The sequence below is a fragment of the Streptomyces sp. NPDC057616 genome (genome assembly GCF_042800575.1).
Classification (GTDB): domain Bacteria; phylum Actinomycetota; class Actinomycetes; order Streptomycetales; family Streptomycetaceae; genus Streptomyces.
Genome location: NZ_JBHVGU010000024.1, coordinates 1 through 56291, shown reverse-complemented (window position 1 = coordinate 56291; position 56291 = coordinate 1). Strand labels below are relative to the sequence as shown.

The 56291-nt window shown below is 68.7% G+C and carries 52 protein-coding genes and 5 pseudogenes (1 of these 57 running past the window's edge); 28 read left to right on the top strand and 29 right to left on the bottom strand.

The window, feature by feature from the left end; translation table 11 throughout:
- Positions 1-1713: the 5' portion of an FxSxx-COOH system tetratricopeptide repeat protein gene (gene fxsT, locus ACFU97_RS28100; protein WP_384261816.1), read on the bottom strand. Its footprint begins 561 nt before the window's first position; 1713 of the gene's 2274 nt are visible here — the first part of the coding sequence; the start codon lies at positions 1711-1713; its stop codon lies off the left edge, out of view.
- A gap of 636 nt (positions 1714-2349) precedes the next feature.
- Between fxsT and ACFU97_RS28095 the strand changes: the two genes are divergently transcribed.
- The 3 genes from ACFU97_RS28095 (at position 2350) to ACFU97_RS28085 (ending at position 5478) form a co-directional block, all read left to right on the top strand.
- On the top strand, positions 2350-2799 hold the full coding sequence (locus ACFU97_RS28095; protein ID WP_384261814.1) for a hypothetical protein: 450 nt from the start codon (positions 2350-2352) through the stop codon (positions 2797-2799).
- Between the two features lie 363 nt (positions 2800-3162).
- On the top strand, positions 3163-3897 hold the full coding sequence (locus tag ACFU97_RS28090) for a hypothetical protein (protein ID WP_384261811.1): 735 nt from the start codon (positions 3163-3165) through the stop codon (positions 3895-3897).
- Positions 3898-4635: 738 nt separating this feature from the next.
- Positions 4636-5478 (top strand): DUF6192 family protein, encoded by an 843-nt coding sequence (locus tag ACFU97_RS28085; protein ID WP_384261808.1) that lies wholly within the window; start codon positions 4636-4638, stop codon positions 5476-5478.
- A 2-nt stretch (positions 5479-5480) separates the two neighbouring features.
- Here ACFU97_RS28085 and ACFU97_RS28080 read toward each other — a convergent pair whose 3' ends face one another.
- Positions 5481-6020, bottom strand: coding sequence for a YrhB domain-containing protein (locus tag ACFU97_RS28080; protein ID WP_384261805.1), 540 nt, complete (start codon positions 6018-6020; stop codon positions 5481-5483).
- A gap of 42 nt (positions 6021-6062) precedes the next feature.
- Complete coding sequence (locus ACFU97_RS28075; protein ID WP_384261803.1) at positions 6063-6926, bottom strand: tyrosine-type recombinase/integrase; 864 nt, start codon at positions 6924-6926, stop codon at positions 6063-6065.
- A 203-nt stretch (positions 6927-7129) separates the two neighbouring features.
- On the opposite strand from ACFU97_RS28075, the pseudogene ACFU97_RS28070 reads away from it, so the two are divergent.
- The 3 genes and pseudogenes from ACFU97_RS28070 to ACFU97_RS28060 form a co-directional block, all read left to right on the top strand.
- Positions 7130-7465: pseudogene (locus ACFU97_RS28070) on the top strand (DUF6192 family protein); the annotation flags it as partial.
- A gap of 4 nt (positions 7466-7469) precedes the next feature.
- Positions 7470-7898, top strand: coding sequence for a RacP protein (locus ACFU97_RS28065; RefSeq protein WP_384262027.1), 429 nt, complete (start codon positions 7470-7472; stop codon positions 7896-7898).
- A 61-nt stretch (positions 7899-7959) separates the two neighbouring features.
- A pseudogene (locus tag ACFU97_RS28060) lies at positions 7960-8373 on the top strand (transposase); the annotation flags it as partial.
- A gap of 6 nt (positions 8374-8379) precedes the next feature.
- On the opposite strand, the pseudogene ACFU97_RS28055 reads toward ACFU97_RS28060, so the two are convergent.
- Positions 8380-9620, bottom strand: a pseudogene (locus tag ACFU97_RS28055) (IS110 family transposase).
- 366 nt (positions 9621-9986) lie between these two features.
- On the opposite strand from ACFU97_RS28055, the pseudogene ACFU97_RS28050 reads away from it, so the two are divergent.
- A pseudogene (locus ACFU97_RS28050) lies at positions 9987-10394 on the top strand (transposase); the annotation flags it as partial.
- Positions 10395-10690: 296 nt separating this feature from the next.
- On the opposite strand, the gene ACFU97_RS28045 reads toward ACFU97_RS28050, so the two are convergent.
- Positions 10691-11149, bottom strand: a complete 459-nt coding sequence (locus tag ACFU97_RS28045; protein ID WP_097227248.1) for a nuclear transport factor 2 family protein — start codon at positions 11147-11149, stop codon at positions 10691-10693.
- Positions 11150-11207: 58 nt separating this feature from the next.
- Positions 11208-11546, bottom strand: a complete 339-nt coding sequence (locus ACFU97_RS28040; RefSeq protein ID WP_384262023.1) for an SDR family NAD(P)-dependent oxidoreductase — start codon at positions 11544-11546, stop codon at positions 11208-11210.
- 339 nt (positions 11547-11885) lie between these two features.
- Here ACFU97_RS28040 and ACFU97_RS28035 point away from each other — a divergent pair, with 339 nt between their 5' ends.
- Both ACFU97_RS28035 and ACFU97_RS28030 read left to right on the top strand, forming a co-directional pair.
- On the top strand, positions 11886-12713 hold the full coding sequence (locus ACFU97_RS28035; RefSeq protein ID WP_384261800.1) for an alpha/beta fold hydrolase: 828 nt from the start codon (positions 11886-11888) through the stop codon (positions 12711-12713).
- A gap of 584 nt (positions 12714-13297) precedes the next feature.
- Positions 13298-14086, top strand: coding sequence for a ZIP family metal transporter (locus ACFU97_RS28030; RefSeq protein ID WP_384261797.1), 789 nt, complete (start codon positions 13298-13300; stop codon positions 14084-14086).
- A 547-nt stretch (positions 14087-14633) separates the two neighbouring features.
- On the opposite strand, the pseudogene ACFU97_RS28025 reads toward ACFU97_RS28030, so the two are convergent.
- Positions 14634-15146 (bottom strand): annotated as a pseudogene (locus ACFU97_RS28025) (short chain dehydrogenase); the annotation flags it as partial.
- Between the two features lie 189 nt (positions 15147-15335).
- Here ACFU97_RS28025 and ACFU97_RS28020 point away from each other — a divergent pair.
- The 3 genes from ACFU97_RS28020 to ACFU97_RS28010 all read left to right on the top strand — a co-directional run bounded on the left by ACFU97_RS28020 (position 15336) and on the right by ACFU97_RS28010 (position 17437).
- Positions 15336-15713 carry a hypothetical protein gene (locus ACFU97_RS28020; protein ID WP_384261794.1) on the top strand — a complete coding sequence of 126 codons (378 nt, stop codon included), beginning with the start codon at positions 15336-15338 and terminating at the stop codon, positions 15711-15713.
- A gap of 156 nt (positions 15714-15869) precedes the next feature.
- The gene (locus ACFU97_RS28015) at positions 15870-16661 is read left to right on the top strand and encodes an STAS domain-containing protein (RefSeq protein ID WP_384261792.1); all 792 of its coding nucleotides are present in this window, start codon (positions 15870-15872) and stop codon (positions 16659-16661) included.
- Positions 16662-16924: 263 nt separating this feature from the next.
- A complete protein-coding gene (locus ACFU97_RS28010; RefSeq protein ID WP_384262020.1) occupies positions 16925-17437 on the top strand; it encodes a universal stress protein in 513 nt (170 codons plus the stop codon).
- 145 nt (positions 17438-17582) lie between these two features.
- Here ACFU97_RS28010 and ACFU97_RS28005 read toward each other — a convergent pair whose 3' ends face one another.
- Positions 17583-19115, bottom strand: coding sequence for an MFS transporter (locus tag ACFU97_RS28005; protein WP_384262017.1), 1533 nt, complete (start codon positions 19113-19115; stop codon positions 17583-17585).
- Between the two features lie 441 nt (positions 19116-19556).
- Here ACFU97_RS28005 and ACFU97_RS28000 point away from each other — a divergent pair, with 441 nt between their 5' ends.
- Positions 19557-20213 (top strand): DUF1326 domain-containing protein, encoded by a 657-nt coding sequence (locus ACFU97_RS28000; protein ID WP_384261790.1) that lies wholly within the window; start codon positions 19557-19559, stop codon positions 20211-20213.
- Between the two features lie 163 nt (positions 20214-20376).
- Here the strand turns inward: ACFU97_RS28000 and ACFU97_RS27995 are convergent, their stop codons facing one another.
- From ACFU97_RS27995 to ACFU97_RS27985, 3 genes are all read right to left on the bottom strand, one after another.
- The gene (locus ACFU97_RS27995; RefSeq protein WP_384262014.1) at positions 20377-21246 is read right to left on the bottom strand and encodes a DUF2182 domain-containing protein; all 870 of its coding nucleotides are present in this window, start codon (positions 21244-21246) and stop codon (positions 20377-20379) included.
- 266 nt (positions 21247-21512) lie between these two features.
- Entirely contained in the window at positions 21513-22430 is a 918-nt protein-coding gene (locus ACFU97_RS27990) for an endo-beta-N-acetylglucosaminidase H (protein ID WP_384261788.1), read from the bottom strand.
- 206 nt (positions 22431-22636) lie between these two features.
- A complete protein-coding gene (locus tag ACFU97_RS27985; protein WP_384261785.1) occupies positions 22637-25042 on the bottom strand; it encodes a beta-L-arabinofuranosidase domain-containing protein in 2406 nt (801 codons plus the stop codon).
- A gap of 1017 nt (positions 25043-26059) precedes the next feature.
- On the opposite strand from ACFU97_RS27985, the gene ACFU97_RS27980 reads away from it, so the two are divergent.
- Genes ACFU97_RS27980 through ACFU97_RS27970 form a run of 3 tightly spaced genes read left to right on the top strand, consistent with a single transcriptional unit; the run spans position 26060 to position 27592 of the window.
- On the top strand, positions 26060-26422 hold the full coding sequence (locus ACFU97_RS27980) for an ArsR/SmtB family transcription factor (protein WP_384261783.1): 363 nt from the start codon (positions 26060-26062) through the stop codon (positions 26420-26422).
- The gene (locus ACFU97_RS27975) at positions 26406-26927 is read left to right on the top strand and encodes an SRPBCC family protein (RefSeq protein ID WP_384261780.1); all 522 of its coding nucleotides are present in this window, start codon (positions 26406-26408) and stop codon (positions 26925-26927) included. Before ACFU97_RS27980 ends, ACFU97_RS27975 begins: the two co-directional genes overlap by 17 nt.
- Entirely contained in the window at positions 26927-27592 is a 666-nt protein-coding gene (locus tag ACFU97_RS27970) for a dihydrofolate reductase family protein (protein ID WP_384261777.1), read from the top strand. Before ACFU97_RS27975 ends, ACFU97_RS27970 begins: the two co-directional genes overlap by 1 nt.
- Before the next feature lie 168 nt (positions 27593-27760).
- Here the strand turns inward: ACFU97_RS27970 and ACFU97_RS27965 are convergent, their stop codons facing one another.
- The 3 genes from ACFU97_RS27965 to ACFU97_RS27955 form a co-directional block, all read right to left on the bottom strand.
- The gene (locus ACFU97_RS27965; RefSeq protein ID WP_384261775.1) at positions 27761-28237 is read right to left on the bottom strand and encodes a hypothetical protein; all 477 of its coding nucleotides are present in this window, start codon (positions 28235-28237) and stop codon (positions 27761-27763) included.
- 733 nt (positions 28238-28970) lie between these two features.
- The gene (locus ACFU97_RS27960) at positions 28971-29264 is read right to left on the bottom strand and encodes a hypothetical protein (protein ID WP_384261773.1); all 294 of its coding nucleotides are present in this window, start codon (positions 29262-29264) and stop codon (positions 28971-28973) included.
- Between the two features lie 462 nt (positions 29265-29726).
- Complete coding sequence (locus ACFU97_RS27955; RefSeq protein ID WP_384261770.1) at positions 29727-30170, bottom strand: MarR family winged helix-turn-helix transcriptional regulator; 444 nt, start codon at positions 30168-30170, stop codon at positions 29727-29729.
- Between the two features lie 70 nt (positions 30171-30240).
- Here ACFU97_RS27955 and ACFU97_RS27950 point away from each other — a divergent pair, with 70 nt between their 5' ends.
- Positions 30241-30882, top strand: coding sequence for a maleylpyruvate isomerase family mycothiol-dependent enzyme (locus tag ACFU97_RS27950; RefSeq protein WP_384261766.1), 642 nt, complete (start codon positions 30241-30243; stop codon positions 30880-30882).
- Between the two features lie 72 nt (positions 30883-30954).
- On the opposite strand, the gene ACFU97_RS27945 is transcribed toward ACFU97_RS27950, so the two are convergent.
- Positions 30955-31515 carry an alpha/beta fold hydrolase gene (locus ACFU97_RS27945; RefSeq protein WP_384261764.1) on the bottom strand — a complete coding sequence of 187 codons (561 nt, stop codon included), beginning with the start codon at positions 31513-31515 and terminating at the stop codon, positions 30955-30957.
- A 497-nt stretch (positions 31516-32012) separates the two neighbouring features.
- Between ACFU97_RS27945 and ACFU97_RS27940 the strand changes: the two genes are divergently transcribed.
- A complete protein-coding gene (locus tag ACFU97_RS27940) occupies positions 32013-32915 on the top strand; it encodes an alpha/beta fold hydrolase (protein ID WP_384261762.1) in 903 nt (300 codons plus the stop codon).
- Positions 32916-32975: 60 nt separating this feature from the next.
- On the opposite strand, the gene ACFU97_RS27935 is transcribed toward ACFU97_RS27940, so the two are convergent.
- On the bottom strand, positions 32976-34004 hold the full coding sequence (locus tag ACFU97_RS27935) for an SDR family oxidoreductase (RefSeq protein ID WP_384261760.1): 1029 nt from the start codon (positions 34002-34004) through the stop codon (positions 32976-32978).
- A 44-nt stretch (positions 34005-34048) separates the two neighbouring features.
- Positions 34049-35098, bottom strand: coding sequence for an aldo/keto reductase (locus tag ACFU97_RS27930; RefSeq protein WP_384261757.1), 1050 nt, complete (start codon positions 35096-35098; stop codon positions 34049-34051).
- A 120-nt stretch (positions 35099-35218) separates the two neighbouring features.
- Here ACFU97_RS27930 and ACFU97_RS27925 point away from each other — a divergent pair, with 120 nt between their 5' ends.
- A complete protein-coding gene (locus tag ACFU97_RS27925; RefSeq protein WP_384261754.1) occupies positions 35219-35773 on the top strand; it encodes a TetR/AcrR family transcriptional regulator in 555 nt (184 codons plus the stop codon).
- Positions 35774-36339: 566 nt separating this feature from the next.
- Here the strand turns inward: ACFU97_RS27925 and ACFU97_RS27920 are convergent.
- The 6 genes from ACFU97_RS27920 to ACFU97_RS27895 all read right to left on the bottom strand — a co-directional run bounded on the left by ACFU97_RS27920 (position 36340) and on the right by ACFU97_RS27895 (position 40724).
- The gene (locus tag ACFU97_RS27920; RefSeq protein WP_384262011.1) at positions 36340-36756 is read right to left on the bottom strand and encodes an ASCH domain-containing protein; all 417 of its coding nucleotides are present in this window, start codon (positions 36754-36756) and stop codon (positions 36340-36342) included.
- On the bottom strand, positions 36638-37060 hold the full coding sequence (locus ACFU97_RS27915) for an NUDIX domain-containing protein (protein ID WP_384262008.1): 423 nt from the start codon (positions 37058-37060) through the stop codon (positions 36638-36640). The genes ACFU97_RS27920 and ACFU97_RS27915 overlap by 119 nt, the downstream gene beginning before the upstream one ends.
- Positions 37061-37092: 32 nt before the next feature.
- Positions 37093-37941 (bottom strand): MOSC domain-containing protein, encoded by an 849-nt coding sequence (locus tag ACFU97_RS27910; protein ID WP_384261751.1) that lies wholly within the window; start codon positions 37939-37941, stop codon positions 37093-37095.
- 122 nt (positions 37942-38063) lie between these two features.
- Complete coding sequence (locus tag ACFU97_RS27905) at positions 38064-38774, bottom strand: AAA family ATPase (RefSeq protein WP_384261749.1); 711 nt, start codon at positions 38772-38774, stop codon at positions 38064-38066.
- Positions 38775-38895: 121 nt separating this feature from the next.
- Positions 38896-39576 carry a response regulator gene (locus ACFU97_RS27900; protein ID WP_384261746.1) on the bottom strand — a complete coding sequence of 227 codons (681 nt, stop codon included), beginning with the start codon at positions 39574-39576 and terminating at the stop codon, positions 38896-38898.
- A complete protein-coding gene (locus tag ACFU97_RS27895; protein ID WP_384261744.1) occupies positions 39573-40724 on the bottom strand; it encodes a sensor histidine kinase in 1152 nt (383 codons plus the stop codon). The genes ACFU97_RS27900 and ACFU97_RS27895 overlap by 4 nt, the downstream gene beginning before the upstream one ends.
- A 276-nt stretch (positions 40725-41000) precedes the next feature.
- Here ACFU97_RS27895 and ACFU97_RS27890 point away from each other — a divergent pair, with 276 nt between their 5' ends.
- Together ACFU97_RS27890 and ACFU97_RS27885 are read left to right on the top strand one after the other, a co-directional pair.
- A complete protein-coding gene (locus tag ACFU97_RS27890) occupies positions 41001-41525 on the top strand; it encodes a peptidoglycan-binding protein (protein ID WP_384261741.1) in 525 nt (174 codons plus the stop codon).
- A 113-nt stretch (positions 41526-41638) separates the two neighbouring features.
- Positions 41639-42007, top strand: coding sequence for a GNAT family N-acetyltransferase (locus tag ACFU97_RS27885; RefSeq protein ID WP_384261738.1), 369 nt, complete (start codon positions 41639-41641; stop codon positions 42005-42007).
- Positions 42008-42068: 61 nt separating this feature from the next.
- On the opposite strand, the gene ACFU97_RS27880 is transcribed toward ACFU97_RS27885, so the two are convergent.
- From ACFU97_RS27880 to ACFU97_RS27865, 4 genes are all read right to left on the bottom strand, one after another.
- Positions 42069-42734 carry a response regulator gene (locus tag ACFU97_RS27880; RefSeq protein ID WP_384261735.1) on the bottom strand — a complete coding sequence of 222 codons (666 nt, stop codon included), beginning with the start codon at positions 42732-42734 and terminating at the stop codon, positions 42069-42071.
- Positions 42731-43942, bottom strand: coding sequence for a sensor histidine kinase (locus ACFU97_RS27875; RefSeq protein ID WP_384261733.1), 1212 nt, complete (start codon positions 43940-43942; stop codon positions 42731-42733). Before ACFU97_RS27875 ends, ACFU97_RS27880 begins: the two co-directional genes overlap by 4 nt.
- A gap of 2 nt (positions 43943-43944) precedes the next feature.
- A complete protein-coding gene (locus tag ACFU97_RS27870) occupies positions 43945-44487 on the bottom strand; it encodes a hypothetical protein (protein ID WP_384261730.1) in 543 nt (180 codons plus the stop codon).
- Positions 44488-45028: 541 nt separating this feature from the next.
- Positions 45029-45970 carry an alpha/beta fold hydrolase gene (locus ACFU97_RS27865; RefSeq protein ID WP_384261728.1) on the bottom strand — a complete coding sequence of 314 codons (942 nt, stop codon included), beginning with the start codon at positions 45968-45970 and terminating at the stop codon, positions 45029-45031.
- Between the two features lie 169 nt (positions 45971-46139).
- On the opposite strand from ACFU97_RS27865, the gene ACFU97_RS27860 reads away from it, so the two are divergent.
- Complete coding sequence (locus tag ACFU97_RS27860; protein WP_384261726.1) at positions 46140-46730, top strand: TetR/AcrR family transcriptional regulator; 591 nt, start codon at positions 46140-46142, stop codon at positions 46728-46730.
- Between the two features lie 181 nt (positions 46731-46911).
- On the opposite strand, the gene ACFU97_RS27855 is transcribed toward ACFU97_RS27860, so the two are convergent.
- Positions 46912-47091, bottom strand: coding sequence for a hypothetical protein (locus tag ACFU97_RS27855; RefSeq protein ID WP_384261723.1), 180 nt, complete (start codon positions 47089-47091; stop codon positions 46912-46914).
- A 427-nt stretch (positions 47092-47518) separates the two neighbouring features.
- Between ACFU97_RS27855 and ACFU97_RS27850 the strand changes: the two genes are divergently transcribed.
- The 6 genes from ACFU97_RS27850 to ACFU97_RS27825 are packed head-to-tail and all read left to right on the top strand — an operon-like array spanning position 47519 to position 55951.
- A complete protein-coding gene (locus ACFU97_RS27850; protein WP_384261721.1) occupies positions 47519-48808 on the top strand; it encodes an ABC transporter substrate-binding protein in 1290 nt (429 codons plus the stop codon).
- A gap of 49 nt (positions 48809-48857) precedes the next feature.
- Entirely contained in the window at positions 48858-49799 is a 942-nt protein-coding gene (locus ACFU97_RS27845; RefSeq protein WP_384261719.1) for a carbohydrate ABC transporter permease, read from the top strand.
- Between the two features lie 14 nt (positions 49800-49813).
- A complete protein-coding gene (locus ACFU97_RS27840) occupies positions 49814-50641 on the top strand; it encodes a carbohydrate ABC transporter permease (protein ID WP_384261716.1) in 828 nt (275 codons plus the stop codon).
- Positions 50638-51681 carry a LacI family DNA-binding transcriptional regulator gene (locus tag ACFU97_RS27835; protein ID WP_384261714.1) on the top strand — a complete coding sequence of 348 codons (1044 nt, stop codon included), beginning with the start codon at positions 50638-50640 and terminating at the stop codon, positions 51679-51681. Before ACFU97_RS27840 ends, ACFU97_RS27835 begins: the two co-directional genes overlap by 4 nt.
- A gap of 53 nt (positions 51682-51734) precedes the next feature.
- Positions 51735-53669, top strand: a complete 1935-nt coding sequence (locus tag ACFU97_RS27830; RefSeq protein ID WP_384261711.1) for a cellulase family glycosylhydrolase — start codon at positions 51735-51737, stop codon at positions 53667-53669.
- On the top strand, positions 53666-55951 hold the full coding sequence (locus ACFU97_RS27825; RefSeq protein WP_384261709.1) for a glycoside hydrolase family 3 N-terminal domain-containing protein: 2286 nt from the start codon (positions 53666-53668) through the stop codon (positions 55949-55951). Before ACFU97_RS27830 ends, ACFU97_RS27825 begins: the two co-directional genes overlap by 4 nt.
- Positions 55952-55969: 18 nt before the next feature.
- On the opposite strand, the gene ACFU97_RS27820 is transcribed toward ACFU97_RS27825, so the two are convergent.
- Positions 55970-56170: a hypothetical protein gene (locus ACFU97_RS27820; RefSeq protein WP_384261707.1), complete on the bottom strand. Its 201-nt coding sequence runs from the start codon at positions 56168-56170 to the stop codon at positions 55970-55972.
- Positions 56171-56291: the final 121 nt, after the last annotated feature.

Here is a 56291-nt window from a genome sequence, read left to right as displayed (position 1 = left end):
CAGGCTCAGAGCACGCTCCGCCACCGAACACGCCCGCTCGGGAGCGCCGCGGTCCCGGTGGATCTGCGCCAGGGTGATCAGGTCGAAGCCGATGTCCGCGTTGCTCTCGAGTGACTCGTGGATCGACAAGGCACGCTGGCACAGGGGCAGTGCCACCGAATGGTCCCCGATCGAAAGGAGGAACACCGACGCCAGCCTCAGCAGGGTCGCCAGCTCCGCAGCACACTCGCTCGGAGGTTCGTCCTTGGTCACCACGAGCACGTGTGGGAGCAGCCGCTGCCACCGTGACCGCGCATCCGGGTCGCCGTGGATGTCGTGCGGTACGGCGGCGAGCAGCGCCCGGCACAGTCGTACGCGAGCGTCGGTGCGCACGTCGTCCGGCATCGCGGCGCGGATGGCGGCCTGGACCAGCCGGTGCAGCACCAGGGAGGAAGTCCCGCGCCTCGCCAGCCCCAGGCCGGCCAGGGCACCGACCGTCATGTCCCACGCCACCGGGTCGGCCGCGGCCGCGACCAGTGTTTCCGCACTGCCGGTGAAGAGGTCCAGCGGGATCGGCTCCGGGGCGAGCAGGGCACACAGCTCCAGCATCCGCATCGCCTGCGGACGCTCTGCCTCGAGCCTGCGCACGCTGAGCTGCCACAGGGTCGCGACCACGACCTCCGGCCGGTCCGCCAGCTCACCCAGCGCGATCATGTCCTCAAGCCGCGACCTGAGGAGAGCCAGGTACTCCTCGGGCGCCGTCTGGTTGTAGTCCATGTACCCGGCCGCCTGCTCCACGGCCAGCGGCAGGTCCCCCAGGTGCTCGGCGATCCGGTCCGCCACCTCCGTGGTCATGCCGCACACCCGCCGGGCCAGCAGATCCACCGCTTCCCGCCTGGTGAACACATCCAGCTCGATGACGCCGGCTCTGCTCGACCAACCGCGCACCCTGGTCGTGACGATGACGTGGCCATTGCTCAGCAGGTCACCCGATGGCAAGGCCCCCCTGAGCAGTCCGGGCCTCTCCCCGTTGTCGAAGATGATCAACCAGGGTCCGCGGTCCTGCAACTCGCCGTACACCCGCGAGACGACCTGCTCGGAGCTCACCTCCGCCAGGCCCAACTCCCTACCCAGCGAAGCGAACTGTGACGCCACCAGCGCGGGATCCTCGGCATCCACGAACGCGACGAACCGGTATTCCGAGCGGTACCGGTAGGCATACTCCACAGCCAGCTGTGTCTTGCCGACACCGCCCAGCCCGTGCACGACGTGCATCGCGCCCTCGTTGCCCGACGTCAGACTCTGCCGCAGCGCCTGCAGTGCGGCGTCGCGGCCGGTGAAGTTGGTGTTGCGCGGCGGCAGGCGGTACGTCGACCGACGGAGCGGCGGGCTCACGGCAGGTGCCGCCGGTGGACCGGCCTCCCGGACGCTGGCCTCGAACAGGTCGGTGAGCGTGGCATGTTCACCCCGTAGCCGCGCAAGCTCTTCCTCGAGGGAAAGCTGGATCCGACTGGCGTGCGCGGCGCGGACACACGCAGTGGCGTAAGCCGCGATCCGCTCCCACGGGGGCGGTTTTGTGAACTTGCCTCCCAGCAGGTCCGACAGTGACGACCGAGTGAGGACCTTGTTGCCGTCGTAGGCCAGCAGCTGCGCCTGGGTGGGTGAACCTGCGGACGTCCGCAACCGCTGCAAGCGGCCGACGAACCAGCTTTGTGGCGAGCCCGGTCCCCTCATGTACGCCGCTTTCCCCGTCTTGCTCTCGTCTCGTTCTCGTCCGCTCTCCGGAATCGTCCGGACTTCGGAGCCAAAAGAATGTAGCTCATCCAGCAGGGGAGCCCAACGGATCCGGACTCCTCCGAGTCCGCCGCACTCGTGCGGCACCACGCCCCAACATGGTCGGCGGCACAACGACCACAACGCTGACAAGAGCTGAAAACGAGGGGATCAAGCATGGGACTCAAGGGATATCAACCGACTCGTCGCTGCAGGCGCGGCGATCGCAGTCGACTCGACGCTGCTGGTCGGCGGCGCAACCTCGGCGCCGGTTAGCCCCGCGCCTTCATGAGGCGGGCTGTCCAGAGGACTGTGAGCGGCGGGAGCTGAAGGAAGAGGCCGGCGCCGAGGCCACCCGGTGGCAGCATCTCGGCAGGTACGCCGTCCCCCTCGGAAACAACGCCCGCCTGTCGCTGTTCCTCGCCTGACATCGACGCTCGGACCACAGGAACTCAACGAGACCGAAGAGGACCTCGGGCTGTCCTGGTGGCCGATGAACGAGGCGGTCCAGGCCGCACAGGGCCACCGGTTCCACCTCCCGGCGGTTCCCCTCGCCCTGCTGCTCGCCGACCGCACCCAATCCCAAGGAGTACCTGAATGCTGAAACGTACGGGAACTGTCGTGGCCGCTGCTGCCGTTGCCGCACTTGCCCTCCCCGCAGACGCCCACGCCACCGCCGTCGCCTGCGGCGGGTCCGTCTCGACCCAGGGCATTTCCGGTAACGGCTGTATCAGCGCGGACCGGTGGAAGGACGGCCGCGTCTTCTTCCGCACCATCACCGCGCACACGACGCTGACGAATACCCGCCCGCACGCCACCTGGGTCGAGTACGAGGCGTACTTCCGCGTCGTCTCGGGCGGTCACTGGGTGAAGATCGGCAACGGGCGTACCGCCGTCCAGCGACGGTCCACGGTCGGCCCCGTCGAGATCGGCTCCACAGACCGCGTCTGCGGCCCGGTCAAGGTCGAGATCCGCGTCCATGTCAGGCCCGCGGGGGGCGCCTGGTCCAACTGGAGCAGCGCCGCTACCTCCCAGTGCCAGACCTGACGCTGCTGATTGTGCGAGTGCGGCGGGCCGTCCCTACCGGCGGCCCGCCCATCCAATGGCTCGCAGGCAAGATCCGCCAGGCTCAACCGGACAGAAACTACGGGGAATACCGTGAACGCGCACGGAGGAAACGGCTACGGCAGTCCGCAATTCGGCCCCGACGGGCAGCCCACAGGCCCCGGTGCCTGGGGCCCCTCCCCCGCCCCGCCCTATCCACCACACGGCGGCCCCTATCCACCCCAAGGGGGCCCCTATCCCCCGCAGCCGCCGGCCGGTTGGGGACCCCAGCCTCCCCACCCCTACGGCGGACTACGGCCGCCCGGTATGCCGCCCGCGCCGGAACCGACGCGACGCCAGAGGGTCTTGCGCTGCGTCCGCAACCCCTTCTACGCCGCCCAAAGGGCCTTCCGTCCCTCGCGCCCGGACCGCGTCGAAGACCCCACCGTCGGCCGACTCCAACTGTGGCGCAGCGTCCTGGGCATCGCCGCCTGGCTGTGGCTCACCATCACCTACGGCCTGATCAGCGACACCGCCGACGTCGGCAGCGCCCTCTCCGACCGGTTCAGCCAGAGCTGGACCAGCGTCCTGATCCTCATCTGCACCTTCCCCCTGGTCCTCGGCGTCTTCGTGGCCGCCGCCCAACAACCGCTCAGACGCCTCTACCTGCGCCGCTCCCTGCGCTCCCTGAGCTCCATCGGCGCCCTGATGGGCGCCATGGCCACCTTCCCGCTGGCCATGGCCCCCGACCCGGTCACCAAAGGCTTCCGCGACCTCATCGGCCTGCCCGGCAAGATCCTCCTCTTCGTCGCCTGCGCCTGGTCCGTCGGCTTCGCCCTCTACGGCATCGGCCTGTCCCTCGTCCACGTCCTGCGCACCGCCGACATCCACGAACTCGTACCACCGAGCCTCGCCATCGTCCTGTCCTGGGAACTGGCCCTGCTCGACGTCATCACCGGCGCCTACGCCGGAGTCCCCATCATCGCCCGAGTCGTCTTCATGATGGGCGCCCCCATCACCGTGACCGCCCTGTCCCTCTGGGAGATCCGCCGCCTGCGCGAGCGCCACGGCCTCACTCTGCGCCAGGCACTGCACCCGTAAAAGAAACAAGCAGGTGGTTCATGCCGAAGCGCGCGGATCCCTCGCCTTCACCCTGGCCTCCGCACCCGCATCCCTCCGTCGTCCGATGTCGGCGCCGCCCCTGGGATCCAGCTTGCCTCGCGCTGCCCGGCCTTGGCGGGCATCATCCAGGCGCTCAAAGCCCTGGGACAGCAGCAGGTGCAGCGGCCCGGCGCAGACGCAGTCGTTGAATCCACCGCAATCGGGCCGGACCCGAGTGAGTACCTGTTTTCGATCCTCGGTTTTGAGTAGCTTTGGGTCTTAGCCGGGCTGGGTGTCCGAGGGCGCCGGCGGGGTTGCGGGGCGGGTGTGCGAGGGCTGTGGTGAGCGGTTGAGGCCGGGTGCTCCAGCTCGTACGCGGTTCTGCTCGGCGGCTTGTCGTGCCAGGCAGTGGCGCCGTCAGGCACGGTGGCGCAAGCGGGTGGCGGCGGAACTGGAGGGCACCGGCCGGGTGGAGTGTCCCGAGTGCGGGACTGGTTGGGTGGCCGGGGTGGACCGGCGGTCGAACGCGGTCTACTGCTCACGGCGGTGCGTGACGAGGGCCTGGAGGGCCCGGAAGGAATCGTTCGACGAACGGTCACAGTGACCGCAGTGCGAACGCACCCGCATCCCAACTCCGGTCACGTCCGGGTCAATTGCGGTCGTTCATTGTGATCATAGGATTTTCGGTCTGACCCTCTGATTCCAGAGGCGGGCCGGGTCTCGTCACGGTCAACTGCCGTGCCCGGCCTGCGGGTTGGTGGTGAAACCGTGCCCGAAGAGATCGAGACGGCCGCAGACAAGGTCGGCAGCGTCAGCGCTCACCGCTATGCGGAGATCGTGGCTGAGCTGCGGGAACTGGTGAAGACGGCCAGCCGCATCCTGTTCCAGGTCGGCGACTACGCGCTGGAGATCGAGCCGATGCGCGAGCACGGCGGGGCATCGGCCGACGGCCCGTTCACGGTGAAGGAGTCACTGTTCCGCCTGTCCGAGGACATCGGGATGTCCTACTACACGGTGAAGCAGGCCCGGCAGACCGCGTCGAAATGGCCGAAGGACCGGCGGGTTGCGGAGGTGTCGTTCACCGTCCACAACATCCTTGCGTCGATTGCCGATGACGAGGAGCGGTTCGCGGCGATCCTGACGCCGCCGTCGGGCCGGTCGCGGTGGACGCCGGACGAGGCCAAGCGCCGCACGGGCCGGCAGGTCGCCAACCCGGTCACCCCGCAGGAGAAGGTCAGCGCCATCCACACCCTCGCCAAGGACGAGGAGGTCGCCGCGACGGTGACCGGCGACCCGCTGCGGCGTCCGGCCGTGGTCGCCCAAGTCAAGCCCGAGGAGAAGGTCCGCGTCGTCACGGAGCTGTCGCGCGAGGACGATGTCGCCGCCGCGGTCGCCCCGGACATCCTGCGCCGGCCCGCGGTCGTCGCGAAGGTCAAAGCGGCCGACAAGGTGAAGGTCGTCGAGGAACTGACCCGGGACGAGTCCGTCGCCACCGAGGTGACCACCGGTCTCCTGCGCCGGCCGGACGTCGCGTTGAAGGCGATGGGCGACGATTATCCGGACTACCGGTTGATGGCTTGAGCTCAGCCGGTGGTGTGTTGTCCTGCCTGGATGGTGTGGACGCTGAGGACTGGGTCGAGTTCAGGGACGAGAGCCTTGGTGGAGATAGCCACGAGATGGGCCGGTGCCGAGCCGCTCTGCAGAGCATTGACGTATTGGACGACCTCCGCGTGAGCAAGCGCCGGAACCTTCTGCCGCAGCACGTGCATAGCGAAGATCCGCCCGCGAGTTGCTGTGGTCTGGCGTATCTCGTCGTGGAGGTCCTCCACCGCCGTTCGTGTGGCCGTCTTCCGGATGCGGGTCCGGTAGTCCTCTTCCCACGCGCCGGTGTGCGCGGACACCACACCAATCGAGCGCAGCCCGCCATCGACGCGATCAACGAGAAACGGGCCATTGCCCACCAACAGCTGAGAGGTGTCTCCCGTCCGCACGTACTCCGCGGACTGGTAGGAGACAATCCACGCCAGTTCGTGCTCTTCGACATGTGTCACTCGCAGCTGCCCCGGCGATTCACGCTCCAGATGCGCCTCCACCAGCCGGACGGCGAACTCACGGTCGATCATTCAGGCAGCATCCCCCACCTGTGAGGGAACGACCAGCAGATTTCATTCTCGTCTCAGGCCGGAACGCGGCTTGGTGATCACGGGCATGCCGAGGTCGGTAGGACCGCCCTGGCCGGTGCTGCGGCTGCGTTCCAGAGAGCGGTCGAGGGCAAAGAGCTTCTCCTTGGCCTTGGTGAGGCTGACTTGGAGTCCTTGAACTTCTCCGAGCCAGCCATTCGTCCGCGCCTCTGCGATGCGCTCGGAGAGGTTGCGGGTGATCTCGATCAGCCGGGGCCGCTGCCTGGGGGAAACCCGTAGCATCGGGCAGCGCAGACACGAGTGCTCATGCTGGCACGGAGTTCCATAGGGCCGTGCGCAGTCGCCGAGCTCCAGCTTGCGGGTGTGGAAGTGTTCGTGGAACTCGCGCCACTCGTCCGTCGTGGGTTCGCGGTATTCCTCTGCGGGCCGTGTCTCCCGCCGCTGGTCGAGAAAGGCCCGGTAGGAACGGATCAGGTCCTCCTGGAACACGGCTAGATACGCCTCCGTAGTGCTCGTATTGGTATGACCGAGCAAACGAGCGGCGATATGGACAGGCAGACCGCCGGCGACGGCCTCGGTCGCAAAGATCCTCCGGAAGTCGTGCGGCGTGAAGTGCAGGAGCTCGCCCGTCTGGTCGGTGAGGGCAGCTCGGGCCAGGGTGTCGTTGAGCAACTGGTAGAGCATGTTCGTGCTGATGACGTCGCGTTTCCAGCCGATCCTGCGCTGGAAGAGGTGCGGCAGCGGCGGCCCGGTTCCACTCGACCTGGACGACGTGCAGCCAACGCCACCACCGCAGCAGCGCGTACGTGTAACTGCGAACCGAGCCTGGCCGGTTGCGGGCGACGAAATCCCGCAGGAACCGTCGTACGGGCTCGACCGGCACCCCATCAGGATCCACCACGAGCCATGGCACCACGCCGTCCGACGGGACCAACTTGCCCCAACGCGGCAGACGGATTGCACCGAGATCCCGCTCGACCTCATCCAACGACCCCACACAGACATCCTCCTGTACTGCGTGAGGTCTACCGGTCAGCCCCTGCTCGACTCGCCCGATGCCCGGCGTGTCACCTGGTAGTCGGGTCAACAGAGACACCGCCCGCCACCAGGTCAACCGCGCCCAGGTCGAACGCGGCCAGCAGGCCCGCGAGGACTTCGAGCGCAACAGTCCCGTCGCCCCCGCGGTCCGCGCGATCGACCGTTCCATGGAGTTCCTGGACCTGGTCGCCGCCTGTCACTCGTTCGTCGCCGTGTCCGGCCGCATCGTCCCGGGCCTGCGCAACCGGCAGCTCGGCGACGACGAACGCGTCATCGTCCACGAGAACGTCGCCCGCGTCCGCGCCACGCTGGAGTGGATCGAGACGGCCGTGGACACCGGGAAGGTCGACGTCGACGGCGAACTGGCCCGCCTCCTGCAAGGCGAATAGGGCACTGCCGCGCGCCTCGGAGCGCAGATCGGCGGCGTCCCAGCGGCACGCCGACACCATCCGGTTCGTGCTCTTCGAAGCCCGTCCGGCCGGGCTGACCTTCGTCCAGCTCGTCCGCTCCAGCGAGCTGACGCCCAGCCAGGCCTGCGCGGGCCTGGCCTGCCTGCGCGACATCATCGCCGAACGCAGCTGGCCGCCGTTGATCTGGACGAAGAAGGACGGCTACCGCTTCTGCACCGACACGGACGAACTCCAGGCCTACGCACTGGTGATCGTGAGAGAGAAGCTCACCGAGATCCGCCGCTTCATCACCGCTGTCGTCGGCCCGCACGCGGCCCTCCAGCCGAAGGGACGGTGGATCAGACACCTCAACACCCAGCTCGGCTCGGTCGAATCCACGCTCGACATCATCGCCGACTACATCAACGCCTGAGGGGGGCCGGCCGCGAAGTGGCCGGCCCCAACCCCCGTACTTGGTGAGGGGAGGTAGATGGATAGGCAGGTCCCGCTGCTATCCGTCCGACACCTTTGACGACGAATGGGCCCTCATCGAGCCGCTCCTCCCGCCCCCGGCCTGCGAATCCCCCAAGGGGGGACGCCCCGAGAAGCACCCTCGCCGCGAGGTCGTCGACGCGATCCGCTACGTCGTGGACACCGGATGCAAGTGGCGGGCCCTGCCCAAGGACTTCCCGCCCTGGCGCACGTGTTACGGCTTCATGGCCCGCTGGGCCGCCTGCGGGGTGGTCGGGCAGATCCGCGACCAGCTGCGCAAACGCATCCGCCGCGAGATGGGCCGGGCCCCGGGAGTGGTCGCCACGGTGATCGACTCCCAGTTGGTCAGAGCCGCAGAGACCGTCGGACGGGACTCGCGCGGCTATGACGGAGCGAAGAAGACATCCGATGCGAAGAACGTGTCAAGCGGCGAGGGCAAGACGTGGTTCTCGCGACGTCGGGAAGGCTACGGCCTCGTTGAACGGGACGCGGTGAGTCAGACAGTGGTGGAGACAGCCGATCATCCGGTTGAAGAGGTTCCTCAGAGCGGCCGTGTGCCGATCTCCGGCCTCACGTCGGCGGTCGTAATGAGCCCGCGCTCCGTCTGAGTGGGCCATCGCTGAGAAGGCCCACATGTAGCCAACGCCGGCCAGCCGCTGGTTCTTCACCCTGCGGGCCGCGACGGACACACTCTTGCCGGAGGCCCGGGTGACCGGGGCGGAACCCGCGTATGCCTTCAGACCTCTGGCGTCGGCGAACCGAGTCCTGTCGTCGCCGATCTCAGCCAGAACCCGAGCTCCACTGAGGGGGCCCAGCCTGGAAAGCTGGTGATGATCTCGGCATCAGTATGTGTCTCGAACGCCTGCACCGCGGCCTCGGCAAGATCGTCGGCGCTCGCGCACGAGGCTTCCAACTGCCTAAGTAGCGCGATTGCCTGACGCCCCATGGCCTCCTCGACCAGGGGAAGATGGTGCATCTGTGCAGCGCGAAGTGCGCTGTGCAGACGCTCGACCTCCCTGTCGATGGTGTTCTTGCGGCCAGCCTTCTTCAATACGGCCCGCAGCTGCGGCCGGGTCAGCTTGGCCGCCTCGCACGGGGTCGGCGCCGCGGCCAAGAGAGCCCGGGCTATGGGGTGATAGATGCCCTCGCGGCGGTGCCCAACGGCGGCCAGGTAGCCGGGGAAGTACTCACGCAGGTGGGAGGTCAGCTTGTTGCCGGCCTGGGTTCGGTCCCAGACGGCATCCTGTTGAGCACGGGCAAGGACCGCGACGGCCTGAGCCACCTCCGAGTCGGCGGGAAGCATGCGGTGAGCGGCGGCGTCCGTGCGGAGAATGTTCGCCAGCACCATGGCGTCCAGGTGGTCGGACTTCTTCCGGGAGACCGTGTGACGGTCCCGGTATCGGGCGGCGGCCATCGGGTTGATGGCGTAGACGGGGCGGCCCGTTGCCCGTAGGCAGGAGACCAGAAGACCATGGGAGGTCTCGATGGCCACCGGGATGGGATCCTGCGGACTATCGCCGTGCTCAGCGAGTATCTGAAGCAGCTGGTCGAGCCCTTCCGCGGAGTCATCAATGCGAGCACGAGCCAGCAGCGAACCCGTTTCGTCGACGACGGCTATGTCGTGGTGATCGCCGGCCCAGTCGATGCCGCAGAACGCTTGCACTCGCCTCACGCTTCCTCATCGAACCTGTGTTGTGGCTGGTCACAGCCGTGCAGGGCATGCGTCTCTCTAATGGAAGGGCTCGGCGGCCCGACATCCGATTAGCCGTTCATGACCCCAGCGACCTGCGGGGCCCTCGGTCTTGATCGGAGCTGGTGGCTCCCGAGCACGTAAGAGGTAGTCCCCGCAGGGGGCTTGGACCACGATCATCATCGACGATCAAGTGATCGCTCTCGATGCCGACGGCGAGCGTCAGCACGCGTCAGTCTTCTTTGAGGGCTCACGGCCCGGATCAACGGAGGACGTCGTGCTGACGCCGGCGATCGGCATCGGGAAGGTGCTTCAACGAGCTCAGCTCCCGCCCATTAGATCAACGGCCGCAAGCGGCACCTGGTCGTCGACACCAAGGGCCTGCCGCTGTTCGTGATGGTCACCCCCGCCGACATGACCGACCGCGACGCCGCGAAGGAGGTCTTGTTCCGGCTGCGGCTGATGCACCCCGAGATCACGATCACCTGGGCCGACTCCGCCTACGCCGGACAGCTCGTGACCTGGTCGAAGTCCCGGCTGGGCCTGACCTTAAAGACGGTCAGCCGCCCGAAGGACGCGAGCGGGTTCGTCGTCCTGCCTCGCCGCTGGGTGGTCGAGAGGTCTCTCGCCTGGATCATGCACGCCCGTCGGCACGCACGCGACTACGAACGGCTCATCCAGCACTCGGAATCACTGATCACCTGGGCGGCGATCACCATCATGACCAGACGCATCACCCGCCGAGGCTCCCGCAGGAACGGGCAGCCGGCACCCCGCGAACTGGTCCGGGACTGACCGATTCCAAGGACAGCGTCCTTTCCTTGCTCCTGACCCGGGGAAGACCACTGTCCCACCGCCGGCCATGCCCGGTTAGCCGGTCGGGGGTGCCCCCTCGCCGAGGAGGCCACGATCAACCGTCCCTGGGCGTCCATCTGCGGTTATCCGCCCAGCCGCACGCTGCGTTCCTAGATTGCGCACTGGCACTGCGACCTCATCGCCATGCGGCCCCGCCCCAGTGGCGACACCACGGTGCAGGCTGTCGACTACAGGCTGGCGATGCTGTCCTGCACCGACTTACCCCAAGCCACACCTTCGGCGTGGGTGTTGGCGAAGTCAGGATCCACGTAGATGTGGACCCTCTTGATGAGTTCACCCTCGAACTCGAACACATTGCAGAACAGCCCGAAGGAGGAAACACCGTCAGGGAAGTCCACGCCTGACGTCGTGGTTCCCCTTTCCACCCCCTCGACGATCACGTAGTTCCCGGACGACAACACGGTGAAGCCCTCGATCTCGTGCTTGAGCGACGCGATTCCCCGACCGAGCCCCTGAGCGAACGCTCCGATCTGCGCCTTCCCACGTGCGATGCCGAACTTCGGGTAGAACATACGAGCATCGTCCGTGAAGACGTCGATAACCGCAGGGTTGCCGGCGTCCACCATGCGGAAGTAGTTGATAGCAATCTCTTCGCGACGCTTCTGAATATCGCTGGTGGCGTTCACTTTTCCTCCTGGTACGTGGTGTGTTGTGGTGCGCTCTCGCGCTGGTTGAAGAGCGCGGTCAGACCTGCGCCAGGCCTCCGTCGACGAACCAGTCGGCGCCGTTGACGAAGCTGGAAGCGTCCGAGGCGAGGAACGTCGCCACGGCGGCGATCTCGTCCGGGCGGCCGATCCCGCGGAGCGGCACCTGCGAGGCGAGCTGGTGGTCCGGGCCTACGGCGCCGACCAGGCCCGGGGTCTCGGTTGGGCCCGGGGTCAGCACGTTAACCCGGAACTTCCGTTCCTGCGCGCTGAGCGCCCAGCTGCGCACCGGGTTGCGTACTGCTGCCTTCGATGCGCCGTAAGTTGCCAGGCTCGTTCCGGGGGAGATCGCATTGGTCGACCCTATATTCCGCGCCACCTGCGGTGTCACATTGCGAGTAGTCGAGCAATTACACACTGCCGCCGCGAGATCATCGTGGCCGAAGACTCGGCATCAACTGGGCTTGTGCAGACGAAGGGGAGCCCCTCCACTCATCCCAGTTGCCGCACAACGTGCCGCCTAAATCAGGTAGTTGGCGAGCCGTCATCGGCGCTGCAACTCGCTTCCAGGTTCACTCGCCCCGACTTTACTGTTCTCGACGCGCTGAAGCAGAGCCCCGGGGCTAGGGTGAACTTCGCAGGATGTACCCAATTCCGTCACAGCCCTAACCTGCGTGACGCGTGAGGTTACAAGCCAGCTTCGAGAGGACATCAGACCATGCCTTTCGCCACCACCAGCGACGGTACGCAGATCTTCTACAAGGACTGGGGGGCAGGTCAGCCCGTAGTCTTTTCCCACGGCTGGCCGCTGACCGCGGACGCCTGGGACCCGCAGATGAAGCTCATGGCGGACAACGGCTACCGGGCCATCGCGCACGACAGGCGCGGGGGCGGGCGTTCCGGACAGACCTGGGACGGCAACAACCTCGACACCTACGCCGATGACCTGGCCGCGGTCATCGAAGCCGAAGACCTTCAGAACGTGATCCTGGTCGGTCACTCCACCGGCGGCGGTGAAGTCACCCGATACATCGGCCGTCACGGTACGAGCCGGGTCGCCAAGCTGGTCCTCCTGGGCGCGATTCCGCCTCTCATGCTCAAGACGGAGGCGAACCCCGAGGGTCTGCCGCTCGAGGTGTTCGACGAGATCCGCGAGGGCGTGGCGACGGACCGGTCTCAGTACTACAAGGACCTGAGCGTCCCGTTCTACGGCGCCAACCGCGAAGGCTCCACCGTCTCCCAGGGCACGCTAGACGAGTTCTGGCTCTGGAGCATGACTGTCGGAATCAAGGGCGCCTACGACTGCATCAAGGCGTTCTCCGAGACGGACACCACCGAAGACCTCGAGAAGGTCGACGTGCCCACTCTGATCGTGCACGGTGACGACGATCAGATCGTTCCGATCGTCGCCGCAGGCGCTAAGTCCTCGAAGATCGTCAAGGACGTGGTGTACAAGGTCTACGAGGGCGCGCCGCACGGTCTCGCCATGGTGCCCAAGTACGCCGAGACCTTCAACAAGGACCTCCTCGAGTTCGCCCGCAGTTGAAGTCGGACCGCTGGCCCCGAAGACGCGGGCCGAGGCTCCGCTCGCTTCGGACCGCACCGCAGCCGATCCCGAGCCCCGAGCTCTGTGAGCTCGGGGCTCGTTCTTTTCAGAGGCTGCTCGAAAGAACGGCCGCCCGTTCTCGCAGGTGCCCCGTCTCCGCTCGTCAGCCATCCCAACTGGAGCTTGCTGCAGCGCACACTACGAACGTCCCGGAATTGCCTAGGCCCTGTGTAGATACGCGGATTACATGGCCAGAGAGCAGAACGGTGAAGCACTGCCGGAGTGACGCCGTACGAGAGGATCGCACCGGCCGAGATCTCTTGCCGGCGACCGCAGGTACGCGCGACAAGCAATGCCGCGCAGGCCGCCAGGCACCGGACTTGTGTCCGCGCCCGGGGGGCAGTCAACCTCCTCCCGGGCAACTCGTTTGGCATCCGCCAAGAACTCGGACCGGGGCAGGTTCCCAGCCGTGCAAGTGCTTCACGATTTACCCGGTTTGGCGGCTTGAGGCTGGGCGGCGCGCAAACCGCCGTACCGCAGGCAGCTCCTTCTCCGTGCTCGGCCTCCATCTGTGATGGGAGATCATGATGGCAGCTCCTCTACTGATAGCAGCCGGTGCCACCGCTACCACCCTGCTCGGGGGGTGGGTCGCGCAACATGTGGGTGACCGACGACATCTCGTGCTCGGCCTCACAGCAGGATTGATGCTGGGAATTGTCGGTTTCGACTTGCTACCCGAAGCGCTGGAAACGAACGAGACGGAGAAATTCGGGGTCCCTGTCCCGCTGCTCCTGTTCATAGCCGGTTTCCTTGTACTGCACGTAACGGAACGCTGTGTGGCTATCCACAGGGCACATGAAGAGGAGTACGGGCCTCACTCGCACCCGTTCTCAGCGCCTCACCATCATCATGGTCACGCATCCCGAGATGTGCGAGCCCAAGGGTTGGGAATTGCTGCGGCGGGCGCGCTAGTGGGGCATAGTTTTCTTGACGGATTCGCTATCGGAGCGGCGGCTCAAGCGGGCGGGACCACGGGCACCGTGGTCGCCATTGCCGTAATCTCCCATGACTTCGCCGACGGGTTCAACACGTTTACCATTACCCAGCTATACGGTAATGACCGACGGAAAGCTCTAGCACTTGTCGTGGCCGATGCCGCTGCTCCGATCGCGGGCGCGTCAGTGACTTTGGCATTCACCATCTCCGAGCACATCCTGAGCATATTTCTTGGCTTCTTCGCCGGTTTCCTGCTCTACCTGGCGACGTCAGACATTTTGCCTGAGGCACATAGTCCGCATCCGACGCGGGCGACCCTCTTGTTCACCATAGCGGGAGTGGCGTTCATGTGGCTGGTCATCGGATTGGCCAGCTGATCTCAGACACTCAGTCGCCATGCCCCTCCCCTGCAGTGCAGTCCTTGTTCCGATCCACGATCGCGGATCGCCCCCCCCAAATCCAGGTCAACAGGTCCGTCAAGCCGTCGCGCCGAGCTCGCCACAAGCCATGGCAAGCCCTGACAAAGGCCGGAGGGTCCTCGCATGTCATGACCAGCTGAGGAATAGGCACTGAGGGTGGGCAATGGGATGGTGACTGAGTCACGTCCAGGCCCCGATAGACCGCATCCGGTCCGCTCATGGCACCCGGCGGCGTCCGCGTCGAGCTCGAGTCGGGTGCAATTCCCGGGCATGTCGCCCAGGCGGGGTGCGGCGCTATCGGTGAAGCGCATGGACGGCCCCGAGTGTGCCAACAGCAGCCAGATGGGCGGTCATACATTTTTCTACTCAGGGGAGATTGCGTCCCTCGGCCCCTGTGCGCCACTGGGCGCGGTCCGAGCCCCGCCCCGGTTCGTCCGCGCAGTTCACGGGCAAAACGGCTTCGACACGGGGTATCGGAGACCACGGAGAAGCGTCGGCTGCTGCCTCAACCGTTGGTGAACGACACCTTCGTCAGGTCCTCGGAGACCTGCCAGATGCGCTGAGCGTCTTCGGGGCTGTGAAGGCGGGAGTAGAGCTTCTGCTCGGCGGGAGGGCCGCCGAGGTGTCCAGGGCCGCTCGGGCCGTAGAACCGGGCGCCCTCGGCGTCAGCGGACGTCGCGGCAAAGAGGGCCGGGAGCTTCGCGGTCTCGACGGTCCCGAGAAGGATGCCGCGGGCGGACAGGGCGCGGATGAGCCGTACACCCATGGTGTCTTTGTCGCGGCCGAGCTCGGGGCGCGCGGCAAGCAGGCTTGTCGGAGCGACTCCGGGGTGGGAGAGGTTGCTGGTGATGCCCCAGCCGCCTTCCTTGCTCCGCCGGTCGAGTTCTAGACCGAAAAGCCCGAACGCGATCTTCGACTGGCTGTAGGCGCGGCCGCCGTTGTAGGAGCGGTCCCGGTTCAGGTCCTGCCAGTTGATGGCGTTGCTGTTCGCCGCGACGCTGACCTGCGGGGTCACGCGCTGCGGCTTGAGGCGTCAATGGCGTGCCGCCGGCTCCAGTGGAACGGGAGCCGGCCCGGTCAGGGCTACTCAGAAGTGGGGGATCATTGATCAATAAGACCCGGAGCCGTTCTGACAGCACCGCCGATCGTGCTGTTAGACCGCTGCGGGTGCTGCGATATAGACCGGACACGACGAGGGGATTAGAGCGTGCACCTATCGGCGCAAATCCCTGACCTCGCCCATGTGGTGGGGCCGGGCTGGCAGGAGCTGCTGGCCCGGGTGCATCAGCAGTTGCGCGCACTTGCCCCCGACTATGCGCTCACCGTTCTCAAGGAAAAGTTCGGCGGCCTGCGACTCCAGGTCGAGCCTGAGGGATGCGAGCACTCCGCGCTGCGGGCCGTGATCGCTGCGGCGGAGGCGGAGACGGAGCGCACCTGTGAATTCTGCGGCGCGCCGGGCCGTGTGCGCTCCCGGGGGGATCGGCCGGCTGGCTGGCGCAAGTGCGTGTGCGAGGCCTGTCACCACGAGTGGTCCGCTCACCGGATCATGATCGTTCGGGGTGTGGTGCGGGAACGGCAGGGATGAGGCGTGCCACATCCTCATTTCGCAGGTCACGGAGGAGCGCCCACCCCGTCCCCAACCCGCCCTGTCCGCAACGGTCCTACCACCACCATGCGGGGAGCCGGGCCCATCCCTCTCTCCTAGACTGAGGCAGGTACCGCGCAGCGAAAGGGACGCCGTATGCCCTGGGCCCAGGCATCACGCACCGTGCGAATCGCCGTCACCCACCACCCCCACACCACCACCCTGCACGTGTCCGGCGAGCTGGACATCGCCTCGGTTCCCGCACTGGCCCAAGCCCTACGAGCCGCCGGCAACGGCGAGCGCAGGATCGCCCTCGACCTGAGCAGGGTCACCGCCTGCACACCCCTGATCGCCGAACTCCTGCACACATCCCACCGTCAGCTCCGCTCCAACGGCGGCGAGTTGGTGCTGCAGCGCGCGCACAGCAGCGTCGTGCGGGTGCTGCAGGCCCACGGGCCGCCAGAGCTGTACACCACCGCCCGCCCCGTCCCGCTGCTCGGTTCCGACGACGTCCAACGCCGCACCTCACTGGTCCGCGAAGCACTCGTCCTCGCCCTGAGAATCACCGGTGCCCCGATGGGCAACGCCCAACTGCTCGATACGGAAACCGGGTTGCTGCACATCGTCACCCACCGCGGCTTCCAACAGCCCTTCCTCGACTTCTTCGAGACCGTCGACGACCGCGAGACCGCCTGCGGCATCGCCGCCCAGGACCAGGTCCCCACCTTCGTCGACGAGGTGGCCGCCTCCTCCGTCTTTCTCGGCACTCCCGCCCTCGACGTACTGCAGGACGCCCACGTCAATGCCGTCGCATCCCTGCCCATCACCACCCCCGACGGCGTCCTGATCGGCGTCGTCTCGGTACACCACCACCAGGCGAAGCGGTGGAGCAGTGAACAGCAGCTCACCCTGACCCGCCTGGCCCGGGCGGCCGGCCATGTTCCCTAGACGAGCGCCACTCGCCGATGCCGGTGGTCCTGCCGCCACACCTGCATCGCACCCGACGTCGCCTCCGACCGGTCGCCGGCGGCGCAGCTGTGGCGGCGGATGGTGCGCGAGCACGACACTGAGGTGAAGCTGAGGCGGCCCCACCCTGCCCGGCCCGATACCGTGCTCGCCGTACCGGCCTGGCCGGTACGCGCCCGGCGAGGACCGCTGCCCCTGTCGGGAACCTGACCCAAGACGGAACAGGAGGCCGGAGGTTGACTGACATGACCGTCGTCGTGTGGATCGTTGAGGGCACCTGGCCCGCGTGTGTCGACGCCGCCCGCGTCCACGCGGCCGACGAGTCGGAGATCGTGCTGGTGCACGTGGGCGACGAAGAACTTCCGGCCGTCGCACACGGCGCGTTCGCCGGCCTGCTCGGCCGCGGCCACCCGGAGCAGGATCCGGGCACCCGGGTGGAGCAGCTGGCCGCGGAGTCCGCGGAGCAACTGCTGCAGAAGGCGGCCGACCGGCTCGGCCGGCCCTGCAGCCGCATCGCGCGCACCGGACACATCGAGCGTGAGGTCGTCGCCGCGGCCGAGGACGCCGACCTGCTGATCGTGGCCCGGGACGGCGACCGCAGCCGCCTGGGCCCCAAGAGCCTGGGTCCGCACAGCCGCTTCGTCATCGACCACGCCCCCTGCCCCGTACTGCTGGTCTGGCCGGAGAGCACACCCGCGCTGTCCAGCATCCCGGCCCCGCCCCCACACCCACCCCACCACCCTCCGCACCACCGCTAGGCACCACTGGCAGACCCTCCATCGGGAACCGGCACGCCGCCGGCCGTCCCCGCCAGGCTCAACTCCACGCCCTCCGCGGCCCCGGTGCACGCCTCCGGCCGCTCCCTCGAGTACGGGCGCTACACCTGCACCACCGCACAGCTGCTCACCGCTGCGCGGACGCGTGCTCTGCCGTCGTGTCTGCGGGTGCCGTGACACGGCCGCCCGGGTGGGCCAGGGCGCACAGGAAGCCGATGCCCAGGGCCACGGCCATGCCGTAGAAGACCCACTGGTTGGCCTCGGCGAAGTCCATGCGGATCGCTGACATCGCGTTGCGCATGGTGGTCGCGGCCGGGCCGTCGCCGGTGGGGGTACGGGCGTCGGCATTGCCCGTGACGGACTGGGTCACCTGCTCGGCGAAGGAGTCCGCACGGTCCGGGGGGAGCCCGCGCGAGCGGAGGGTGCCCGCCACGTTGTCGGTCATCGTGTGGGTCAGCATGGTGCTGAAGATCGCCAGGCCCACGCTGGCCGCGTAGTTGCGGACCGTCTGGGTGATTCCCGTGACCTCGCCGTACGAGGCGTCGATCGCGCGGTTCACCGCGTCCGTGGAGGCCGGGGCGAGGATGAAACCGATGCCCGCCCCCGCCAGCGCGGCATACGGCCACTGGTCGTGCATCGACAGGTCGGTGAGTTTGCCGGCCCACAGCGCGAATCCGACGGCGCCCACCACGCAGCCGGTCTTCATCGCCGGGCGGGCGCCCTGCTTGTCGAGGATGCGACCGCCCCACTGGGAGGCGATGGCGAACCCCACGAAGAAGTACAGCAGGTACAGGGCTGCCTGATTGGGCGAGGCGCTGAGGGAGACCTGCGAGTACACCGAGGCGAAGAAGAACAGCGGGACGAACGCCAGCATGGCGAAGAAGAGCACCAGCGCGTCCACGGTGAAGGCCCGGTCGCGGAAGACGGTGAGATTGATCAGCGGGTGGTGAACTCGCCGTTCGTAGCGGCAGAAGACGTACAGGACGGCCAGGCCACCGACGACGCAGGCCCAGGTCGCCGCGCTGTCCCAGCCCCACGCCGACGCCTGCTGGAAGCCGAGCACGCTCAGTCCCATCCCCGCGATGATCAGCAACGCACCGACGACGTCCAGCTTCTCCCGCCGTCGGCGGTCGCTGATGTGCGCGAAACCGGTGAGGATCAGCGCCACGATCGCCACGGGAACGTTGACCCAGAAGATTGCCCGCCAGGTCCAGGCGGTCAGCCAGCCGCCCAGCAGCGGCCCGATCGCCGTGAGCGCACCGGTCAGACCGAAGAACAGGGCCAGCGCTCTTCCCCGTCGTTCGACCGGGAAGACCGCGACGACCACGGCCAGGGCGGCTGGGAAGAGCAGTGCAGCGCCCAGGCCCTGAATCGCCCGGAAGACGATGAGCCAGGTCAGGGCGTAGTCGCCGTCCGGCACGCAGCCGCACAGCACCGAGGAGACGACGAAGATCACCGTGCCGGCCACGACCACCCGCCGCGGACCCCACAGGTCCGCGAGACGACCGCCCAGGGCGAAGAAGGCCGCCAGGGACAGCAGGTAGGCATTGATCACCCACTGCATCCCGGAGGCGGACAGACCCAGATCGGCAACGATGCCGGGTGCCGCGATCGAGACGATCGTCTGGTCGATGAAGGTCATCGCCACCGCGAACATCATGGCCGCCAGCGCGAGCGACTGAGAGGTTGCGCGCGGCGCACCGACCTCGTTCTCGTTCAGGTTGGCTTGCGTTCCTCTCACCAGGTCAGTCTCCGACGGAACGCAATCGCACGCACCTCAGCAGCCACACCGATCACGGCGATCACAACGTATGACCGCGTCGCGGGACCCGCCCACGTGCTCACACACCCTGCCCAGGCTCGGCATCGCAGACGGACAGCAACCACAAAGAACAGCACCCGGCTCGCAACAGGCGTTAGCCCGCATCAGGTGTACGCCGGGGCGGACCTCGCGCGTGAACTTCTTGATGGCCGGGTTTCCCCTGCTGGGACGTGAGGTGCAAGCTGGAGGTGAGGCCGCCTCGCGATCTGGGAGGGGGCTCGGGAGACGCGGTCTCGCCACTCCGACTGAGGGCCATCGGCTCGTCAGGAGGCAAGCGAGATGACGGAGCAGGTCACCACCGGTACGCACTGGCGCCTGTCCGGTGATTGGTTCGATGTCTGCAAGTGCGCCATACCGTGCCCCTGCACGTTTGCGCAGCCGCCGACCTACGGCGACTGCGAAGGCGTGCTGGTCTGGCACATCCGGGAGGGCACCTTCGGCGACGTGCGGCTCGACGATCTCAATGTGCTGATGCTCGGTTCGTTCGTGGGCAACCCCTGGGCCGGGACACACACGGAACCGTACGCCGCGGTCTTCCTCGACGAGCGCGCCGACGAGCAGCAGCGCGCTGCGCTCGGCGCCGTCTTCGGTGGTGAGGCGGGCGGCTGGCCGGCGCAGTTCGGGGCGATGTTCCACCCGGAGATGCGCGGAATGGACGTAGCCCCCGTCCACGTCGAGATCGACGAGGACCTCGGCGGCTGGCGGGCCGAGATCCCGGGCCGGGTCATGGCCACGGCAGAGGCACTCACCGGCCCGACGACGCCGGACGGCGCCCGCGTCCAGGTCCACAACGCCCCCGGCGCCGAGGTGGGCCCCGGTCAGGTCGCCACCTGGGGACGCGCCACCGTCGACCGAGCCGACGCATTCGGCTTCTCCTGGGAGCGGTCGGGCAAGTCGAGCAAACACTTCCCGTTCGACTGGAGCGGTCCTGACTGAACCCTGTCCCGTAAATGATCTAGGACGTCCAGGAGGTGCTGCTGGTCTTCTCGTCACCTGGCGAGGGTGGGATGGTGCGGGCTGGCGATACCCGAGCATGGCGTGGTGGAGGTCCTTCAGGCTGCGTCGCGAAAGACTTCCAGGTCTTCACCATGCGGGTGAGTCACATGCCGCCCATCGACGGCATCGCCCCCTGCAGGCCCGGCAGCAGCCAGTCCTGGAATGGCGCGAGTGCGGCAAGCGCGAGAAACGCGACGCCCGCCACTCGGGCGAACAGCAGACCACGGGACCACAGCTTCTCAACGAAGATCATGACGGCCAGTGCGGCCATCGCCGCCACGTTCATCACGCCCAGCGGAACGAGGACGACCATCAGTCCTGCGCAGCAGCCGACACAGTAGGTTCCGTGGTGGACACCCACCCGAAGATCGCGGGCCGGCTGCCTGAACCCGGCATAGCGCACCAGATGACTCAGGGGATCGCGGCAATGCCGCAGGCAGACGTGCTTGAGAGGCGTGAGTTGGTACAGCCCGGCGAGCAGGAAGGCGACCGAACCGATCCAGCGGCCGGCGGTGGGACGTCCCTCCACGAGGTGCCCGGTGAGGGCCAGGGCGGCGTAGGCGAGCAGTCCGAACGCAGTCCACACGATCAGATAGCCGCCCACGAACTCTGCGGTGCGCACGGTCTGCGTCCAGCCGGAGGACTGACGGCCGATCCCCCGCACCCACGTGATGGCCACCGGTGCCATGGACGGCAGCATCATGGCCGCCATCATCGTCACCCACAGCACCAGGAACAGCGGCAGCGCCAGCCCCATCGTGCCGGGCTCGACTCCCATGTCGCGAGCCTGCCCGATCGTCAGCACCCAGGCGGGCACCGCGATCAGGACGACCACGAACCAGGCCGCCGCGAGATCCCGAGTCGGCAGCAGGCCTCCGCCCGCACCGGTCGGCGCGGGCGCCCGGGCGGATACGGAGGCGAAAGTTCGTTGACGCATCGGCGAGTGCTCCTGCGGATGCCTCCAGGACATCACGGATGCCACTGCGACGCGACCTCCCACACCCTGGAACGAGCACGTCGATGTGCCTTCCAGTTCCCAGTCACTGCACCGGCTGCAGGTCTCCCGGGAGCCGCCTGGTCCTCGCGACTCCCGCAGCCGCAGGACTGCTGCACCGGCAAGAGGTGGCCGCGTCCCCGACATCGTTGTCGAGGACGCGGCCTGCGCTGGACGCGACCTATGGGGCGCGGCGACGCCGGCGGGTGCGGTGCGCGCCCGCCTGTCCCGGGGGTGGGGTCGCCTTACGGCGTGTAGACGGCGTCACTGCCGTACAACTCTCGGGTGAACGCGGAGACATCGGAGCTGCGGTCGGTGCCGTCGAGGTTGTACGTCAGGTAGACGCCGTACCCCTCACTGACGGTGCGACGGGCGAGACTGGCCACCGTGCTCTGCGAGGTCCCGCCGATTTCCACGGCCGCCGGCGACAGCTTCGACTTCGGCAGTGCGATCCCGGGGACCTGCCAGGTGCCGTAGTACGGGTTCCAGGCGTAGTCGAACTTGGAGGAGATGTCGACGCCGCCGTAGGAGAGACGCGATGCGGACGGGCCGATGTTGTACAGGCTGATGATCTTGTTCGGCATGTTCGCTCGCAGCGCCGTCACCAGCTGCACGAACGAACTGGCGTTGGGCTGGCCGGTGCCGTTGTTGCCGTACTCGGCGTACTCGTCGTCGAAGTCGATGCCGTCGAGCCCGTACTTGGCCACGGCGTCGGACAGTTGTGTGGCGAACGCCGAAGCCGCCTGCTGGGACGGGAAGTTGGCGAAGCCGGCGCCCTGGTGGTTGCCGAGCACGGAGAGGACGACCTTGATGCCCTTCTGCTGCAACGGCCGTATCTCTGTGGCGGCGTTGTCGAGGACGCGCTGCACGTTGTCGTTGAAGTACAGATACGCCGCCTTCTTGCTCGTGTCGTAGTTGATGTTCGCCGCGAAGATCACGGCGACGTCGAACACGTTGCCGCCGCCGTTGGCGAGGGTGTACTTGCCGACGTTCTTCATGCTGTTGTTGTTCACCTCGACGTACGCCACCGAGGTCGGCCCCTGTTTCGCAGGGGCGGTTGCCGCTGCCGCGCCGGTCGTCGCGGTCGTGCCGAGAGCGAGGACCGCGACGGCCGAGAGCGCGAGCGCGGCCATCCGCGCTCTGCTCCGCACCAGAGTTGACATCGTTGATCGGTCTCCCATCGCGTGGGGCGGCGCCCCGACCTGTTTCGAAAGCGCCGAGTGAGCCTTCCGGGTTTTCCGCTCCCGTGAGTGATTCCCGAGAAGCGTGCGCCAACTCTTCACGACTCCCCCCAACTCCCCTGCGGTAGCTGGTCCTTGGGAAAGAGGATGCGGTGGCTGGTCCTGGGGAAAGACGGTGGAGCGTCTTCTCAGGCCAGGCGCCACAGGTGGTCGTCGGTCCCGTTGTCGTCGAACTGCACCACCTGCGCGCTGTTTTGAGTCGACATCCCGTCGACGCCCAGAACCTTGCCACTGTGCCGGTTGCGCACCAGGAACCAGCCGTCGCCCTTGTCGATCAGAGTCCAGAGGTGGTCGTCGGTGCCGTTGTCCTCGTACTGGACGACGTGTGCGCTGTTCTGGGTCGACATCCCGTCGACGCCCAGGACTTTGCCGCTCTGGCCGTTGCGCACCAAGTACCAGCCGTCACTCTGATCGAGCAGTTGCCAAGCATGGTCCCCGGTACCGGTGTTGTCGAACTGCACAACCCTCGCACTGTTCGCCGTGGACATCCCGTCGACGGCCAGCACCTTCCCGCTGTGCTTGTTGAGGATGCGCCGGTACGGCGGCTCGGGCAGCCACGTCCGGCCGTTCGGTGATGTTGTCGGGAACGACGTGATCCGTAGGCGTGCCGCGCCCATCGGGACGAGCGTGACGTGCTCGACGGCACCGGTCGCTCGCGCCGGGCTCTGCTGGAGCGGGGCGATTACGTGTTCGTCGTCCGCGACCCACTCCGGGAGGCGGCGCGCCTGGGCGGTGAGTGTCAGTGGGGTGGTGTCGTGGGTGAAGGGATTTGCGGCGACGGGGCCCTCGGCGCGGGTCAGTGCGAAGGTCGTGTCTGGTACGAGGCCGTAGTTCCAGGGTGTCGTGGCGTGCACCTCGTACTCAGGGAAGGTGTCGTCGCCCGCGTAGCGGACGTACTGTTCGCCGATGCGCAGCCCGTAGGTCAGCGGCCCGCGGGTCACGCTGACGGCGTCGTGGTTGGCGGACCAGGTGCGCACGGCGGTGCGCTGCGGGAAGGTGAGGGTGACACGGTCGCCGTCCTTCCAGGTCCGTTCCACACGTGCGAAGGAGGGTCCGTCCTGGGTCGGGACCGGCTGCCCGTTGACACGTAGTTGGGGGCCTGAGCACCAGCCCGGCACCCGTAGCAGAAGCGGGAACGAGACCGGTCGCGGCGTGGACAAGGTCAGGGTGACGGTCTCGTCGAAGGGGTAGTCCGTGTCCTCGGTGATGGTGATCGCAGTGCCGGAGGCGACGGTGGCGCGAACGCTGCTCGGCGCGTACATCGCGGCGGCAAGTCCTCCGTCCGAGGTGGCCAGCCATAGCTCCTCGCTGAAGTAGGGCCATCCCATTCCATAGTTGTGGGGGCAGCAACGGTACTGGTCGACGCCAGGCTGGTACGACTGCATGGCGAAGCCGTTCTGGAACTGCCCCTGGGTCTTGTGGACGTTGTTCAGGTCCACGCTGTTGGCGCTGGTGATGTAGTGCACGCCCTTGCCGTCGGGACCCAGGGCGGCGGGCAGCATGTTGAATGCCAACTCCTCGCAGCGGTCGGCCCATACGGGATCGCCGGTGATCCGGGTCAGCAGTTCGTGGCTGGCCATGAACTCGACGATGCCGCAGGTCTCGAACCCCTGCCGCGGATCGCCGAAGCCGGGTCTGATGTTCTCGTCACCGGCGATCCCACCCCCGGGGAACTGGCCGTACCCGCCCAGGACTTGGTCGTAGGTGCGGTAGGTGGCCTGGGTCAGGTCGGCCGAGCCCGTGCGCTGGGCGTACTGCGCCGGTTCCCGGAAGCCCTGTGCGATGTTGACGTTGTGCGGCGAGGGCAGGGGGCCGGTCCAGTCGGCACCCCAGGCGTGCATCTTGTCGACGAGATCGAGCAGGAACGCCTCCCCTGTGCGACGGTACAGCCACACAGCGATGTCCATGCCGTCGCCCCAGCGCAGCGAGACCCAGCTCGTGTCGAACGCGCCCCGTCCCTGGGCGTTCATGAAGCGCAGGAACCGGACGAGGAAGGGCACGATCCGTTCGTCACCCGTGTATTCCTCGTACGTACGCAACGCCTGGAGCAGGGGCAGGAACGGCCAGAAGTCGGGGCCGCCGTTCAGGGAGGTGCGCAGCGCCCGAGGTCCGAAGAAGCCGTCGTCCTGTTGCGTGGTGAGGACCGCGTCGAACCAGCGGCGGGCCTGGTCAAGGGCGGCGGCGTCGCTGGTGGCGATGGCGAGGGGGACGTATCCCCTCAGCCAGTAAGGGAGTTCCTCCCAACCGTCATGGTCGGGGTGCGCCCAGCCGCTGGTCGTGAGGTCGAGGAAGTGGGAGCGCGCGGCGTAGCGGCCGCACAGGCCGGCGAGTTGCAGGCGGAGTTGGCCGGCGAGCCAGCCTCGCGGTGTGATGCTGCCGGGCCGTAGACGGGTGAAGGTGTCGGCGGCGAGGCCGCTTGCGGCGGCAGCGGCCGGCGCTGCCGGGAGCGCGGCGCCGACTGCGAGGGAACTGACGGCGAGGCATCCGGATTGCAGGAAGCGGCGTCGGGGGAAGGGGCGTGGGGCGGGGGGCATGCGGCTTCTCCTGTTGGAGGGTGGGAGGTGGGAAGCGGCGTTCGAGGGGCGAAGGGCGGGGCGCGATCCGGATGGCGGGCGATGGTGTGCAGGTCGCCTGCCATCGGGGTGGCGGGAGGCTCTGCGTCGGTGCATCGGCCGGCAATCCAGGCTCCCGGGGAGGCAGCCACCGAGACCGCTGTGGGTTCAGTCGCGATTGGTCGGAGTCGTATTGCTGCCCCTTACGGTGCGGACAACGTTGTCGCGACGACACGGACAGCGCCTGCGCGCCATCGAGTTGGGGCATGGGGCCGTCGGCCGAGGCTGTGACGGTGCCGCCCCCGTCCAGGATGGTGCCGCGGTTGGCATGGCCTGCGGACAACTCGGCCGGCCCATGGGTCGGTTCGCGACCCGGATCGACCTCTACGAGATCGCCGACCACCGGGTTCGCGATGACGCCCACGGCGTGCCCAGCCGAGAAGAACGAAGGGAAGCATCGCCTGAAGGGCCCCATGCGCACGAATCCTCCTTGCCCGGGGAAGGGTGGCGGTTCATTGCGTCAGTCGTTCTGTACAACGTTGTAAGGAAAGGCAGTTGGCATGACAGCACGACTTCCAGACCCTGTCCAGGGACATGACAAAACCTCGTTGGCGGGACACCTGTCGATGCACGAGGGGGCCGTCCTCCCAAAGGCCCTTCGAGGCTTGACCGCAACGAGGGTTCGCGCGCCCAGCATGGGCGGGTCTCGACGACTGATAGACCGGCGAACAGGGCCGACGCGACTCGTCGCCCACCCGCCGCAACGACTGACCGCAGTCCCGTCACCGGCGTGGTCCACCCCGCTTGTGGCCCTGGGGGGGAGGACACATCTCCCGGAGCACGATGCACGGCTTCGGCCCGGCAAGGAGCAGGCGCCCGGCGATTGGAGCCGTCAAGCCGCCGTCGCCCATCCGGTCGGCAAGCCGGACCGCTCCGAGTCGCTCGCCGGTCACGCAGCACCTCAGTTGACGCATGCCGATATAGGCATATGATGGCGCCATGGCACGAGCAGCGACGACCTCGGACGCGTTCAACGCGATCGCCGAACCGCAGCGACGGGACATCCTCGTGCTGCTGCGGGGCGGCGAGCGGCCGGTGACCGATCTGGCCCGGGACCTGGGCATGACCCAGCCGCAGGCGTCCAAGCACCTGCGGGTGCTCCGGGAGGTCGGGCTGGTGCAGGTTCGCGGGGCGGGCAAGCAGCGGCTCTACGCCCTGGACGCCGGCGGGCTGCGGCCCATCCACGAGTGGGTGGGCGGCTTCGAGCAGTTCTGGAACGAGAGCTTCGACCGCCTGGACGAGTACGTGCGGGAGCTGAAGCAGACACGGCAGGAAGGACCACACGATGGCGACGACCAGTAGCGGCGGCGAGTCCGCACACGCGACCGCGGACCGCGAGATCGTGATCTCCCGGGTGATCGGCGCCCCGAGGGCTCTGGTGTTCGAGGCGTTCACGCGGGTCCGGCACCTGTCGCGGTGGTGGGGACCGGAAGGGTTCACGACCACGACACGATCCTTCGAGTTCCGCGTCGGCGGCGTCTGGGACTTCGTGATGCACGGACCGGACGGGACCGACTATCAGGAGTGGATCACCTGGCGGGAGATCGTCCCATCCGCGCGGATCGAGCTGCTGCACGGCGAGTCCCGCGACGACCCCAACGCCTTCGAGTCGGTCCTCGTCTTCGAACCCGCCGGCGAGCAGACCCGGATCGAGATGCGCACACTGTTCCCCACCAAGGAACTCCGCGACGAGGCCGTGGAGAAGTACCACGCGATCGAGGGCGGCGAGCAGACGCTGCGTAACCTGGCCGCCTACGTCGCCGAACTCACCCGGAACGAGACCACGTCGAAGGGAGAGGAGAGCTGATGGCCGGGAAGGTGTTCTTCAGTGTGACGATGTCGCTCGACGGCTTCATGGCACCCGAAGCCGTGCCCGTCGAGTACGTCTTCTCCCCCGAAGGTCAGACCGATCCGAGGGCCCGGCGTTGGATGATGAAGTGGTCGGAACTGCAGGCGTGGTTGTTCCCGCAGCGGTTCTTCAGGGAGAACCTCAAGCTCGGCGAGGGCGGCGAGGAGGGGATCGACAACGACATCGCCCGGGCTACGTACGAGCGCACGGGCGTGAGCATCATGGGTAGGCGGATGTTCGACGCCGGCGAGCTCGCGTGGCCGGAGGAGGCGCCGTTCCACACCCCGGTGTTCGTCGTCACCCACACCAAGCGTGACCCGTGGGAGCGGCCGGGCGGCACGACCTTCCGCTTCGTCAACGACGGCATCGAGAGCGCGCTCGACCAGGCCCGCGAGGCCGCCGGCGACCGCGACGTCCGCATCGCCGGCGGCGCCGAGACGATCCAGCAGTATCTGGACAGCGGCCTGATCGACGAGTTCTCGATCACCCTCGCGCCCGTACTGTTCGGCACCGGCATCCGCCTGTTCGACCACCTGGACCCCGACCGTCTCGCCCTCGATCAGACCCGCTCGGACGCATCGTCCCGGGTGACTCACCTGACCTACACCGTCGAGAAGCGCTAGTCGGCACACCACGCGCGGTTGCCCTCCCCCCGTCCCGCAGCTCCGCTCGCGCAGGGTGCGGCCGTCGGCCCGGCTGCGTACGTACACGGCCGCACCGCCGTGGAAGTCCCAGGGGTCAGTCGCAGCAGCCTGTCCGAAGACCACAACGACTGGCAGCGTTACCGGAATTCATGGGCAGATGGCCGACACCAGCAGGGTGGCCGCCGGTCGTGGTCCGTCAGCCGCCGGCCACGTCTGGACACTGATGCCGGTGAACCCGGCCTCGTCGAGGAGCTTGGTCCACACCTGCTCCCGGAGCACCCGGCGCGGCATCCAAGCTCCCTCGCCGTCCGCTGACTTCGCGGCGATCTGCCGGGAGACCACCTCGGCCTCGGCGACGTCGCCCGACAGGAAGTGAGCCAACGTGGAGAACACCAGCCGCCCGCCCGGCTTGAGCGCCGCGTAGGCCGTCGGAAGCAGTGCGCGGGGTTCCGTGAAGTCGACCGCCCCGAACACGCTGTACAGGACTTCGTACGACCGTGGCTTGGTCTGCAGGTGGGCGACCACGCCGGAGGCCACGATCTGCAGGCGTGGCAGGTGCCCGTACAGGTCGCAGGCCATCGTGATCTGACCGGGCGAGGCGTCCGCCGCGTCAACCCGGGCCACTGGGTGACGGGTCGCCAGGTACGCGGCGTGCCGGGCCGCTCCGGCGCCGAGGTCGGCACGTGCGCTCCGTCCAGCGCGCCGAGGACCTCGACGCCGGGACCGGCGTTCTGGCCCCAGATCCAGCGGAACGACTCGGCGACATCGCGGTCCGTGGCGGCACGGGAGCGGTCGTAGTGGTGCCAGAGGTCGGGTGCAGTGGCGGTCACCTGCCTCATCTTGGCCTCAGGCGCCCAAGGACACGCCGCTTCCCGCCCCAAGTCACCCTCAGTTGGTCCGTGATGGTGGCCTCGGCTTGTAGCCCGCACTTCGCCTGCGTTCCGCCACGGGTGCGGATCGACGTCTTACCCGTACCCCGCAATAGCGTGCAGCGTCTTCGTGACCGAACCGTCGACCATTATCCCGACGAGCGGAATGCGGTGCAGGAATCCGGGCACCTGCCCGCGCTTGGCCATGGCCGTGAGGAGGTGGGTGTAGCCCGCCTGACCCACAGGTCGGCGGACGCGGCATCTCGCACGGACCTGGGCCGGCCAGAACGGCGACGAATGCCGTCGTGTGCCTGACGGTGGACAGCGCTCCGCTCTTCGGAGCGTGCAACCCCGGACACCGCCTGCTCCGCCGCCGTCCTGGTCAACTACCGCACCGGGTAAGCCACTTACATCACTCAGGACCTACTCGGCACCCTCGTCCGGGTCGGTCGTGAACACCACGACCGGGCCCTTCTCCCCTGTGCGCTCTAGCGCATGAACGAGGCGTCAGAGCCACCGAAGCCCTGCCCCTGACCCAAGTCCAGGTTTCCTTCGGTGCCGAAGTCCGCGACGGCCTGATTGTCGAACGCAGGGCTCTGCCAGTCCTGGCTTCCCTGGCTGATGGGGCTGCTGGGAGCGCTGGGGCTGCTGGTTCCGAAGCTTCCTTGGCTGCTGGTCCCGAAGGCGCCCTGGTCATCGGTGTCCGCGTGGGCAGCGGTGGCACCGCCGAGGGCAACCAGGGCCCCGAGAGCGGTAGCGGCGAAGGCGATACGGATACGCATGGGTACTCCTGTGAATTGGGTGCTGTTCTCCCATCAACATCACCCGCGAGACGCAGGACGATAACCAGGAGCCACTCGGACGAGTGACACCGCCATGTCAGCTATCGGCATCGGTTGCCCCCGCGCGGAGCACCAGAAGAACCCTCTTGGTCAGGCGATCACAGCCCTCGTCACTTCACCTGGTCCGCCGCCGGATGCGGCGCGAACATGCCTCCGTTTCGGTCAAGTCGCAACCGGCGTCCAGGCGGCGGCGCACCACCCACATGGCAGTCGCGGCCCCTCCCCCGAGTACCGGGTGACCGCTCGGACGGAGACCCCAAGTCCCTCTCTTCGTGCGGCATTTCAACAATCGGGGCTTGGATGCGGCCGGGCGCGACGAACAACTCGTAGACGTTCCACGGGAGGCCGGTGACAGTCTCCCGCGCGCTGGATGACGGGCGCAGTGCCACAGGCGGCTGGGGGTCAGCGGTGGGGATCGGTGATCTCCCGCAGCGCTTCGAGGGCCTGTCTCAGCTGGCGGGTGCCCCGGGGGCCCAGGTGGGCCGTCCATTGCCCCTGGATCTCACGGACCACGGGCAGGCTCAGTTCGATGAGTTCGTGGCCGCGGGCGGTAATGGTGACCAGTCGGGCTCGCGCGTCGCGTGGGTCGGGCACGCGACGCACGTATCCGGCCCGTTCGAGCTGGTCGACGATCGACCCGATGGTCTGCTTGCTGACCTGGGACGCCTCGGCCAGCTCGGCCAGCCTCGAGCCCTCCGGACCGATCCGCTGGAAGACCCGTGCCTGGGTGAGTGAGATGTCGTGCCCGGCGGACTTCAGAGCGGACATCACGGCTGACTCCATGAAGCGGTACGGGATGAACATCAGGAGTGCCAAGTTGAGCTCGTCAGCGTCGTCGTCGGCCATACCTCCATCATTGCAGAAGGTCCGAGTCTCGTACTAATATAGTCCGAGACTCGGACCTATGGAGACGGTCATGGCCGACTCGGACACCTACTGGCCCGCCGTCCGCGCGACTCGTCTGCGGATCGCCGACCTGCTGGAAGACCTCACGCCCGCCGAATGGGAGCAGGAGTCGCTGTGCCAGGGCTGGCGTGTGCGGGACGTTGCGGGACACCTCGCCCTGGTCCCCACCATCACCACTTGGGACATGGTCGCGGTCGCACCGCGGGCACGCTTCGGCCCCGACCGGATCAACACCGTGCTCGCACGCCGACATGGCTCCCGCGATCCGGAAGACCTGATCGCCGCGATCCGCGGCCACGCCGGCACCCGGCGTACCGCGAAGGTGCTGGACACCCGCAACGCATTGTTCGATGCGATCGTCCACGGCCAGGACATCGCCCTCCCGCTCGCTCGACAGCTTCCCGTCCCGGCCGAGCACAGCCGCCAAGCACTGCGCCGCGTCTGGGCCATGGGCCGGCCCTTCCACGCCGAACGCCGCTTGGCCGGCTTCACGCTCCGGGCCACCGACACCGACTGGACGACGGGCCATGGGCCGGAGATCGCCGGCCCCGCCCTGGCCCTGCTGCTCCTCTCGACCGGACGGACCGCCTGCCTCGACGCCCTCCACGGCGACGGTGTCGACCGGCTCAACGCCACGCAGACACACCGCTGAGACGTCAACTCGCGCGAAAGGCAGAGCATTTGATACGTCACGCCAGCGACATGACCATCGGAATGACCCGGTTCAGGGTTTGTCGGGGTTGATCACCCTGGCGACGTCGCACAGATCATTGTTCAGCTGGTGATCACGCCCGGGAAGCCGGTGCACCTGCGCCTGCGGAATAGCGCGGGCATAGAGGTCGGCATGCGCGGGCGGGGCAGTGTCATCCTCGAGCCCGTGGAACACGTGCACCCGCGTACCGTGCGGCAGCCTCGCGCCGAGGTCGTCAGGCAGGTCGAACTCCTCGCCTGGCCAGCCGCCCCGGCCGACGAAGGGGGCGGCGATCAAGACGATCGTCGCAAGCCTGCACTCCGGCGGCTGTTCGGCCAGTGCATGCATGAGGATCGCCCCTCCCACCGAATGGCCGACCACGACCGCGCCGTCCTCCAGGTCCGCCACCTCCCGCCGAATGGCCGGGCTCCACCGGGCGTGACGTGGGTCGTCTTCGTCGGGCATACGCGGGTACCGGACCTCGTACCCCTCCCCCAGTTTCCGACTCAGGCTGTTGACCAGCTTGTCGTCCCATTCGTCGTGCACGCCCGCGCCGCCACCCTGGATGAACAAGACCTGCTGAATTGCCGTCATGGCAGTCATCCTTCGTGCCTTCGTACTACGCCGTTTGCTACCTCGCCACCTGTTGGCGCCCCCCTCAGCGTGCGGCGACACGGGCGGTCCAGCATCACAAGGCCGCCCACTTCCGTGAACCAGCCCCGTTCCCTGTTCCCCGCTCCCGTTCCCCGTTCCCGTTCACCGGCAACGCCCTGACGCTACGCCCACGGGAGTACACGTGATGACGACTCTCGGTGGATGATCTCGATTCCGGGGAGGGCAATGCTGTGGTCAGGGGCGATGGACGTGCTGCCCCACTCGCCCCTCCGCCTCATCCGTGACCGTGCCAGCTACCTGGATCGCCGGCCAGCAACAGAACGGGACCTCGCGTGGACGCCGACCCACAGGCCAGGCCGACAGAACCTCCGCCGTCGGCGGCGGATTCCGACGCCGCACCGCCAACTCCTCCACGGCGCCGGTCACGGCCCAGGCGGTGGTGGCGACGCCTAGCGCTCACCTGTTCCGTTCTCCTGATGGTCGTCACGACCGCGTCCTTGACCTACAACGCGTTCACCGCAGGCCGTGCCCAGCCCCCCAAAGGGCTGCGATACGTCCAGGCGGCCGACATCCGTACCCGGTACCGGACGTGGGGCACCAGCGGCTCGCCCGTCGTCCTCGTCCACGGCGCGTTCGAGCAGGTCGACACCTGGTCACGACTCGCACCGCTCCTCGCCCGTGATCACCGGGTCTACGCCCTGGACCTGACCGGAGACGGCTACAGCGAACGCCACGGCCCTTACACCGTCGAGCACTTCACCCGGCAGCTCTTGGGCTTCCTGACCGCCATGCATCTCGGCGGGCCGGGTGAACGCCCCCTGCTGGTGGGCCATTCCAGTGGAGCCGCAGTCGTCGCGGACGCCACCCTGCGCGCCCCGGGACGGATCGGGAGCGTGATGCTGCTCGATGGAGACGCCCTGAACACCGGCGCCGGTCCACCCTCGGCCTTCAAGTACGTACTGATCGACCCGTACCGCACCAGCCTGCTGCGCCTCGGACTCGGCATCGACGGGCTGATCCGCTCCGTGTACGACGCCCAGTGCGGACCGACCTGCCCGCACCTGAACGCCGCCGGCGTGGATCAGTGGCGTCGACCGTTGCAGGTGTCGGGTGCCGAAGCCGCTCTGTGGAGCATGCTCGGCGAGGGCGTGCCCGGCCTCCCCGCAGACCAGGTGGCCCAACTCGCCGCCCTGCACATCCCCAAGTCGGTCGTGTTCGGTGCCCAGGACGACGTGTTCAGCAAACAGTCCCCGCAGCAGACCGCCCGGCGCATCGGCGCACCACCTCCCACCCTCATCCCCGGAGCCCGCCACCTGACCATGATCTCCAGCCCAGGACAGGTCGCGGCAGCTGTGGAGGCCCTGGCAGGAGCGTCCTGATCTCTGTGGTCCGAGACCATGAAGTCCCGTTTCGCAGACGGGATTTGACAGGATGGTGGGTCAGGCCGCGTTGCTCGGGTTGAGAGCGAGGAGGCTTTCGGCCGTCTCCGCGATGGTGTCCTCGATGGGGCGCGGCCTCCAGCCGAGGAGGCGTTGGGCCTTCTCGGAGGTGGCGTCGAGGTTCTTGCCGAGGAGCTTGCGGAGGGTGCGCAGGTCGGGGTTGACCAGGGACAGACCTCTGGCCGCCCAGACGGGCATCTCCCGGGTGGGGGCGCCGTCGGCACTCTGCCCGAGGCGTTCGTGAAGGATCGCTGCGACTTCGCGGACCCACAGGCTCCGGCCCGACGTCGCGATGAAGCGTTCCCCTGCGGCGGCCGGGTCGGTCATGGCGCGCAGATGCAGGTCGGCCACGTCTCGTACGTCCACGTAGCCCGAGGCGAACTTCAGGGACGCCGGCATCGAGCCGTCGAGCATGCGCTTGATCAGGCCGAGGGACGGGGAGTAGTCGGGTCCCAGCACCGGGCCGAGAACTCCCGTGGGGTTCACGGTGGCGAGCTCCAGCCCGCCGCCCTCGGTCCTGATGAGGTCCCAGGCGGCGCGCTCCGCAAGGGTCTTGGACTTCTGGTACGGCTCGATGCCCGCGTCGACGTTGGTCCAGTCGTCCTCGGTGAATGGGGTGCCCCGGTCAGGATGGCCGTAGGCGACGGCGCCGATCGCCGAGGTGAGGACCACGCGTCGTACGCCTGCGTCCCGCGCCGCGCGCAGGACCCGCAGTACACCGTCGCGCGCCGGGGTGACCATCTCGTCGTCCGAGCGCGGGGTGCTCGTGAGGGTCGGCGACGCGACGTGCAGGACGGCGTCACAGCCCTGTACCGCCTCCGGCCAGCCCGCATCCTGGGTGAGGTCGGCGGTCACCACGCGCAGGGGCGCGTCCGGTGAGGCTCCGCCACGTTGCAGCATTGCCCGCAGTTCCGGCTCACGCGCCTGGTTGCGGACGGTCGTGCGTACCGAGTGTCCCGCGTTCAGCAGGGCGAGGATGCACCAGCTGCCGATGTATCCCGAGCCGCCTGTCACCAGCACTCCACCCATGGTCTCTGTTCTCCTTGCCAGTCATGTTCGAAGGCCCGCGTGCGTCAGACGTTGGCGTAGCCGGGGACGGTCGCCTTGATGCGCTCCAGTTCCGCCGCGTCGGAGACTCCTTGGAAGTCGTAACGGGGGGTGTAAGGGGCCTCCAGGCGGCGGGTTTCCGCCTCCGTGAGGTCGAGGTCGAGCGACGCTACGGCGTCGTCGATCTGCTCGATCGTGCGCGCTCCGACCAGGGGCGCGGCGACGACGGGATTGCGGCGCAGCCAGGCCAGGGCCACTCGGGCGCGACTGACGCCGTGTGCCTCGGCGATCGCGCCGACTTCATCGATGATCCGGCGGTCGCTGTCGGCGTTGGCCTTGTAGAGCATGTCGGCGTAGCCGCCGTCGGTGGCCGCTCGTGCGCCGGCGTTCGCCTGGTCGTAGGGGCGGGCGAGGCGGCCGCGGGCGAGCGGGCTCCACACCATGGTGGCCACGCCTTCGTCGGCGCACAGGGGGAGCATCTCGCGCTCCTCCTCGCGGGCCAGGAGGTTGTAGTGGTCCTGCATCGTGACGAAGCGGGCCCAGCCGTGGCGCTCCTGCAGGTGCAGGGCCTTGGCGAACTGCCAGGCGTGCATCGAGGAGGCGCCGAGGTAGCGGGCCTTGCCGGCCTTCACCACGTCGTTCAGGGCCTCGAGCGTCTCCTCCAGCGGGGTCTCGCTGTCGAGGCGGTGGATCATGTAGACGTCGACGTAGTCCGTGCCCAGGCGGCGCAGGCTGGCGTCGATCTCGGTCATGATCGCCTTGCGTGAGAGCCCGCCGCCGTTGGGGCGGTTCGGGCGCATCGTGTGGCGGACCTTGGTGGTGATGACGATGTCGTCGCGGTCTGCGTAGTCCTTGAGGGCACGGCCCAGGATCTCCTCGCTGGAGCCGTACGAGTACATGTTCGCCGTGTCGAAGAAGTTGATCCCCGCTTCGAGGGCGTGCTTGATCAGGGGGCGGCTCGACTCCTCGTCCAGCGACCAGACCGGGTGGCCGCGGTCGGGTTCGCCGTAGGTCATGGCGCCGATGGCGACCGGGGAGACGTCCAGGCCGGTGCGGCCCAGCTTGAGGTAACGCATGCGGGGGCTCCTAGAATGGGGAACGAGAGCAAACGGAGAACTCTCCGCCTGACGTCGTCGACAGTAACGGAGAGCTCTCCGCTTTGCAATCGGACGACCGCTCGTACGCCAGGAGGACCCATGCCCGACGCCGCCCCGCAGCGCTCGGACGCGCTCAAGAACCGCGAGGCGATCCTCCAGGTCGCCCACGACGCGCTCGCCGAGTCCCCGAACGCCTCCCTCAACTCGATCGCCAAGCGCGCGGGCGTCGGCCCGGGCACGCTCTACCGGCACTTCCCCACCCGCGAGGCGCTGCTCCTGGAGGTGCACCGCCATGACGTGAACCGCCTCACCAGCTCAGTGCCGGACGTCCTCGCCGCGCATGCCTCGCCGCTGGACGCGCTGCGCGACTGGTTCACCACGCTGGCCGCCTATGTACGCATCAAGCACGGCCTCGGGGAGGCACTGCACTCCGCCGCCGCGCAGGAGGCGGTCAGCGCGGCATGGCCTCCCGTCACCGCCGCCGTCGCTCAGTTGCTCGACGCGTGCGAACGCGCCGGCGAGGTACGCCCCGGCATCGACCCGGTCGACGTGATCATGCTCATGAGCTGCCTGTGGCGCACCCCGGACACCCCCGACGGCGCCGCCCAGACGGCACGCCTTCTCGAACTCGCCATCGACGGGTTCCGGCCCTGAGGACGACTCCGGATCCGAGTGGGCTGATGCCCACCGGGGCACCGGCCGGCCCCGCCTCCTCCTGGCGAGCCGGCACCCAGGCCGTTTCGTTCGGATCTTGCGAGGGTTGCCATACCTCCCGAATGGAAATGCAAGCCGAGGAGGCGGCGCGGCGTTGGCTGGCTGGCTGACCAGGGCGTTCGTCAAGTGCGCGACGGGGGGGTGAACGGCGACAAGCCGGAAGTGCTGCTCACAACAAGCCAGACAAGCCAGGTAGCGCATTCCTGGGCAGGCGATGTCAGCGGCTGGAGGCGGCTCGGGAAGTCGAGGCCGTCACCTACTCGCTGTGGGTGGACTGGTTCGAGGACCGGACCACTTCCGCGATGCCCTTCGATGCCCTTCGCCGAGGTCCTCGGCAACGACACCGAGCGAGTGGTGGCCGAGCCATCGGAAGCCCTGCTCCGCCGAGCCCGTCGGGTTCTGGAGTGTTCAGGCCAGCACCACGCCGAACTGCGTCACGTACTCGCCGCGGGGCACAGGAACCAGTACCGCAGACACCGCCCCGTGCACACGTAGTTGGTGAACCCTCAGCTCCCACCGCAGAGGCGGGTCACCACATGGAAACGTTGCAGGACGACCGGTGTGGCGTCGTCCACCGTGAAACCCGGATCGCCGAGTGCCTGGCGCATCTCCTCGCTGTGCCAGAACTTCTCGTGGCCGGTCCTCCACGCGTCCACGGTGGTGTGGCCCTCACCCTCATCCCGCGCGTGGTCGACGTCCACCTCCTGCAAGCGCACCACCCGCACGCCGGTCACCTCGATGACAGCGACCGGACGGCCATCGGAGTCGACCACCACCGAGCGTTCGCCGACAACCGGCAACAACTCACCCTCGTGCTCGTACTCCGTGAGGAGCGCGGTGGTCGCGGTCTTGGCTCCGTCGAGGATCGCGGCGACGAGCCGGTCGCGCAGCGGGCCCGGGAAGGCGAATTCGGCCTTCGGCAGGGACGCGGGGTCCACGTCCTGAGCAGGGTTGTCGGTCATACGGCGACCCTAACGTCCTCCCATGTCGGCACCGCTGCCCCGGCTGCCCGTGGCCAGCTGGGTGGCGCGGGCCGGGGCCGAGCTCAACTACCTTCTGTTCAACGCCCAGTTCCTCGCCCAACTCACGTGCCGGCACCGTCGCGTCGTCCTCCCCGTCCTCCAGCGAACCGCCTGGCGTCGCCCAGAAGCCGCCTTCCTCGTCGTAGCGCAGCAACATGACCCGGTCGTCGTCATCAAGGACAACGGCGCGGACAGCATCGCGCATCGGCAACGCCGGCGGGGGCGGCGGCGAGGTCGTCACGCGCCCGGTGCCTCTACCGTGATCACGTCTCCCACCTGGACCGTCCCCGCCTCAAGTACTTCCAGGTACACACCCAGACAGGACAGTCGACCCAAGTCGAAGACTGGCACGCGGTGTTCGCGGGCCACCGCCCTCATGATGCCGGGATCAGGCGGGAGTTCGTCGTGGCCGAGCGTGGGGACCACGCAGCGAGGAGTCGGCACCGCCACCCTGAACAGCGCCTCGCCCACCCGCAGCCGGGATCCCAGCCAAGCGTCTTCAGGGAAACCCGGCCTCGCGCCGGTGTCGACGACCAGGTTGGGCCGGAAACGGCGGGCGTCGAAGTCCCCGGCGGGATACACCTCCCGCATCCGCGTCAGGGCCGCTGTGGTGACCAGGTGGACCCGGCCGTAGTCGAAGAACGTACCCCGGGCGACGCCACCCGTCGTGACGGTCTCCCCCGTGGCGTCCACCTCCGCCGATTCCCGCACAGCATCCGGGACCCCGCCCTGGTACTCGGGCACGGCACGCTCGAGTCTGCCGTGTTCCGGCACCTCGGCCGAGACGAACACCTGCCTGCCCATCAACTTGGAGAGTCGCAAGCCCAGTTCAGGGTCCTGCACGGGCAGGTCCACGCCGTCCGGCAGGACGGCCCGGACCCCGCCGGCGTCGTCCACTCGGCTACGGCAGCGCAGCAACGCGCCCCACTTGCGAGGGTGCTTGGCGCTGCCCACCGCGCCCGTCCCGTCGAGCAAGGCCCATGTCCGGTCCCCGGAAAGCCCGCTCTCCGTGACCGTCACGGAGTGCACCGCCTCACCCAACATCGACTTCACCGGATACCGGTACAGCGCCGCCACAGTCCCCATCGATCAAGTATCGCTGGCGTAGCGACGGCGCCACATGCCGTTCGGCGGCATCAGAGGGGCAGTGCCAGAAGTGTCTGTAGTGTCTGTGGTTCTTGCACCCGCCCAGGTGAAAAGGACGCCGCCTACGGTTCGACGATGTGGCGTAGATAGGCCCGCGGGTCCGCGAGGTAGCGTCGCCAGTGATCGACGATGCCGAGTTCCCGCCACTCAACCCTCCGCATGCCGTGTTCGCCGACCTCGACGATGTCCGCACCCGGCAGCGCCGTCAGCAGGGGTGAGTGCGTGGCGCAGATGACCTGGCCGCCCTCCTTGGCCAGCCTGTCCAGGTGTCCGATCAGTTCCAGGCACGACGAGAAGGACAGCGCCGCCTCGGGCTCGTCGAGGACGTACAGACCTGTATGGAGGAACTTCCCGCGAAACGCCGCGAGGAAGCCCTCGCCGTGGCTGACCGAGTCCGGTGAGAAACCTTCCCGGCCCAAGGCGTCCAGTGCGGTCTCGGCCCGTAGGAAGAAGCCTTTGCGGGCCGACCAGTTGGTGAGCATGCGGCGCCCTCGGGAGGCCGCGTCGAACTTCATCTGCTCGCCGAGAGCGGACTTGCGCCGCGGCGAGGCGTAGCGCCAGTCGTGGGAGCCGCCGTAGGAGTCCAGGCCGAAGCCCTCGGCCAGGGCCTCGACCAGGGTCGACTTCCCCGAGCCGTTCTCACCGACCAGAAACGTCACCGGCGCGGTGAAGCGCAGGCCCTCGCTGAGCAGCTGACGGACGCAGGGCACCGACCACGGCCAGGTGTCCTCGTCGTACGACGAGAGATGGGCATACGCGCGTTCGACGATCACTCGACCAGTGTCACTCAGGACACGCCCAGGTCGCCCGGGACTCGCTCGGGACTCCGTCGTAGCCCGCCGCGTACGCCGTTGGTGCGGGCCACGTCCGTCGGCCGCCGGCCGCGGCGTTTTTTCAGCCTCGACCCGTCCCAGGTGTCACCAGACCCGTCTCGTACGCCACGACGACGGCCTGCGCGCGGCTGTCGAGGTCGAGTTTTGCCATGGTGCGGTTGAGGTGGGTCTTCACCGTGGCCTCGCTGATGTAGAGCCGGTCGGCGATGTCCGCGTTGGACAAGCCACCGGCGATCAACCGCAGCACCTCGACCTCACGGGTCGTCAAAGCGGCCAGGTCGGCGGGTGGTTGAGCTGAGTCGTTCGCGCCGCCGCCCCGTTGGGCGAATGCCTCCACCAGGCGCCGCGTGACACTGGGCGCGAACAGTGCGTCTCCCCCGCTGACCGCCGCGACGGCCGCCAGCAGCCGCTCGGGGCTCGAGTCCTTGAGCAGGAAGCCTGAAGCGCCGGCTCGCAGGGCCCCGTACACGTACTCGTCGAGGTCGAACGTGGTCAGCATCAGGATGCGCGGCGCCGGTTCGGGGGCGGTGGCGAGGATCTCGCGGGTGGCGACGATGCCGCTCATCCCGGGCATCCGGATGTCCATCAGGATGACGTCGGGGCGGGTGTCGGCCGCCAGTGCCACGGCCTCCGCCCCGTCGCCGGCCTCGCCCACCACCTCGACGCCGGGCGCCGCACGCAGCAGGCCGACGAGTCCGGCGCGGATCAGCAGCTGGTCGTCGGCAACCAGGACTCTGGTCATCCCGTGGCGTCGTTCCCCTGCGTCGCGGCCCGCGCCGACGTCGGCAGCGTAAGGCGCACGGCGAACCCTCCCTCGCTCAGCGGCCCGATACTGATCGTCCCGCCGTAGAGCTTGGCCCGCTCCCGCATGCCAATCAAGCCGTGGCCGCTGCCGGAGGAAACTCTGGCCGAATTCACCCCCGCTCCCCCGTTGGTGACCGAAACCGTCAAATGGTGCTGCTCATAACGCAGTTGTACGACGGCCTGCGCGCCCGGCGCATGTTTGAGGACATTGGTGAGCGCCTCTTGGACCACGCGGTAGGCGCACAGCTCGACACCCGGCGCGAGTTGGCGGGTCTCGCCCTCGGTCTGCAGCTCGACCTGGACTCCACCGGTCCTGACGCGTTCGATCATCTCCCCGATCCGGGCCAGTCCCGGCATGGGGGCGTCCGGCGCCTCCTCGTCGCACGACCGCAACACCTTGAGCATGCGGCGCAGTTCCTCCAGTGCCTCGGCGCTGGTGCCTCCGATGGTGTCGAGCGCGCCGCGCGCCGTGGCCGGGTCGGAGGTGAGCACGAACCTTGCCAGGCCCGCCTGTACCGAGACCACCGACATGTGGTGGGCGACCACGTCGTGCAGTTCGCGCGCGATCCGGCCACGCTCTTCGGCGACCTCACGCTTGGCCCGCGCGTCCTGCTCGCGCCTGAGTTCACGGGCGAGTTCGGCGGAATGACGAGCCACCGTGCCGAACCGCAGCAGGACGAGCGAGAAGGCGACGGCCTGCGCGACCACGGAGCCCATGTTCGCCTGCGGGCTGAGCAGACCGGCGCAGATCCACACCGTGGCCATCAGCGCTGCGCAGCCGACGGCAGCGCGGAGCGGACGCAGCGATGCCACGGTGTAGACGGCGAGCATCGGCCCGAAGGAGTTCACCACGGGCCAGTAGCCGGCCGCGACATATCCGGCCCACGCGAGATGAACGAACAGGCAGATCGCGACGGGCGCCTTGCTGCGGGCGATCAGCGGCAGATTGACGAGCCCCACCAGCACGTAACCCGCCAGGTCGAGCGGCGGCCAGCCCTGTTTCGCCGCCTCCTGCGCCAGCAGCACGGCCACGCTGGTCTGCGCCACGGCGATGAGCACGTCGGCGGCGAGGGGACGTATCCGCATCGCCGCAGCGTAACCGTGAGGCGGTGCCGGAACGTCAACCCACCGCGGTACCGCGGAAGTTGCAGGAACCAATCCCGTACGGCGCAAGGTGTGCCCGAACGTCAAACCGGGACGGGACGACGCGGCTCCGCTCCGTGCGTAACTTCTTGGTGCAGCGGCTCACCGGAACGTAGAGGTGCAGCAGCTCACCGGAGCCGGCCGACCACCGGCACCGGAGGCCACGGGCCTACGGGGGACCCAACGGGGGGACCCGCCGCGTGGCCGGAAGGGACTGACATGTCTTTGCGTACGAAGGCCATCACCATGGCGGTTGCCGTCGCCATCGGCGGCGGGATCACACTCGGGGCGTCCCCGGCGCTGGCGAGCCCGAGCGGAGGTGTGGTCCAGGGAGCGGGGGAGGACTTCCGGGACGACTGGAACGACGAGTACGTGGACGCCTCGCACCACGCACACAGCAACGTGGCCGCGATGTGGCAGGCCATCCTGTGGGCCGACAAGAAGCTCTCGTACAGCGGGATCGACTGCCGGTTCGGGCCGGACACGGTCACGGCCACCAAGAAGTGGCAGTCGACGTTCCACGTCCCGGGCAGCGCCGACGGCAAGGTCGGCAGGAACACCTTCGACCGGGCGGCCGACTTCCTCAGCGGCAGCGCCGGTTCGAGCCACCAGATCAAGTACACCGGCACGGACGGGCGCTACGTGACCTTCAAGCGCACCGACAACGGCCGCTGGGGCATGTACCTGGGCAACGACCTCAAGACCCTCTGGTACAACAACGCCACGTTCAACGCCTGCAGCTGATCCCGCGGCCGTCGCGGAAGACCGATGGTGGCCCGTCCTGTTCAGGAGAGGACGGGCCACCGTCCTGCCACCGTGCCGCATGTCATCGCGGAGAAGGGTGACCCGTCGCCCACGTGGACGGGCTGCCGGACCGCTACCTTGCGGAGATCCGCGACCCGCGGACCGCGTTCGCGGGTGGCCTCGTGCTGATGGCTCTCATCGGCGACGCCGCCGTGGGCTGTCTGGTGGTGACCGCCCCGGCCGACGGGCAGTCGGAGATCAAACGGCTGTGGACCGACCCTGCGTTCCGGGGCCGGGGCATTGCGTCCGGCCTGCTCGGCGCCGCGCTCGAGCACGCCGCGGAAAATGGCGTGACAATCGTGTGGTTGTCGGTCTGGAAATGGCGGACCGAGGCCATTTCCCGCTACGAACGGTTCGGCTTCACCGTCACCCAGTCATGGGACGAGCGGGATCAACTGGTGTGCATGCAACGCACTGCGTGAGCGCACCGCGTCAGCCGGTCGTAGCCGCTCATCGACGGCCCCGACCTGTACGACCGTCTCGTCAGGTCAGCCCCGCCGCGAGGGCGCGGCGCACCGCGTCCGCGCGGTCGCGGATGTCGGCCTTGGCGAACAGGTTGTTGATGTGTGTCTTGACCGTGGCCTCGCTGATGAAGAGCTGCTGGGCGATGGCGCGGTTCGGCAGGCCCTGGCCGATGAGGGTGAGCACTTCACGTTCGCGGGGCGTGAGGTCTGCGGGCAGTTCCTGTACGGGCGCCGGAGGGCGGGTGCGGACGGTGGCCAGAAGGCGGTCCTGGACCTCGCGGTCGAGGACCGACTGTCCCGCGGCGGCCGCCCGGATCGCACGGAGGATGTCCTGGCGTCCCGCGTTCTTCGTCAGATAGCCGCGGGCGCCGGCGCTGAGGGCGGCCAGGATCGAGTCGTCGTCGGCGAAGGTGGTGAGTACGACCACGGCGGTGTCCGGATACTCATCGCTCAGCCGACGCGTCGCCTCGATGCCGTCCATCACGGGCATACGCAGGTCCATCAGGACGACGTCCACCGGTGCGGCGGCCACGGCGGCCAGCACTTCGCTCCCGTCCGCCGCGGCGGCGGTGACCTCGATGTCGTCGGACATGGCGAGCACGGCGGCCAGAGGTTCGCGGACCGTGGCCTGGTCGTCGGCGACGATCACCTTCAACTGCTGTGGTTTCTCGGTCGGTTCGCTCATCCCGGAATCAATGCCTCCACCTGCCAGCCGCCGGCCTCCGGTCCTTCGGTGACCGGACCGGCGGTGAGTGTGCCGCCCAGGAGGGCGACCCGTTCGCGCATTCCTATCAGGCCCATTCCGCTGCCGATGCCCCCGGTCACCTCGCGGGTCGCGGGCGTGTTGCGGACCCTGAGAGTGGTCGACGCGTCGTCGAACGTCAGCTCCACCCGGACCTCGCCGCCCGGAGCGTGCCGGACCGCGTTCGTCAGCGCCTCCTGCGCGATCCGCAGCAGGTTCTGAGTGACCCTGGCGGGCAGTTCGCGCACGGTTCCGGTGACCGTGAGGACGTCGCGGTGGCCCGAGGTCTCGGCCATCGCCGTCAGGCTCTCGACCAGCGGAAGGGCGTCCTCGCGCAGCGCGTGCACGGTCCACTGCGCCTGCTTCAGGCTCTCTCTGACCATGCTGTGCGCCTTGTTGTTCGCCTCGCGCACCTTCTCCAGGTCTCCGGTGTCGATCAGGGCGTCCGCCAGTTCCAGCTGCATGTTGATGCCGGCCAGCGAGTGCGCAAGTACGTCGTGGACGTCTCTGGCGATACGGCTGCGCTCGGTGAGCACGGCCGCCTGGGCCTCGGCGCGGGCGGCCCGTTCGGCGGCCTCGGCGGACTGGACCATCGCCTCCACCGCGCGCTGCCTGCTGCGGCTGAGGATGCCCGCCACGACCGGAATGCCGGTGGTCAGACCGAGTGTCCAGGCGAGCTGTTCATGACCGGGACCGAGGCGGAAGTAGAGGACGGCGCCGCACAGGACGCTGCACAGGGCAGCGAGGGAGAGGGCCTGCCTGAGCGGCAGCCGGTAGCCGACGTGGCCGACCAGGAAGTACGCGAACAGGTAGGTGGGGCCGCTGCGCCCGACGCCGATCAGGGTGGCGGCGGCCACGACGCCGACCGTCAGCCAGACGAAGGAGGCGCGCGGCGGGAGCCTCGACTCGGACAGATGCCGGGCCATCAGGGCTACGGCATTGACCACGAGCAGGACGAGCACCGCCAGTCCGCGGCCCTGCACCCCCAGCGGTCGGACGGTCGCGAACGTGATGGCGATGACGCCCAGGGTGACTGCCCAGTGCAGGCGGGGGTCCTGGCGGGGCACGCCCTTCGGGCCGGACCCGTGTGCGGGGGCCGGTCCGAGGGCGGTGGCAGTCTCGGATGCGGACACGGCGCGACCATAGCCCACGGTCAGTCGGTGCGGTCGAAGGCCGCCACGGGGCGCGGGCCCGTGGGGAGTTGCTCCTCGCGGACGACCATACGACTCCGTATGAAGATCGTGGCCAGGCGAGTGATCACCTCGGTGAGCGCCATGAGTACGAACGCGGCCACCCAGGCGTCGCCGGTGGTGATGTGGTGGGTGAGGCTGAAGCGGGCCACGTCGTCGGAGCCGCCGTGGTCGACCCACACCTGGAACACCATGCGCGCGCCCATGCCGAGCACCCACAAGAGCGCGGAGACGGCACCCGCCTTGATCAGGAGGTGTTCACCCGCCGTACGGATCCTGGTGAAGATGCCGCCGGCGATGCCGAGCGCCGCCCCCGCCGCGACCAGGGTGCCGATCAGCACCAGGTCGTTGCCGCCGGTGGGCACGCTGTGCAGGTAGTGCCAGGCCACGAAGGCCACGATCCCCAGCGGGATCAGGTAGGACTTGAGGTCCAGTCGTGCTTCCCGCAGCTGCCGGAAGACGATGAGGACGAGGGCGATGTCGGTGATCCAGTCGGTCGTGGTCATGCATCCATCGTGCTGACGCCGGGTCTCTCACACCTGGACCCATGGGTGGAGGTACAGGTGGAGATCAGCGAGCGCCCGTACCGCACCCCCCGACAGCCGGCCCGCTCAGCCCCGCACTGCCCGAGACTCCACCACCCGCCGCGCCCACGCGAGACTGTGCAGGAAGATCTCCTCGACCTGTTCGTCGGGGATGCGGTGCCACACGTGGTCGGGGCGGTCACCTCCCTCACGTCGACCGGCACTCCTGCCTCCTCCAAGGTCTCGGCAAGGTGCCGGCTGTGGGCGATCTCGACCATGGAGTCCTGCGTCCCATGGGCGAGGAGGAAGGGCGGTGCGCCGCGTGCACCTGGTACCGGGGGCTCGCGGCGCGAGCAAGGGCGGGGACCGCTTCGGGGGCGGCTCCCAAGAGGAGGGCGTGCGGCCCGGCGGCGGCCCGGCGGCGCCAGGACGGCCGATTCTGTCCTGAGGACGGCCAGGGCAAGGGCGTCCCCCAGCGGCGGTGCGCCTGGGCGGGTGCGTAGCCGGGCAGGCCTGAGCGGCATCAGTCGCCGGCCCGCACCTCATCCTCGATGAAGTCGGCTATCGCGGCAGCGACGGCTTCCGGCTGCTCGTCGGGGATGAAGTGCCCTGCGCCGGGCACGACGACCCCGGTGGTGTTGTCGGCCCACGGGCCGAGGGAGGCAGCCATGTCCGGGATGGAGCCGTGGCTGCTGGAGATTCCGAGGATGGGTACGGTCAGGTGCTGCCGGCTGAGCGCCTGGTGGTTCTTGCGCGCCGACTCGGCGGCGTCTCGGTAGTAGGCGAGCGAGGCGCGGAGGCCGCCGTCGGCGGCGAGGGACGCGGCGTAGTGGTCGAGGTCGGCGTCGTCGAATGCGCCAAGAGCGAGGGCCTTCTCCTTCAAGAACCAGCCCGCGTACTCCCGTTCACGGCCGGCGAGCAGGGTCTCGGGCAGCTCGGGCACGAGGTGGAATGCGAAATGCCAGGTCTTCCACGCCCAGTCCGGGTCGGTGGGAATCGCTTCCGGGAGGGTGATGCCGGGGATTCCGGCGTCGAGCAGGGCGACCCCACGCAGTTGGCTTTCGTAGGTGAGGGCGAGGGAGAAGGCGACCCAGGCGCCGATGTCGTGGGCGGCCAGCCAGTAGGCCGGCACTCCGAGTGCCTTCACGGCGGCGTGGACGTGGGCGGCGACCGTATGGGTGTCGTAGCTGAGTTCCGGGCGCTCGGAGTGGCCCTGGCCGGGCAGGTCGATCGCGATGACGCGGAATCGGTCGGCGAGACGGGGCATGACCTTCCGCCAGGCCCACCAGGTCTGCGGGAAGCCGGCGAGCAGGACGACAGCCGGGCCGGCAGGCCGGCCGCCTTCGACGGCATGAAGGCGGATGCCGTCTGCGTCGACCCAGCGGTGGGTGAATCCGGCCAGGTCGTGCAGGGGCAGATCGTGCAGGGGCAGGTCACTGACGGCGCTACTCGCGGAGACGGTCATGGGGTCCTCCCTCGGTGTTGAGGTGTGCTGGTCCGGCGGGTCTGGCTCGATGTGCGCGGGACACCCGGTCACGATCACGCCCCGAAGCTAACACATCTTGAACCGATCAGTTCAAGATAGGATGAGGGGCAGCATCCGGAACACCGAGACACCGGCGAGGAAGTGCCACGTGGCAGGCAGGAAGCAGTTCGACATGGACAAGGCGCTCAACGCCGCGATGATCCAGTTCTGGCGCGCCGGCTACGCCGACACCTCGGTCGACGACCTGTCCCGGGCGACCGGCCTCAACCGCAGCTCGATCTACTCCTCGCTCGGCGACAAGGACACGCTCTTCCTGCGCTGCCTGGATCGGTACGCCGCGCGCTACGGCGGCATGTACGACGCCGCCCTGTCGTGTGCGGCCTCCGAGCCCCTTGCGGCTGTCCGCGCGTTCTTCGACGTCACCCTCGAACGCATCGCCGATCCCGAACTGCCCGATGGATGCCTGATCGCCCAGTCGGTCATGGCGATTCCGGCGCTGAGCCCGGCCGTCGCGGCGCACGCCAGGAAGTCACTCGGCTTCCAGCGCCAGCGTCTGCGCGCCGCGCTGAAGGCCGGCCGAATGACCGACCAGGACGCCGAGACCTTCGCCGTACACGCGGCGGCCGTGAACCAGTCACTCGCCGTCATGAGCAGAGCCGGGGCGAGCCCGGCGGAGCTCGTGGCCGTGGTGGACGTGACCGTTGACGCGATCGCGCAGGCGTTGCGCGCACACAACTAGGCCGCGTTCAAAAGGTGGGTGCAGGGCCTGTGTTGGAGGATGGCGTCGCCGTCAGGGTGCAGCCGGCGGCGTGATGAGGCCTGCCGTACAGGTGTCGGCGACCAACCTGACACCCCCGTACCGGAGGCACCCGCACTTCTTACTGATCGTTTCAGAATGAGACGTGCGGGCCGGGCGGATGTCAGTCGTCGAGGCGTTGAAGGATCTGTGTGAAATCGCCGTTCTTGATCAGACCGGCGAGGACGTGGGTCATGTTGCCGATGCCGGCGTCGCGGACGATGAGCCCGTCCGAGCACCAGAAGTAGCACCCTGCGAGGGCTTCGTTGTGCTGTGGCTCATCGGGCGAGCGCGCCGGGTCCATTCGGCCTCCTCAACCGCTTCGTTCCGGCACGCTCCAGCACCGGCGACGCCCGCCTGGCCGGGGATCCCACCGCCCACACGTCCCCGCCGGCGTCAGCCCCAGACTGAATTCCTCATCCGTACCAATCCACCCGCGCACCAGCCTCGGATTACCCGTGAGGGTTCCGAGCGGTGGCCCTCCGCGCGCCGCCCGGCCGCAGCAGGGACGCTCCGGCCGGGTGGCGCGCCTGCTCCTGACGGCGATCCCCACCCGCACCCCAAGCGCCAAGCACCGAGCACCGAGCACCGAGCACCGAGCACATGGCTCTCGCCCCCCAAGACGCCACCCCCACCCCCTTGACCCCAGCCCCCTCACTCACTACGGTCCTCCCACCTCACCTGGTACATCGATTAACCAATCGTTAACCGCTTGGTTGGAGACCACCGCTGTGCGCTCATCGCTGACCCGGCGCGACCTGCTCGCCGCCGGTACCGGTCTGGCTGCGGCCGCCGCCCTGCCCGCTCTGTCCGGCTGCTCGTCCCTGGCCGCGGCGGACTCCGATCCGGACACTCTCGTCGTCCACACCCAGCTCGGTACGACCGCGCCCGGCTCCCCCACCTACCTGTCGGCCCTGGACCGCTTCCGCAAGGAGAACCCCGGGCTGAAGGTCAAGAACCTCATCAACGGCGACGACCTCGGCCAGGTCTACGAGACGTCCCGGCTGGCCCGCAAGGAAGCCGACGTCGTCATGGTGAACCTCTACGACAAGACGCTGGCCTGGACGGACGTCGATGCCACCGTCGACGTCAAGCCGTATCTCGACACCTGGGGACTGCGCGACCGTGTCCTGCCCGCCGCGCTGTCCGCCTGGACCGACGCCAAGGGCAGGGTGCGTGCCTTCCCCTACTTCGCGACGAACTGGCCGGTCGCCTTCAACCGCGCCCTGCTCGACAAGGCGGGCGTCGACGAGATCCCCACCACCGGTGACGGCCTCATCGCCGCGGCCCGCAAGCTGCGTGCCAAGGGCATCGCGCCCGTGACCGTCGGCGGCAACGACTGGACCGGCCAGAAGCTGCTGGCGCAGATCATCCAGACGTTCCTGTCGCAGGACGAGGCCCGGCACGTCTACTCGACCGGGGACTTCGGCAGCCGGGGCGCCCGCGAGGGCATCGAGTACTTCACCGCCCTGCGCGACGCGGGGGTGTTCGCGGACAAGGCCCAGGGCCTGACGTCCGACACGATGAACACGCAGTACAACACCCAGGCCGCGGCGATCCAGTCGGCGATGTCCTCCGCCCTGGCGAAGGTCCCCGAGGACGTGGCCCGCCACACCCAGGTGGGCGGCTGGCCCCTGGCCGACGGAGCGGCGCACGACCGCCCGACCATCATCCGGGCGTTCACCCTCATCGGGTTCTGGATCAGCCCCAACGGCGTCCGCAAGATCGAGCACGTCGAGAAGTTCCTGCGCTTCATGTACCGGCCCGACACGGTCTCGCGCTTCATCAAGGAGAGCGGCCGCGACATGGCGCTGCGCACGGACACCGTCAGCACCGGCTTCCCGCTCGTGGCGGCGTCCCAGCGCCTCGGCTCCGGCGTGAGCGAGGTCCTGCTGCCCGACGTGTACATCCCGCCCGCCGCCACGCAGCCGCTGATCACGGCGACGAGCACCTCGTTCACCAGGGGCACGAGCGCGGCCAAGGTCCGCTCCGTCCTCGAGTCCGCGTACCGGTCCGCATGAGCCGCCGGCCCTCCTCCCCTCCGCCGACCCGATCTCCGGGAGTCACCGCATGACGACGCTGACGACGACGCCGGACGGCACCGCGGCCCGCCGCTCCGTCCCTCCCCCTCCCCGCTCCGCGGCCTCGCGCGCGCCCCGGCAGGGCGGCACCGTCCTCGCCGTGCCCGCCCTCGCGTGGTACCTGGTCTTCATGGTCGGCCCGCTGCTCGCCATCTTCGTGATCGCCGCCCTGCACTGGCCGGGCATGCTGCAGCCGGTGTCCTTCGCCGGCCTCGGCAACGTCCGTACCGTCTGGGACGATCCGATGTTCTGGGACGCGGTGCGCAACACGGCCGTCCAACTGGCCGTCGCCCTGCCCCTGATGATCGTGTGCGCGTACATGCTCGGCTACTACGTCGCCCAGCGCCCGCCCGGCCACCGGGTCCTGCGCTACCTGCTGTTCATCCCGGGACTGATCTCGACCCCTGCGAAGGCCATGGTCTTCTACGCGGCCCTGTCCCCCGACGGCCTGGTCAACGGAGCGCTGCAGGGCGTCGGTCTGGGCTCCGTCACCGACGCCTGGCTGGCCTCGCCCTCCACGGCGCTGGCCTGTCTGATCGCCCTGGACGTCTGGAGCGGCATCGGCTTCACGGCCGTTCTGTTCGCCGCACGTCTGAGCAGCGTGCCGGACGAACTCGGCGAGGCGGCCGAGCTGGACGGTGCCGGTCACTGGCGGACCATGTGGACGGTGCACTTCCCGGTAATCCGCGACTATGTCGGCGTGATGACGATGCTGCAGTTCCTGTGGACGCTGTTCGGCTCCGCGCAGAACGTGCTGCTGCTGACGCAGGGCGGTCCCGGCACGTCCTCCACCACGCTGTCGTTCCTGGTCTACCAGAAGGCGTTCATCGCGGCGGACCTCGGCTACAGCCAGACCGTCGGCGTCTTCCTCTTCCTCGTCGGGCTCGTCGGCCTCCTCGCGATCCGCCGCGTCTTCCGCCAGACCTACTGATCGGAGCAGCAACCATGAAGCTCGGCAAACGCTGGCTCCCGGCCCATATCCTGGTGTGGACGTACGCGGTGCTGCTCGTCGTCCCCCTCTACTACTTCCTCGCCTCGGCGTTCAAGACGAACGACGAGATCTTCGCCCATCCCTTCGCCCCGCCCGGCTCGTTCGGCCTGCACAACTTCAGAACCGCCTTCGACAGCGCCGACTTGGGGCTCGCGGTGGTCAACTCCGCGCTGGTGACGGTCTTCTCGCTCGCGCTGACCCTGCTGCTGGGCATTCCGGCCTCGTTCGCGCTGGCGCGCTCGACCGGACGCCTGGCGGGGTTCATCGAGAAGGTCTTCTCGCTCGGGTTCCTGATCCCCACGTTCGCCGCCCTGTTCCCCACCTTCCTCCTCGCCGCGGCCACCGGGCTGTTCCACACGCGGACGTTCATGGTGCTGTTCCTGCCGGCGACGGCGCTGCCCCTGTCGGTCGTGATCCTGGTGCAGTTCATGCGGACGATCCCTCCGGAGATGGAGGAGGCCGCGCGGCTCGACGGTGCGTCCACCTTCTCGGTGCTGCGGCACGTCTACACGCCGATGTGCCTGCCGGGCATCGCGACCGTTCTGCTGCTCAACTTCCTGACCTTCTGGAACGAGTACCTCTACTCGCTGGTCATCATCGGCCCCGACCCGTCACAGCGCACGGTCCAGGTCGCGCTGCCGACACTCAAGTCGATCACGGGCACGGACTACGGCGTCCTCACGGCGGGCACCGTCCTGACCCTGGTCCCGGTGTGGGTGGTCTACACGCTCCTCCAAAAGCGCATGCAACAGGCCCTGGTCAGTGGGGCGGTGAAGGCGTGAGCGCCCCGGCCGAGCGGTCCGGGCGCCGTCCCACCATCAAGGCGGTCGCGGCCGCGGCGGGCGTGTCCACCGCGGCCGTCTCCCAGGCCTTCAACCACAAGGGCCGGATCTCCGAGCCGACCCGCCGACGCATCCTCGACGCCGCCCTGGAACTCGGCTGGTCCCCCAGCGCTCCGGCCGCGGCCCTGCGCAACGCCCGTACCCGAAGCCTCGCCCTGGTGGTGCGCCGCCCCACCGACGTGCTGGGGTCCGACCCCCACTTCAGCGAGCTGATCACCGGCATAGAGGGCGAACTCGCGCCGCGTGGCTACGGCTTGCTGCTGCACCTGGTGACCGGGCCGCCCGAGGAGAACGCGCTGTACGAACGCCTCGCGGCCGAGGGCCGGGTGGACGGCGCCGTGCTCACCGACGCCCGCGACGACGACGCGCGGCCCGCTCTCCTGGCACGGCTCGGACTACCGGCGGTGCTGCTCGGCTCGCCGGACGACACGGCCGTCGTCCCGCGGGTCGGCCTGCGCGACCAGGGCGCGGGCGTCACGGAGGCCGTGGAGCACCTGCTCTCCCTCGGCCACCGGCGCATCGCCTACGTCGCCGGACCGCCGGAACTCCAGCACACCCGGCTGCGTCTGGCCGCCTTCGCGGAGGCTCTGCGCGGAGCCGGGCTGCGCCCCTTCGCGGTCCTGCACACCGACTTCAGCGAACGGCGGTCGGTCGGCGCCACCGAGGCGCTCCTCCACGCCGAGGACCGGCCCACGGCGATCGTGTACGCCAACGACTCCATGGCCGTCTGCGGCATCGGCACCGCGCAGCGCGCGGGCATGACCGTCCCCGCGGACGTGTCGGTCGTCGGCTACGACAATCTGCCGCTGGGGAGTTGGCTCCACCCCCGGCTCACCACGGTCGACCAGCAGGTGCAGCAGGTCGGCGCGGCCGCCGCGCGGATGCTGCTCGCCCTGTGCGGCGAGGAGGTCGAGGAGCCCGCCCTCACCGGACGCCCGCGGCTCGTCGTACGCGAGTCCACGGGGCCCGCTCCGGGCTGACCTCTGCCTTCACGACGACGCACCACCCGTACCCGAACCCCCTGAGAAGGACCATGCGACGCCACAGCGCCCAGCTCATCCACCAGCCCGACGTCCTGCCCTGGCTCGGCGCCAACTTCTGGTCACGCACCGGCGGTCCGCTGATGTGGCGGAACTACGACCCGAAGATCGTCCGTGAAGAGCTCCGAGTGCTGGGCGAGCACGGCCTGAACATGACGCGGTCCTTCTTCTACTGGCCCGACTTCCACCCGGAACCGCACCGCGTGGACGAGGAGTTGTGCGAGCGGTTCGAGGACTTCCTCGACGCACACCGGGAGGCGGGCATGGGGACGGTGCCCACGTTCATTGTCGGCCACATGTCCGGGGAGAACTGGGATCCGGCCTGGCGCGGCGGCCGTGACCTGTACGAGGACGTGTGGATGGTGGGCCGGCAGGCCTGGTTCGTCAGCCGCATGGCCCGTCGTTTCAAGGACCATCCGGCGGTCACGGGCTGGCTGATCACCAACGAGATGCCCGGGTACGGGCGCATCTACCAGGTCGACCCGCCGTCCTCGGACGTGGTGACCGCGTGGGCCCAGGCCATGTGCAACGCCGTGCGGGCGGCCGGTGCGACGCAGCCGGTCTCCCTGGGCGACGGGGCATGGGGCATCGAGGTCACCGGCCGCGACAACGGCTTCTCCCTGCGGGAGACGGCCGAGTACGTCGACTTCGTGGGCCCGCACGTCTATCGCTCCGACACGGACCGGCCGCGCCAGCACTACCGCGCCGCCTTCGAGTGCGAGCTGGCCGCGGTGACCGGACAGCCCGTGGTGCTGGAGGAGTTCGGCCTGTCCACGGACACCGTGTCAGCGGCCAACGCGGGCGTCTTCTACCGCCAGACCCTGCACAACTCGCTCCTCGGCGGGGCAACGGGCTGGATCGCCTGGAACAACACCGACTACGACGACCTGTGGGACCAGGCCCCCTACGACCACCACCCCTTCGAGATGCACTTCGGCATCACCGACTCCACCGGCGCGCCGAAGGAGCCCTTGCGTGAACTGGCAGCCTTTGCAGACGTGTTGAAGGCCGTCGACTTCGCTCACTGCGCTCGTGTCGACGCCGATGCCGCCCTGGTGGTGCCCGCCTTCCTGGAACGCGGCTACCCCTACAGCCGGCCCGCCGACCGGCCGCTCATCTTCACGTCCCTGCACCAGAGTTACGTCACGGCGCGCGCCGCCGACCTGCCCGTGGGATTCACCCGCGAGGCCGACGGGCTGCCCGGCTCCGCGTCGCTCTACCTGCTGCCGGCGACACGCCAGTTGACCACCCGCACCCGCCGCGAGCTGGCCCGCCGGGTCGCCGCGGGCGCGACCGTGTACCTCTCGTTCTGCTCCGGCGAGCACCCCACCACGCGGGGCCCCTGGTTCGACGATCTCGACGGACTGTTCGGCGTGGAGCTGCAGTTGTCGTACGGCGTCGCCGAGCCGATCGAGGACGACGTGCTGGAGATGACGTTCACCGAGGACTTCGGCGGGCTACGCGCGGGCGAGGTGCTGCGCCTGCCGGTCGCCGGGAACGAGGACAGCCGCGCCTATCTGCCTGTGGTGCCTCGTGCGGGCCGCGTCGTCGCCGTGGACGCCCATGGCCGGCCGGCCCTGATCGTGCACGAGACCGGCTCCGGGCGCACGGTGCTGGCCACATATCCCCTGGAGCACATGGCGGCCCGCACCCCGCGCGCCAACCCGGACGTTACGCATCGCCTCTACGAGGCCCTGGCGGAGGTCGCCGGCATCCGGCGGCCCGTCACGGTCGCCGACCCGCACGTCTCGGCAGACGTCCTGGTCCACGCCGACGGTCGGCGTTTCGTGTGGCTGGTCAGCCAGAGCGCCGGCCCGCTGACGGTCCGCCCGGCCGCCGACGGCACTCTGCACGATCTGGAGAGCGGCGAGCCCGTCACGGACGTGGAGCTGGACGCGTACGGCGTCACCGTACTGGAGCTGCGGTGACCCTCCCCCGCTACCGCGACCCGTCCGCGCCGGTGGCGGACCGCGTCCGCGACCTGCTGGGCCGTATGACGCTCACGGAGAAGGTCGGCCAGGTCAACCAGCGTATGTACGGGTGGGACGCGTACGAGCGGACGCCGGACGGCCATCGCCTCACGGACGCGTTCCGCAAGGAGGTCGCCGCCTTCGACGGGATGGGCGCGCTGTACGGGCTGCAGCGGGCGGACGCCTGGTCCGGGGTGGTGTTCGAGGACGGTCTGGACGCACTCGACGGCACGCACATGGCCGCCGCGGTGCAGCGGTACGTCACGGAGAACACCCGGCTCGGCATCCCGGTCCTGCTGGTGGAGGAGATGCCGCACGGCCACCAGGCCCTGGACGGCACCGTGCTCCCGGTGAACCTGGCGGTGGGAGCCACCTGGGGTCCGGAGTTGTACGCCGAGGCGGCCGCGGCCGCGAGTGCCGAACTACGCGCCCGAGGTGCTCACTTGGCGCTGGTGTCCGCCCTCGATCTGGTGCGCGATCCGCGCTGGGGACGGGCCGAGGAGTGCTTCGGGGAGGATCCGTATCTCGCGGCCCGGCTCGCCGAGGCCCTGGTCGAGGGCGCGCGGAAGGCCGGCGTGGGCGTGGTGCTCAAGCACTTCGCCGGCCAGGGCGCCACGGTCGGCGGCCGCAACAGCGCGGCGACCGAGCTCGGGGTCCGCGAACTGCACGAGATCCACCTGGCGGCGGCGCGCGCGGGTGTGGCGGCAGGGGTGGCCGGCGTGATGGCCGCCTACAACGAGTTCGACGGCCTCCCGTGCGTCGCGAACGCGTACCTGCTGACCGAAGTGCTGCGTGAGCGCTGGGAGTTCGACGGCATCGTCATGGCGGACGGCACCGCCGTGGACCGCCTGGTACGGCTGACCGGTGATCCGGTGTCGGCCGGGGCCCTCGCCCTGGAGGCGGGGTGTGACCTGAGCCTGTGGGACGCCTGCTTCCCGACCCTGGGTGAGGCAGTGGACCGTGGCTTGGTCTCCGAGCAGGCGCTCGACGCGGCAGTGGCGCGCGTACTGACGTTGAAGTTCCGCCTCGGCCTCTTCGAGCAGCCCGTCCCGGCGGCCCCAGCACACCCCGACCACAGAGACGTTGGTGACCTGGGCGAGCGCATCGCGCGCGCCTCCGTGACACTGCTGGACCACGACGGTGCCGTGCTGCCACTGTCCCCGGAGGTCGGGCGGATCGCCGTCCTCGGTCCGAACGCGGACTCCGTCGCCCAGCAGATCGGCGACTACACCGCACCCCAGCGGCCCGGCAGCGGCGTCACCGTCCTCCAGGGCATCCGCGCGGCGGCCCCTTCAGGCACCGAGGTCGGGTACGCCCGGGGCTGCGACCTGGTGGGAGACGACGTCTCGGGTGTGCCCGACGCCATCGCGCTCGCGGCCGAGTCGGACGTGGCCGTCCTGGTGCTGGGCGGCTCCAGTGCCCGTACCGACGACACCGCCTTCGACCCCAACGGGGCGGCCGTGACCGGCTCCGGCACGCCGTCCGGCATGACCTGCGGCGAGGGCGTCGACCTGGCGGACGTGGCGCTGCCCGCCGCCCAACTCGCCCTGCTGGACGCGGTGTCGGCGACCGGCACCCCCGTCGTCGTGGTCCTCGTCCAGGGCCGCCCGCACGCCCTTCCCGACCTGACCGCGACCGCCTCGGCGGTGTTGAGTGCCTGGTACCCGGGGCCGCGAGGCGGACGCGCCGTGGCCGACGTGCTGTTCGGCAACTGCGAGCCCCGCGGCCGTCTTTCGGTGTCCGTCCCCCGCTCCGCCGCCCAACTCCCCGTCTTCTACAACGGCAAGGACCACCGCTACCGCGGCTACGTCGACCAGAGCGCGCTGCCACGGCACGCCTTCGGCCACGGGCTGTCGTACACGAGCGTCGAGTACGGCCCGCCACGCCTGTCGGCTCCTCAAGTCGCTGCCGACGCACCGGAGCTGACGTGTCGGGTCACCGTCCGCAACACCGGCTCGCGGACCGCCCACGAGACGGTCCAGCTCTACGTCCGCCGTCTGTCGGGCGGCACGTCCTGGCCGCGCGTTCGTGAACTACGCGGCTTCGTGAGCCTCGACATCGCTCCCGGCGGTGAAGCAGAGGCGGTGTTCACGGTCGACCGAGACACCCTGGCCTCCGTCGACCGGAGCCTGTGTCTCACCGTAGAACCCGGGGAGGTCGAGGTGGAGACGGGCCCGGCGTCCGACCGGACTCAGGGGGCACGGCTGCAGATCACGGTCCCCCTTCGGCAGAAGGGTTGATGGTTCAGCAGCAACGGCCTACTGGTAGCAGGGGGGTCCGCACCGCACGGTGACCATGCCGCTGCCGCCGGCCGCCGTGGACGCCGTGTGGTGGGTGACGACCGTCGGAGTCCTGCTGGTCTCCCACGGCATCGGGGCTGCCATCGCCGGGGTGCCGAGGGCTCCGACGGCGGTCGCTGCCACGAATGCCACGGCGATCGCACGCTTGCGCAGGCTCATCTCTTCTCCTCCTTGGACTGTGCCGTTTCCCGCACCATCGTGCTGGCGTCGCGGCCGGGCCAACAGCTCACGAACCGTTCATCCGTGACCGGTTACCGTAAGCGGCGGGCTGGTCCCGGGC

Bases quoted from the DNA above. Each gene is read 5' to 3' on its own strand.
- ACFU97_RS28095 (WP_384261814.1), top strand. From the start codon at position 2,350: ATGCTGAAACGTACGGGAACTGTCGTGGCCGCTGCTGCCGTTGCCGCA.
- ACFU97_RS28080 (WP_384261805.1), bottom strand. From the start codon at position 6,020: ATGATCGACCGTGAGTTCGCCGTCCGGCTGGTGGAGGCGCATCTGGAG.
- ACFU97_RS28075 (WP_384261803.1), bottom strand. From the start codon at position 6,926: ATGGGGTGCCGGTCGAGCCCGTACGACGGTTCCTGCGGGATTTCGTCG.
- ACFU97_RS28035 (WP_384261800.1), top strand. From the start codon at position 11,886: ATGCCTTTCGCCACCACCAGCGACGGTACGCAGATCTTCTACAAGGAC.
- ACFU97_RS28030 (WP_384261797.1), top strand. From the start codon at position 13,298: ATGATGGCAGCTCCTCTACTGATAGCAGCCGGTGCCACCGCTACCACC.
- ACFU97_RS28015 (WP_384261792.1), top strand. From the start codon at position 15,870: ATGCCCTGGGCCCAGGCATCACGCACCGTGCGAATCGCCGTCACCCAC.
- ACFU97_RS28010 (WP_384262020.1), top strand. From the start codon at position 16,925: ATGACCGTCGTCGTGTGGATCGTTGAGGGCACCTGGCCCGCGTGTGTC.
- ACFU97_RS28005 (WP_384262017.1), bottom strand. From the start codon at position 19,115: ATGATGTTCGCGGTGGCGATGACCTTCATCGACCAGACGATCGTCTCG.
- ACFU97_RS28000 (WP_384261790.1), top strand. From the start codon at position 19,557: ATGACGGAGCAGGTCACCACCGGTACGCACTGGCGCCTGTCCGGTGAT.
- ACFU97_RS27990 (WP_384261788.1), bottom strand. From the start codon at position 22,430: ATGTCAACTCTGGTGCGGAGCAGAGCGCGGATGGCCGCGCTCGCGCTC.
- ACFU97_RS27985 (WP_384261785.1), bottom strand. From the start codon at position 25,042: ATGCCCCCCGCCCCACGCCCCTTCCCCCGACGCCGCTTCCTGCAATCC.
- ACFU97_RS27980 (WP_384261783.1), top strand. From the start codon at position 26,060: ATGGCACGAGCAGCGACGACCTCGGACGCGTTCAACGCGATCGCCGAA.
- ACFU97_RS27975 (WP_384261780.1), top strand. From the start codon at position 26,406: ATGGCGACGACCAGTAGCGGCGGCGAGTCCGCACACGCGACCGCGGAC.
- ACFU97_RS27970 (WP_384261777.1), top strand. From the start codon at position 26,927: ATGGCCGGGAAGGTGTTCTTCAGTGTGACGATGTCGCTCGACGGCTTC.
- ACFU97_RS27960 (WP_384261773.1), bottom strand. From the start codon at position 29,264: ATGCGTATCCGTATCGCCTTCGCCGCTACCGCTCTCGGGGCCCTGGTT.
- ACFU97_RS27955 (WP_384261770.1), bottom strand. From the start codon at position 30,170: ATGGCCGACGACGACGCTGACGAGCTCAACTTGGCACTCCTGATGTTC.
- ACFU97_RS27950 (WP_384261766.1), top strand. From the start codon at position 30,241: ATGGCCGACTCGGACACCTACTGGCCCGCCGTCCGCGCGACTCGTCTG.
- ACFU97_RS27945 (WP_384261764.1), bottom strand. From the start codon at position 31,515: ATGACGGCAATTCAGCAGGTCTTGTTCATCCAGGGTGGCGGCGCGGGC.
- ACFU97_RS27940 (WP_384261762.1), top strand. From the start codon at position 32,013: ATGGTCGTCACGACCGCGTCCTTGACCTACAACGCGTTCACCGCAGGC.
- ACFU97_RS27935 (WP_384261760.1), bottom strand. From the start codon at position 34,004: ATGGGTGGAGTGCTGGTGACAGGCGGCTCGGGATACATCGGCAGCTGG.
- ACFU97_RS27930 (WP_384261757.1), bottom strand. From the start codon at position 35,098: ATGCGTTACCTCAAGCTGGGCCGCACCGGCCTGGACGTCTCCCCGGTC.
- ACFU97_RS27925 (WP_384261754.1), top strand. From the start codon at position 35,219: ATGCCCGACGCCGCCCCGCAGCGCTCGGACGCGCTCAAGAACCGCGAG.
- ACFU97_RS27915 (WP_384262008.1), bottom strand. From the start codon at position 37,060: ATGCGCGATGCTGTCCGCGCCGTTGTCCTTGATGACGACGACCGGGTC.
- ACFU97_RS27910 (WP_384261751.1), bottom strand. From the start codon at position 37,941: ATGGGGACTGTGGCGGCGCTGTACCGGTATCCGGTGAAGTCGATGTTG.
- ACFU97_RS27900 (WP_384261746.1), bottom strand. From the start codon at position 39,576: ATGACCAGAGTCCTGGTTGCCGACGACCAGCTGCTGATCCGCGCCGGA.
- ACFU97_RS27895 (WP_384261744.1), bottom strand. From the start codon at position 40,724: ATGCGGATACGTCCCCTCGCCGCCGACGTGCTCATCGCCGTGGCGCAG.
- ACFU97_RS27890 (WP_384261741.1), top strand. From the start codon at position 41,001: ATGTCTTTGCGTACGAAGGCCATCACCATGGCGGTTGCCGTCGCCATC.
- ACFU97_RS27880 (WP_384261735.1), bottom strand. From the start codon at position 42,734: ATGAGCGAACCGACCGAGAAACCACAGCAGTTGAAGGTGATCGTCGCC.
- ACFU97_RS27870 (WP_384261730.1), bottom strand. From the start codon at position 44,487: ATGACCACGACCGACTGGATCACCGACATCGCCCTCGTCCTCATCGTC.
- ACFU97_RS27865 (WP_384261728.1), bottom strand. From the start codon at position 45,970: ATGACCGTCTCCGCGAGTAGCGCCGTCAGTGACCTGCCCCTGCACGAT.
- ACFU97_RS27855 (WP_384261723.1), bottom strand. From the start codon at position 47,091: ATGGACCCGGCGCGCTCGCCCGATGAGCCACAGCACAACGAAGCCCTC.
- ACFU97_RS27845 (WP_384261719.1), top strand. From the start codon at position 48,858: ATGACGACGCTGACGACGACGCCGGACGGCACCGCGGCCCGCCGCTCC.
- ACFU97_RS27840 (WP_384261716.1), top strand. From the start codon at position 49,814: ATGAAGCTCGGCAAACGCTGGCTCCCGGCCCATATCCTGGTGTGGACG.
- ACFU97_RS27830 (WP_384261711.1), top strand. From the start codon at position 51,735: ATGCGACGCCACAGCGCCCAGCTCATCCACCAGCCCGACGTCCTGCCC.
- ACFU97_RS27820 (WP_384261707.1), bottom strand. From the start codon at position 56,170: ATGAGCCTGCGCAAGCGTGCGATCGCCGTGGCATTCGTGGCAGCGACC.